General features: G+C 67.2%; 43 protein-coding genes (2 of these 43 running past the window's edge). 29 read left to right on the top strand and 14 right to left on the bottom strand.

The genetic code is table 11. The annotated features are described in order from the left end of the window. The 3 genes in view from ACN469_RS11950 to ACN469_RS11940 are tightly spaced (at most 59 nt apart) and all read left to right on the top strand, a layout consistent with a single transcriptional unit that may run on beyond the window. Positions 1-1,447: the 3' portion of a hypothetical protein gene (locus tag ACN469_RS11950; protein ID WP_498767242.1), read on the top strand. The gene continues 146 nt to the left of window position 1, outside the view; the window shows 1,447 of its 1,593 coding nt (coding positions 147-1,593); its start codon lies off the left edge, out of view; the stop codon is at positions 1,445-1,447. Positions 1,448-1,506: 59 nt separating this feature from the next. Continuing rightward, positions 1,507-3,390 carry a hypothetical protein gene (locus tag ACN469_RS11945; protein WP_498767240.1) on the top strand — a complete coding sequence of 628 codons (1,884 nt, stop codon included), beginning with the start codon at positions 1,507-1,509 and terminating at the stop codon, positions 3,388-3,390. 9 nt (positions 3,391-3,399) lie between these two features. Further along, positions 3,400-3,690, top strand: coding sequence for a hypothetical protein (locus tag ACN469_RS11940; protein WP_498767238.1), 291 nt, complete (start codon positions 3,400-3,402; stop codon positions 3,688-3,690). Positions 3,691-3,941: 251 nt separating this feature from the next. On the opposite strand, the gene ACN469_RS11935 is transcribed toward ACN469_RS11940, so the two are convergent. Further along, positions 3,942-4,586, bottom strand: a complete 645-nt coding sequence (locus ACN469_RS11935; RefSeq protein ID WP_498767236.1) for a glutathione S-transferase family protein — start codon at positions 4,584-4,586, stop codon at positions 3,942-3,944. 322 nt (positions 4,587-4,908) lie between these two features. On the opposite strand from ACN469_RS11935, the gene ACN469_RS11930 reads away from it, so the two are divergent. From ACN469_RS11930 to ACN469_RS11920, 3 genes are all read left to right on the top strand, one after another. Then, positions 4,909-5,169 carry a hypothetical protein gene (locus ACN469_RS11930; RefSeq protein WP_498767303.1) on the top strand — a complete coding sequence of 87 codons (261 nt, stop codon included), beginning with the start codon at positions 4,909-4,911 and terminating at the stop codon, positions 5,167-5,169. Positions 5,170-5,356: 187 nt separating this feature from the next. Beyond that, entirely contained in the window at positions 5,357-6,049 is a 693-nt protein-coding gene (locus ACN469_RS11925) for a DUF2490 domain-containing protein (RefSeq protein ID WP_498767234.1), read from the top strand. A gap of 385 nt (positions 6,050-6,434) precedes the next feature. Further along, entirely contained in the window at positions 6,435-7,232 is a 798-nt protein-coding gene (locus ACN469_RS11920) for a M57 family metalloprotease (protein WP_498767232.1), read from the top strand. A gap of 113 nt (positions 7,233-7,345) precedes the next feature. Here ACN469_RS11920 and ACN469_RS11915 read toward each other — a convergent pair whose 3' ends face one another. After that, positions 7,346-7,867 (bottom strand): hypothetical protein, encoded by a 522-nt coding sequence (locus ACN469_RS11915; protein ID WP_498767230.1) that lies wholly within the window; start codon positions 7,865-7,867, stop codon positions 7,346-7,348. A 68-nt stretch (positions 7,868-7,935) separates the two neighbouring features. Between ACN469_RS11915 and ACN469_RS11910 the strand changes: the two genes are divergently transcribed. Next, complete coding sequence (locus ACN469_RS11910) at positions 7,936-8,340, top strand: MazG nucleotide pyrophosphohydrolase domain-containing protein (protein ID WP_498767228.1); 405 nt, start codon at positions 7,936-7,938, stop codon at positions 8,338-8,340. A 161-nt stretch (positions 8,341-8,501) separates the two neighbouring features. On the opposite strand, the gene ACN469_RS11905 is transcribed toward ACN469_RS11910, so the two are convergent. Beyond that, positions 8,502-8,921 carry a hypothetical protein gene (locus ACN469_RS11905; protein WP_498767227.1) on the bottom strand — a complete coding sequence of 140 codons (420 nt, stop codon included), beginning with the start codon at positions 8,919-8,921 and terminating at the stop codon, positions 8,502-8,504. A 637-nt stretch (positions 8,922-9,558) separates the two neighbouring features. On the opposite strand from ACN469_RS11905, the gene ACN469_RS11900 reads away from it, so the two are divergent. The 4 genes from ACN469_RS11900 to ACN469_RS11885 all read left to right on the top strand — a co-directional run bounded on the left by ACN469_RS11900 (position 9,559) and on the right by ACN469_RS11885 (position 19,484). After that, positions 9,559-10,812, top strand: a complete 1,254-nt coding sequence (locus ACN469_RS11900; protein ID WP_498767225.1) for a Tat pathway signal protein — start codon at positions 9,559-9,561, stop codon at positions 10,810-10,812. A gap of 56 nt (positions 10,813-10,868) precedes the next feature. Beyond that, entirely contained in the window at positions 10,869-13,799 is a 2,931-nt protein-coding gene (locus ACN469_RS11895; protein ID WP_498767223.1) for a hypothetical protein, read from the top strand. A 97-nt stretch (positions 13,800-13,896) separates the two neighbouring features. Beyond that, on the top strand, positions 13,897-17,418 hold the full coding sequence (locus ACN469_RS11890) for a hypothetical protein (RefSeq protein ID WP_498767221.1): 3,522 nt from the start codon (positions 13,897-13,899) through the stop codon (positions 17,416-17,418). 209 nt (positions 17,419-17,627) lie between these two features. Next, positions 17,628-19,484: an SBBP repeat-containing protein gene (locus tag ACN469_RS11885; protein ID WP_498767219.1), complete on the top strand. Its 1,857-nt coding sequence runs from the start codon at positions 17,628-17,630 to the stop codon at positions 19,482-19,484. Positions 19,485-19,633: 149 nt separating this feature from the next. Here the strand turns inward: ACN469_RS11885 and ACN469_RS11880 are convergent, their stop codons facing one another. From ACN469_RS11880 to ACN469_RS11870, 3 genes are read right to left on the bottom strand one after another with little or no spacing between them, the layout of a single operon-like run. Next, complete coding sequence (locus ACN469_RS11880) at positions 19,634-21,175, bottom strand: hypothetical protein (protein WP_498767217.1); 1,542 nt, start codon at positions 21,173-21,175, stop codon at positions 19,634-19,636. Between the two features lie 57 nt (positions 21,176-21,232). Continuing rightward, positions 21,233-21,568 (bottom strand): hypothetical protein, encoded by a 336-nt coding sequence (locus ACN469_RS11875; RefSeq protein WP_498767215.1) that lies wholly within the window; start codon positions 21,566-21,568, stop codon positions 21,233-21,235. 49 nt (positions 21,569-21,617) lie between these two features. Beyond that, complete coding sequence (locus ACN469_RS11870; protein ID WP_498767213.1) at positions 21,618-22,073, bottom strand: hypothetical protein; 456 nt, start codon at positions 22,071-22,073, stop codon at positions 21,618-21,620. Positions 22,074-22,414: 341 nt separating this feature from the next. Between ACN469_RS11870 and ACN469_RS11865 the strand changes: the two genes are divergently transcribed. From ACN469_RS11865 to ACN469_RS11825, 9 genes are all read left to right on the top strand, one after another. Beyond that, positions 22,415-24,256, top strand: coding sequence for a DUF1549 domain-containing protein (locus tag ACN469_RS11865; protein ID WP_498767212.1), 1,842 nt, complete (start codon positions 22,415-22,417; stop codon positions 24,254-24,256). Then, complete coding sequence (locus ACN469_RS11860; RefSeq protein WP_498767210.1) at positions 24,256-25,302, top strand: hypothetical protein; 1,047 nt, start codon at positions 24,256-24,258, stop codon at positions 25,300-25,302. Before ACN469_RS11865 ends, ACN469_RS11860 begins: the two co-directional genes overlap by 1 nt. Before the next feature lie 12 nt (positions 25,303-25,314). Continuing rightward, a complete protein-coding gene (locus ACN469_RS11855; protein WP_498767208.1) occupies positions 25,315-26,892 on the top strand; it encodes a DUF1501 domain-containing protein in 1,578 nt (525 codons plus the stop codon). Positions 26,893-26,994: 102 nt separating this feature from the next. Further along, positions 26,995-27,870 (top strand): type VI secretion system accessory protein TagJ, encoded by an 876-nt coding sequence (locus tag ACN469_RS11850; RefSeq protein ID WP_498767206.1) that lies wholly within the window; start codon positions 26,995-26,997, stop codon positions 27,868-27,870. Positions 27,871-27,981: 111 nt separating this feature from the next. Beyond that, positions 27,982-29,670: a hypothetical protein gene (locus tag ACN469_RS11845; RefSeq protein WP_498767204.1), complete on the top strand. Its 1,689-nt coding sequence runs from the start codon at positions 27,982-27,984 to the stop codon at positions 29,668-29,670. A 141-nt stretch (positions 29,671-29,811) separates the two neighbouring features. Further along, complete coding sequence (locus tag ACN469_RS11840; RefSeq protein WP_498767202.1) at positions 29,812-30,153, top strand: PadR family transcriptional regulator; 342 nt, start codon at positions 29,812-29,814, stop codon at positions 30,151-30,153. Beyond that, positions 30,150-31,103 (top strand): hypothetical protein, encoded by a 954-nt coding sequence (locus ACN469_RS11835; protein ID WP_498767200.1) that lies wholly within the window; start codon positions 30,150-30,152, stop codon positions 31,101-31,103. The genes ACN469_RS11840 and ACN469_RS11835 overlap by 4 nt, the downstream gene beginning before the upstream one ends. Positions 31,104-31,256: 153 nt before the next feature. Further along, positions 31,257-31,496, top strand: coding sequence for a hypothetical protein (locus ACN469_RS11830; RefSeq protein WP_498767198.1), 240 nt, complete (start codon positions 31,257-31,259; stop codon positions 31,494-31,496). Positions 31,497-31,703: 207 nt separating this feature from the next. Beyond that, positions 31,704-34,676 carry a hypothetical protein gene (locus ACN469_RS11825; RefSeq protein ID WP_498767196.1) on the top strand — a complete coding sequence of 991 codons (2,973 nt, stop codon included), beginning with the start codon at positions 31,704-31,706 and terminating at the stop codon, positions 34,674-34,676. A 57-nt stretch (positions 34,677-34,733) separates the two neighbouring features. On the opposite strand, the gene ACN469_RS11820 is transcribed toward ACN469_RS11825, so the two are convergent. From ACN469_RS11820 to ACN469_RS11810, 3 genes are all read right to left on the bottom strand, one after another. Then, positions 34,734-35,507 carry an RICIN domain-containing protein gene (locus tag ACN469_RS11820; RefSeq protein WP_498767194.1) on the bottom strand — a complete coding sequence of 258 codons (774 nt, stop codon included), beginning with the start codon at positions 35,505-35,507 and terminating at the stop codon, positions 34,734-34,736. Between the two features lie 93 nt (positions 35,508-35,600). Continuing rightward, complete coding sequence (locus ACN469_RS11815; protein ID WP_498767192.1) at positions 35,601-36,740, bottom strand: alpha/beta hydrolase fold domain-containing protein; 1,140 nt, start codon at positions 36,738-36,740, stop codon at positions 35,601-35,603. A gap of 391 nt (positions 36,741-37,131) precedes the next feature. Further along, positions 37,132-38,541 (bottom strand): hypothetical protein, encoded by a 1,410-nt coding sequence (locus ACN469_RS11810; RefSeq protein WP_498767190.1) that lies wholly within the window; start codon positions 38,539-38,541, stop codon positions 37,132-37,134. Between the two features lie 643 nt (positions 38,542-39,184). Between ACN469_RS11810 and ACN469_RS11805 the strand changes: the two genes are divergently transcribed. After that, the gene (locus tag ACN469_RS11805; RefSeq protein WP_498767188.1) at positions 39,185-40,804 is read left to right on the top strand and encodes a sensor histidine kinase; all 1,620 of its coding nucleotides are present in this window, start codon (positions 39,185-39,187) and stop codon (positions 40,802-40,804) included. Further along, a complete protein-coding gene (locus tag ACN469_RS11800) occupies positions 40,801-44,169 on the top strand; it encodes an ATP-binding protein (protein ID WP_498767186.1) in 3,369 nt (1,122 codons plus the stop codon). Before ACN469_RS11805 ends, ACN469_RS11800 begins: the two co-directional genes overlap by 4 nt. A gap of 16 nt (positions 44,170-44,185) precedes the next feature. Here the strand turns inward: ACN469_RS11800 and ACN469_RS11795 are convergent, their stop codons facing one another. Beyond that, the gene (locus ACN469_RS11795) at positions 44,186-46,150 is read right to left on the bottom strand and encodes a hypothetical protein (protein ID WP_498767184.1); all 1,965 of its coding nucleotides are present in this window, start codon (positions 46,148-46,150) and stop codon (positions 44,186-44,188) included. Between the two features lie 448 nt (positions 46,151-46,598). Between ACN469_RS11795 and ACN469_RS11790 the strand changes: the two genes are divergently transcribed. From ACN469_RS11790 to ACN469_RS11760, 7 genes are all read left to right on the top strand, one after another. Then, positions 46,599-47,642 carry a DUF2169 family type VI secretion system accessory protein gene (locus ACN469_RS11790; RefSeq protein WP_498767182.1) on the top strand — a complete coding sequence of 348 codons (1,044 nt, stop codon included), beginning with the start codon at positions 46,599-46,601 and terminating at the stop codon, positions 47,640-47,642. A gap of 141 nt (positions 47,643-47,783) precedes the next feature. Next, on the top strand, positions 47,784-48,221 hold the full coding sequence (locus tag ACN469_RS11785) for a DUF4150 domain-containing protein (RefSeq protein WP_498767301.1): 438 nt from the start codon (positions 47,784-47,786) through the stop codon (positions 48,219-48,221). A gap of 12 nt (positions 48,222-48,233) precedes the next feature. Continuing rightward, on the top strand, positions 48,234-49,529 hold the full coding sequence (locus tag ACN469_RS11780; protein WP_498767180.1) for a TIGR02270 family protein: 1,296 nt from the start codon (positions 48,234-48,236) through the stop codon (positions 49,527-49,529). Continuing rightward, on the top strand, positions 49,526-50,737 hold the full coding sequence (locus tag ACN469_RS11775) for a hypothetical protein (protein ID WP_498767178.1): 1,212 nt from the start codon (positions 49,526-49,528) through the stop codon (positions 50,735-50,737). Before ACN469_RS11780 ends, ACN469_RS11775 begins: the two co-directional genes overlap by 4 nt. Further along, positions 50,734-51,594, top strand: a complete 861-nt coding sequence (locus tag ACN469_RS11770) for an AHH domain-containing protein (RefSeq protein WP_498767177.1) — start codon at positions 50,734-50,736, stop codon at positions 51,592-51,594. Before ACN469_RS11775 ends, ACN469_RS11770 begins: the two co-directional genes overlap by 4 nt. Positions 51,595-51,599: 5 nt before the next feature. Further along, on the top strand, positions 51,600-52,193 hold the full coding sequence (locus tag ACN469_RS11765) for an imm11 family protein (RefSeq protein WP_498767175.1): 594 nt from the start codon (positions 51,600-51,602) through the stop codon (positions 52,191-52,193). Between the two features lie 13 nt (positions 52,194-52,206). Continuing rightward, positions 52,207-53,025 carry an Imm49 family immunity protein gene (locus tag ACN469_RS11760; RefSeq protein ID WP_498767173.1) on the top strand — a complete coding sequence of 273 codons (819 nt, stop codon included), beginning with the start codon at positions 52,207-52,209 and terminating at the stop codon, positions 53,023-53,025. A gap of 45 nt (positions 53,026-53,070) precedes the next feature. On the opposite strand, the gene ACN469_RS11755 is transcribed toward ACN469_RS11760, so the two are convergent. The 4 genes in view from ACN469_RS11755 to ACN469_RS11740 are tightly spaced (at most 8 nt apart) and all read right to left on the bottom strand, a layout consistent with a single transcriptional unit that may run on beyond the window. Continuing rightward, entirely contained in the window at positions 53,071-54,474 is a 1,404-nt protein-coding gene (locus ACN469_RS11755; protein ID WP_498767171.1) for an EH signature domain-containing protein, read from the bottom strand. 8 nt (positions 54,475-54,482) lie between these two features. Next, positions 54,483-55,217, bottom strand: a complete 735-nt coding sequence (locus tag ACN469_RS11750; RefSeq protein WP_498767169.1) for a hypothetical protein — start codon at positions 55,215-55,217, stop codon at positions 54,483-54,485. After that, complete coding sequence (locus ACN469_RS11745) at positions 55,214-57,205, bottom strand: hypothetical protein (protein ID WP_498767167.1); 1,992 nt, start codon at positions 57,203-57,205, stop codon at positions 55,214-55,216. Before ACN469_RS11745 ends, ACN469_RS11750 begins: the two co-directional genes overlap by 4 nt. Before the next feature lie 3 nt (positions 57,206-57,208). Then, positions 57,209-57,671, bottom strand: the final stretch of a protein-coding gene (locus ACN469_RS11740) for a DEAD/DEAH box helicase (protein WP_498767165.1). The gene runs 2,237 nt beyond the window's last position; the window shows 463 of its 2,700 coding nt (coding positions 2,238-2,700); its start codon lies off the right edge, out of view — the gene reads right to left on this strand; the stop codon is at positions 57,209-57,211.

Below are 57,671 nucleotides of genomic sequence, written 5' to 3'. Positions count from 1 at the left end.
GTGCCGTGCCGCGCTCGCGCGACTGAAGGTCACCGAGCTGGCGGACCAGTCCGTGCGCCTGGGAGACCTCCCCACTGCGGGGCGCAAGGCCGCCGCGGAGGATGCGAACGAGCTGACCGGGCCCGTCGTCGCCGCCAGCCGCGCGGTGTGCGAGTTCGCCGAGCTGCCCGACCACGCCTTCGGCCTGCGCGACTACCTGGACCCTCGCACGCTCGACGCCGACTACCCCTGTCCCCAGCTCGCGAAGGACGCGAAGGGCTGCCACGACTACACCACCAACATCGGGCCCCTCAACTCGACACACTTCGGCTCGCAGGCCGTGGAGATGTACCGGCACTACCACCAGCAGGCCGTGAAGCTGGCGGGCGAGTGCAAGCAGTTGGGCAAGGCGCGCCCGTTCGAGACGGCCTCCTTCACCCACGTCTTCGAGGCGCGCGCGTGCGAGCTGCGCGCGCTGGCCGTGGAGAGCGTCGGCCAGCACTTCCTCCAGGACCGCTGGTCCATCGGCCACATGTGGGAGCGCTGGGGCAGCCCCGACGCCAGCGACATGCCGGATGCGTACTCGCTCGCGGCCTTCGTGGGCATCATCCACGGCGCCGAGGCCATGGTGGGCGCGCGGGATGGGCTGTGCTCGTACACCACCACGCCCTCGACGTGGCTCGCCGAGGGACTGTCCCCCCAGGCCGGCGTCGGCGACATGCACGTGTCGGAGCTGCTGTCGAAGCCCGAGTTCAAGCAGCAGCGAGAGCGACTGCTGGGGTGCTCGGCGCGGGGCTACGCCGAGGTGCTCGAGGCAGGAGGACGCGAGCTGAAGCACGGCAAGCTGCCGTCCCAGGAGGAGTGTGGTCAGCGCCCCTGGGCCACCAACGAGTCGATGTACCGGGCGACGGCCCTGGGCTCACGTCCCGCGCAGGAAATCACGGAGACGGTGACGAAGCTGTTCGAGGTGGAGAACCGGGAGGTCACCTGGCCGTTCACGGACTACTACTCGCTGGCCCACGCGTGGGCCGCCCGTGTCGACCAGGCCGACAAGACGCACATCGCCCGCGAGCCGCAGGACACGTTCCTGGAGGTCCGGCCCAATGACGCGTACCTCGGCAGGATTCCTCCGCGCTACTTCGAGTCGTTCGACGACGGCAACCGCGACGAGGAGCTGGCCGTGGTGCTCCATGGCTTCGAGGGACCGCGTGCGGCGTGTGCCGTGGTGACGCGGCCCACGCTGGAGCGCTGGCGGGACGCGTGTCGCGAAGGAGAGGCGGCGGCCTGTCGGCTCTGCGCGGCGGGCCTCCATCTGCGGGTGAAGGTGGGTGAGCAGACCAGCGCCTGTGGCGCGTTCGCGGCCGAGGACGAGGTCCAGGTGCCCGCCTCGCCGTGCGGACATCCGCTGCGCGCCGAGGAGCTGTGCCGCGCCACGCAGTGGTCCCAGCCCGCCTGCGGCGCACGCTGAGCTTCACGAAACCTCGAGGGGGAACAACATCCATGCATCGAACAACACGGTTGTGGTGGTTGCCATGTCTACTCCTGGGTGCATCCGCCTCCGCGCAGATCACCCGCGTCGTCCCACTCAAGTCCGCCGAGCAGGGGCTCGCGATGTTGGGCAAGGGCTACAACCCGGTGAGCGGCCAGTTCCTCGCGCCTTGCGTGGTGCCGTCGGCGCCCAAGAGCATCACCAACGAGAACGCCACCATCAGCGACCTGGAAATCACCACCGTCTCCAGTGAGCAGATGATGGACACGCTCATCGACCTGGACGCCCACGCGACGATTCGCGCGGGTGGGTCTGTCGAGGTCGGAGCCAGCTACCTGCACACCGACAACGTCACGCGCTTCTCCGTCTTCGGGCGCATCAAGGCGACCGCCCAGCGCATCACCTACAGCCTGGAGGAGTACAAGCTGCAGCCCTGGGTCAAGGAGACCGTCGAGTCCTCCGCCACCGGCAAGGAGGACTTCGCCAGGCTCTGCGGTGACCAGTTCGTCGCGGGCGTCATCTCCGGCGCCGAGTTCACCGGGCTGCTCCGCATCGACACCGTCTCCGAGAAGCAGAAGGACCAGATAAAGGCCAAGCTCGAGGCCGACTTCGCCGCGGTGAAGGCGGGCATCAAGGGCACGGTGAACTTCGAGAACTACGCGAAGACCACCAACGTCCACGCCAACATGAGTCGACGAGGAGGCGTGGACGCGCTGCCCTCGCTCGCGCTCGACGACTACATCAAGGAGGCGCGGCGCGTCCCCGAGCTCGCCGCGAGGAACCCCTGGCCCGTCGCGGTGCTCACCGTCGACTACAGCCTGGTGTCGAACAAGCCCAGGTGGAACGCGCTCAAGTTCCAGGCCCAGAAGGACATCATGGACCAGCTCGTCGCGGACTACGCCACGCTGGCGCGCCGCCTCGCCGACGAGCGCTTCGCCCGGGACAATCCCTCCCAGTTCGTCCCACCGCCGGACGCGGCCGCCCTCGCCGCCCATATCGCCGCCCTCCAGACCAACCTCAACCTCCTCACCAAGTCGGCGACCCGCTGCATGGACGACGTGAATACGTGCGTCAACGGCGGCTATGAGATGCCGCAACCGTTCCCCCTCCAGCGCGTGCAGACCACCGGCACCGAGCCCTGCTTCCAGAACGACCAGGAGGCCTGCAACACGGACAAGGGCTGCCCCGGCACTCGCGTCTGCCAGGACAAGAAATGGACGGTCTGCGCCACGACGCAGCCGTGTGAATGCAGGCCCGGCACCACGGAGTCCTGCCCCTGTGAGAAGGGCTGTCAGCGACAGCGCACCTGCCAGGCGGACTTCAAGTGGGGCGCTTGCAAGTGCGACGACTGCGTCTGCGATCCCAACTCGAGGCAGGATTGTGCCTGCCCCATGGGCTGCCAGGGCGGCAAGCAGACCTGTGTCTCGAACGGGCAGAGATGGTCGTCCTGCGTGGGCTGCCCCTCGCTGTGTCCCCGAGGGTTTCAGCAGCAGAATGGAATCTGTGTCGCGACCTTCGCCGCGGCCCCAACAGAGGTCGCCTGGAGCGTCACCTCCGCCAGCGACAACTCACGCCTGGCGGTCATCCACGCGCCGAGTTGGTGCAGGTCTCCTGGTTCCAGACAGGTCAGCTGCGAGCTGCGCGGCACCCTCAACCGGGCTGAGCCGAGCAAGGCCGTCTGCAAGCAGAACAACGAGACGGCCATGAAGATTTTCTGTGATGGGCAGGAGACCGGGGTGCACGCCACCGAGTTCCAGCCTCCCCGGAACCCACGGCCCGCGTTCGACCGCGCGTTCGCGTGCGGGAGCTCCGTCGAGGTCTGGAAGGGCACGGGCGCCTATTTCTGGGACCCGACTCGCGGCTGCCTGCGCACCTTCAGCGACCTCCGCTGGTCCGTCGAACTCTCCACCGCCTGTCCCTGAGGCCCCTCCATGACCGCGAACACGCGAGCCCTGCTCTGCTTCATCCTCCTTTGTCCTTCCGCGTACGCCACGGATGGCGTCCACGAAGCCAAACTTCCCAACGGCAAGGTCGTCACCACGCGCACCACGCCCGATTTCAACCTGGTCTCGGTGAAGGCCTCCGCCAGGGCCACCCGGGCGCGCGTCACCTGCATCTGCACCGCGGGGAAGAGCAAGACCCAGACCTGCACCCTCTCACCCGAGCTCGGCTGCAGCTGTACGAATGGCGAGCCCACGCTCCTCGCCTGCCCGAAGAGGTAGTGGACCCACCGGGCTCGTGACGGCTTAGAGGTAGCGCATCCAGGGACTCGAGGACCGTGCCTTCAGCCGGGAGAAGGCACGGCAGGCGAACCCCCTGGGCACTGTCGTCACGAGCGCCAGGAGCCACAGCGCGGCCGAACCGTTCCCGCGTGCTCATCCTCCGGTGGCGCGTGAACAGGGCGAGGCGTGGGTCGAAAGAGGGCGCATCCAGGCAGTCATCAACCCCAGCAGGATTCCGAGTCGGGACCTCATCAAGCGCGGGGCCGCTGGAACGGCTCCATCTGGGCCGCCAGTGCTCGCTGGAACGCGGGCCGGGCCTCACAGCGTTCCTTGTACGCCTTCAACGTGGGAAACCCGTCGAGCACGTCCGTGTGCCGGAGGATGCGCAGCACCGTCACCATCATCAGGTCTCCCGCCGTGAAGCGGTCCTCCAGGTACTCGCGCGTCCCCAGTCGCGTCGCGAGCTCACCGAGCCGCTCCTTGAGCGCCTCCACCACCCCGGGCCTGCGCGACTTCGCCCACTCCTCGTTGGGGAAGAACAGGTCCACCTCCGCGAGCGGCTGAATCACGATTTCAACGGAGTTGAGCGCCGCGAAGAGCCACGTCACCGCGCGCGCCCTCCCCTCCACATCCGCCGGCAGGAGCGCCTCACTCTGGTTCGCGATGTGGAGCACGATGGCCCCCGACTCGAAGAGGACGAGGCCGTCCTCCTCGAACACCGGCACCTGTCCGAACGGCTGGAGCCCGCGGTAGTCCGCCGAGGCCTGCACTTCGCCGTCGATGAGCTTCACCTCGTACGGCAAGCCAGCCTCTTCCAGCGCCCACCTCACCCGGAGGTCTCGCACCAGCCCTTGAGCAAACGGAGGGACCCACTTGAATGCGCTGACAGTCCTCATGTCCTGGTATCTCCTCGTTTCGGTGCGAGCGCATCAAACACGCCACACCGGCACCGTCAACGCTCCAGGGGCCAGCGGTCCTCGGCAGCCCAGCTGCCACACTCAGCGTGACTGACGCACCGCGCACAGGCCAGACGTTGGACGTTGGACGTCGGAGGCAGACGGCGGCCCGGTCATCCCCGCCCCTTTCTTTTGACAGACACGACACACCTCAGGAAGCCAGGCTGAACGAACCGAGGGAAGCGGACACGATTCGCCCCGCCCGGATGGATGTGATTCCCGCGTCCACGGGCGCCCCCATGAAAAGAATTACACGGCTCCCATCCTTCACTCGAGTGTCGTCCTGCCATCGGGTGCGCTCTTCGCGGTGGGCGGCTTCTCACGCGTGGGTGGCGGCCAGCCCGTCAGCACCATCCTGGCCAGCGCGGAGCTGTATGACCCGGCGACGGGCGCATGGAAGGAGACCGCGGGCATGCTCGTCCCGCGCGCGGACTTCACGCTGACGCCGCTCTACACGCAGGAAGTCCTCGCCGTGGGTTGCGGGCCAGAGGGTGAGCCCCCGGCGGAGCTGTACACCCCGTAGCTCCCTCACGGGATGCGACCCAGGGCGACGGGTCTTCGGCCCCGTCGCCCTGTGTCCTCGTCGACACGCCGTGCACGGTGGCCGCCTCGGGCAGCGCGGGCACGAACGCGCCATCGTCACGCAGGCCGCAGTCGTGCCCTCAGATGGGTTGAGGCCGGTTTCGAGTCGTGGTCTAGGCATCCGCACCATGCGCTCGGAGACACTGACTCTCATCATTGGCCTGTTGCTCGTCGTTCCCTTCCGCACCGTGGAGGCCCGGCCCACCGAGACCGAGGCCCAGCTCTGGTACACCGTGACGGCACAGGGCGGCATCGGAGCGAACTTCCTGTACTACTTGGAGGCGCAGCCGCGCTTCAGCAAGGACGACGGCCGCGTCATCCTTCGCTCGGCGGGGGGCGTGCGGTTGTCCCAGGACATGTCCCTGTGGCTGGGACAGGGCTGGATTCCGCTCTGGGTCTGGGATGGAGACCCGGCCCTGCGACAGGGCGAAAGCCGCCTCTACCAGCAGTACCTCTACACACCGAAGCTGGGGGACTTGCGCGGGACGCTCCGGGCTCGCTTCGAGCAGCGCTTCCTGACCGGGACGACGGAGGTCTCCCTCCGCGCGCGCGTCATGCTCCGCGGCGCGCACCCCGTGGCGGCCGAGGGACGCCTGTCACTGATTGTCTGGGACGAGGTCTTCTACCACCTCAACTCCGTGCAGGGCGGCCCCAGCGCGGGCTTCGACATGAACCGCGTGTTCGTGGGAGCGGGCTGGAAGCTCGGAGACCATTCCTCCGTGGAGGTCGGCTACCTCAACGTCTTCACCCGCCGGCCCTACGCGCAGACCGACCAGCTCATCCACACACTCTCCATCTCCACGCCCTTCAACTTCATGTAACAGTACGACAAGGGCACACCTCCAGCGGCCCTCCAGGCCCCAGAACATCGGCGCTCCGCGAACCCCACCTGGGGTTTCTTTGCCCCACGGGGCAGGTGCCCGATAACCAGACATCACTGTGTGGTTTCGAAACACTCCGAAATAGTTCCGAAATCACCAGGTTCCACGCGGACTTATTCCGGATGGCGTCAAGCCTCTTTACGGACGCACCCTGGATACCTGGAGCACGGATACTCCACGTTATACGTTATTTGCGGGTTTCTCACCCTGCAAGACTCACTGGCCCATCAATTGCTCAAGGGCCCGGGAGCGCGACAGCCCGCTGCTGGTGGACACCAGGCGGATGACGCGTCCCCCCGTAGTCTAAATGGACGAGGAATCTCCGATGCCCGTGTTCCAGAAGATGTTCAAGGGAGCTGCTGTCCTCGCGATGACCGGTAGCGCGCTGCTGACTGGCTGCGGCACCGACATGCCGGTTGAAGCGTCGCAGAACGAGCAGGAAATCATCGCCAACCTGGTCGAGGCCGGCTTCCCGGCGAACGACATCATGGTGGCGGACGGCAACGTGTACGTGGGCCGCGACGCCCATGTGACGCTCGAGGCGTCCCGCGAGATGCTGCAGCAGCCCGAGCAGGGCCCGGAGCAGTACCGCACGACCAACCTGGTCAGCTCCAGCATCACCCGCATCTGCATCGTCCCGACCTCCGGCTTCAACAGCTACGCCCGGCTGAGCCAGGGCCTGGACCTGGCCATCGCGAACTACAACGCGCTGGGCCTGTCCTTCACCATGGTGCGTGGCAACGCCGGCTCGTGCAGCGCGACCATCACCGCGCAGACCACGTCCGGTGCTGGCGGCTCCGCGGGCTTCCCCTCGGGCGGCCGTCCGTACGGCACCATCAACATCGGCACCAGCCTGAACACCTACAGCGTGGGCGTGAACGAGCACGTCATCACCCACGAGCTGGGCCACACGGTCGGCTTCCGTCACTCTGACTACTACAACCGCGCCATCAGCTGCGGCTCGGGCGGCAACGAGGGCGCCGCGGGCGTCGGCGCCATCCACATCGCTGGCACGCCGACCACGGCCTCCACCGGTGGCTCGCTCATGAACTCCTGCTTCCGTTCGACGGAGACGGGCAACTTCACCGCCTCCGACCGCACCGCGCTGACCACCCTGTACTAGTCCTGGCGCGCTCCCCACGGCTTCGTTCCTGACGCCGTGGAGTCGCTCTTCGTGCGAGCCTCCAGTCCGTGACTCACGTCCGGGCTGGAGGTTCGTGTGTTTGTGGAAGCCAATCAGCTCGACTCGGAGAGCTGGGACGTCGCAAGCCAGCGCTGGCCATCGAACTGGTAGAACCACGTGGCATTGCCCTCGCCCCAGTCGACCAGTCCCTGTCTCGCTCCCTCGGGTGCGTAGAGCTGAAGGCAGCTCAGCTCGCGCGGCAGCGACTGGACGTCCCGCACCTGCCCACCCCGCGTGAAGAGCACCCCCACGGAGACGGATTGGTTGCACGAATAGCCTTCGCCCGGGAAGGCGAAGTCCTGCTCTCCGTCCTGGTCGAAGTCACCCTGCACGCACGGCCATCCATCCTCGCGCAGGACCTCCAGGTCCACGCCCAGCGCTTCGAGCCGTGGCGCCGCATCGCCGACGGTGCCCACGCACAAGCACCGGGTGTTCGTCACCGTGTCACAGCCCGCGTCCACGAGCACAATCGCCACGCGCGATGCGGGCGCCTCGCCGCGCAACGGCGCCTCCGCGCAGCCCACGCCCACTGACAGCAGAGACGCCCAGATGCAGGTCCAATGTCGCTGAATCACGTGTCGATGCCTCCCGGGGAGGGGCTTGTGCAAGCCCTGTGCACACCCCCGTGCGGCCCTGGAGCCACATGCCTCAGGGCGCGGTCCAGGTGGAGACAGCGGCGGTTGACGTCCCTCCCGTCATGGCCGAGGACAGGGGGATGATTGAACTGCCCCCCGACGCCTCCATGAAGGACTACCAGCACTACATCCACGAGCTGGAGGCCCTGCATGGCTGGCTGAAGCTGGACCTGGTCCACAACTGCTTCCTCATGGGCGAGGAGGTGGGCGAGGTGTTCAAGGCGGTGCGACGCCACGAGAAGCTCTATGACGAGGGGCGCGGCACACCCACCGAGCAGGCCCGCGCCCACGTCGGCGAGGAGCTGGTGGATGTCTTCAACTACCTGCTGGCCATCGCCAACCGCGTCGGCGTGGACCTGGAGCAGGCCTTCCGTGAGAAGAACGCGCACAACCAGCAGCGCACCTGGAGCTGAGGCTCCAGCGGCGCTCCAGAGACATGCGGGCTTGCGCCCGATTTCAGCCGAAGACCCGGGAGCTGTAGTCGGTGTCGAGGTCCGCGGGCCAGCCGAGCGTCTGGATGCCGTGAGCCATCAGCTGGTGGTGCGGGGACAGGCTGTCATATTCGGAGCGCTCCCTATCCTTCCTGGGCCTTCAGCATGGCGTCGGAAGACACCGACTCGCGTTGCCCGCGCGCACCGCGCTTGAACAGCCAGGCGGCTCCGAGAAACAAGGCGACGAAGCCCGCGTTGAGCACCAGGATTTCGGCCGGAGGGCTCCACGGCAGCCCCCATCCGGTGAGCACCGCGAGCAGGGCAATCGCGGCTTGCGTGAAGGCCATCGCGACCAGCGTGCGAGCCATGCCGGCCGCGCGCAGGCGCACGATGAAGGCACCGGAGATGCCGACGAGCAGCACCCCGCCATAGAGGAGGTTGGTGCGGTCGCCGTCCGCGCCGATGATGCCGACGCCAAGGCTCAGCCAGACGAGGCTGAGCGAGGCGAAGAGAGCGAGGCAAAGGGCGGCACGGTACGAGGTATTGGGAGTCGCGGTTCGCATGAGAAGGTCTCCGGAGCAGGCAGACTCAAGGTGGCACCACCGCGCGAAGGTGGCGGGGCGGTCGGAGCCAGCGGTCGAAACCCGACGCCAGGCGGTCCCGGGACGAGCGCTACGTCCAGCAGGGAGGAAACGGGCAAGAACCACTTCCACTATCAGTACGGCGTGCCGCCCCTGACAGCCCGGAAGCTCGCGGCGCGATGAGGCCGCGTGGGGCACGTCCCGCGTTGCCTGGGAGAACGCAGCTGCGTCCCCTGCGAACGCAGGACCGGCCTCGGGACGCAGCGCCGATTCCGCTCCTGTCGAACCGCGCGGGGTCGGAAGAGACACGTCGGCGCGCACGCTGAGAGCCGCCACGAGGCGTGCCCCCCCTGTCGGGTGGTCACCTCCGGCTTCAGGTCGAGGCGTGCCGCTCCAAGGGCCCAGGGAACCCGGCGAATCCGCCCTGGGGAACCCACCCGACGGTCGCCCGCCTGCTCCTGATCGCCGTCCTCACGCGCGGGCGATACATCGCCGCGCCCCCGGCACGAAATGTGGATTGCACGACGGCGGCACGTGCGACGTCCTCCCACCCGTCCGTTCGAGGGTGCCGGAGTCACGCGTCCGCGCAGGGAACCTATTCAACTGGGATGAAGCCGGCATGCCGAATGTCTACACCGTGTGTTTCTGCGGAACCGCCTGCGCGCGAGACGAGGGCGAAGTCACCCGATACTGGGACTACAAGCTGCTCGGCGGCCTCTTCGCCAAGAGCGACCAGCGCCTCATCAGCGATAAAGACATCTTCGACAAGGGGACGGGCTACATCCCGGTCCGGCTTCACACGGAGATCTCCACCAACCTCCGAGATACGAAGAAGAGCATCACCATCCGGGGTGTCGGCGAGAACGACTGGTACGACCAGATGGACACCTGTGACCCGCTGGAAACCAGCCTGCCTGGCGCGCCGGAGGAGCTGCGCAAGTACGCCCGCGACTACTCGGAAGGCAACCAGCGGACCATGAGGGGCCAGATAGCGGGCTGGGCCGATGCCGCGCTCGCGCTGCATGCCGCCAGTTGTGCCGCCGCCAGCGGGGCGGACCAGTACAACTTCGTCGGGCACAGCCGCGGCGCGGTCGAGTCCATCATGGCCGCCTGGTTCCTGTATGCCTATGGGGGTGATGCCTATCGGAACATCCCCATCAACATCTTCGCCATCGACCCCGTTCCGGGCACCGGCGAGTGGTACAGCATCCAGACCCAGCTGCCTCCCAATGTCGTCAACTATGTCGGCGTCTATGCGTGGGATCACCTGGACGTGGGCTTCAGCGCGGTGATTCCCCGGCCCAACGCGAGGATGACCCAAGACCTCGCGCACCAGGCCATCGAGGACCGGGGACTGGGGACCACGTGGCAGACGCTCGCGAACAACCGCCAGCTGGCGGACCCCCTCATCAAATCCGACCTCCCCAAACCCGCCGGGTATCGGCTCTACGCGACCCGGGGACGCCACAGCACCGTCGCGGGAATCGCCACCACGGATGGCCTGTATGACCCGGACAAGTTCGACGACGACGTCGCGACAGTCCCCAGGCTCATCTACAAGATGGCCCGAGGCTATCTCACCCGATGGGGAACGACCTTCCACACGAAGAGCGGGGTCCAGGACACCGTCAGACAACTGAGAAAGAGAATCCATACAGCGCACTCTCACTTCGACGCCATGGCGGGCGGACAGACTCGAACGTCCCGCTATGTGACGCGGCAGTCCGTCCGGCGGGTCTCCTCCATCCACGGAGTTCTTGGCTGGAACAAATACTACTTCGAGGACGTGGTGGGCACGCCCCCCTACAGGCTGACCTATCCCTGCACCATCGAGCAGGCCGGTGGTGGATGGGTGGATTGGACATTCCTGTAACTCAGGTCGTGGCTTCCAAGGGGTAGGAACCAGCTCAGGCGAGGAGTGCGGAGAAGATGAGTCAGATCAACGCGGTGCGAAGCAAAATCGACCCACGCTATTTCAATCACCTGAGCGGGGCGAGCTATGTGCGAATCATGGATACGCCTCGCATCTGGGGGTTGGAATTTGGCCCCGGCATCAAGGAGCCGGCCCGAAAGCGCACGAAGGAGTTCGAAAGAGCCCTCGTCGAGGTCATCCAGAAGACGAAGTTCCGCTGCGACGTGGCCTCGCTCAACAGCCCGGACCCCGAGTGGGCCAAGGTGATTCTGGGAGCGATGGATGCCGCGCTGAGCGAGGACCTGGGGAGGACGAAGCGCACCCAGTTCCGGTTCCTGTTCGGGCAGACGCCCATGCTCCTCATGAACGGCACCGCTCCCCCGCTCATCGACTTCCAGGGCGCGCTGATCCGACTGGTGCGAGCGCGGACGCGGCACTGGAAGATGAAGCCGGAGATCTGGATGGGGCAGTTCTACCGGCTCCGGGAAGGTCTCCAATCAGGGCTCCTCGCCCGCCTCGCGGAGTCCCTGCCGAGCTGGATGGTGTCGGAGGGGGATGATGACTTCACGAAGATGACGTGGAATCACTCGAAGATCGTCGCCTCGGATGGCGCCGAGTCCCTGGTGGGGGGACACAACCTCAACATGGACCTGTTCACCAGCTATCCGCCGGTTCATGACGTGTCCGTCGTCATGCATGGCGAGGCGGCCCTGGGGTCGCAGCTGTACTTGAACCAGATGTGGGCGTGCGGGACGGATGTGTTCACGAAGGAGTACCTGGATGTCGATGCCGGCGTCTGGAAGAACGGGGATGACCACGTCGGCAAGCAGTGGGAGCTCAAGGACCCGCTGATCGAGGAGGATGCCCTCGCGCACCGGACCGAGCGCTTCGAGGCGTTCGCGAAGCTGCATGGAGGAACCGTGGAGGACTTCAGGTCCGCCCCCAGCGGCTTCAGCAAGAAGCTCTTGCCGGACATCGACGAGGAGCTGGACGAGGACCTGCTCGATGACGACATCCGGAGGGATGACCTCCAGACGCTCGCCGACCTGGAGCTGCCGGTGTTCAAGGAGAAGAAGTACACCTCCTACGCCAGCCTCGGTGAGTACAAGAAGGCGACCCGCGTCCTGTCGCTCGGGAAGTACTGGAAGGGCTCGAGTCTGGAGACTGACTACGAGAAGGCCTCCGAGCTGATGAAGGAGGAGCTCATCAAGGGCGCGAAGAGCATCCTGCGGTTGTCTCAGATGGACCTGGTGAGCGCCTGGAAGAAGAAGTGGTCGTCCCACGTCGTCTGCCACTGGATCATGGAGGCCCTGCTCGCGAACGAGAAGCTGGTCGTCCAGGTCGTGGTTTCACCCCTGGACGCCGGCGCGGGCGCCGAGGGAGACCAGTACTCGTTTGGCTCGGGTGCGTGTCGCACGTTCGAGTTGTTCCAGTACTACATGACCCATGCCGTTGACACCGACACCCTCCTGCCAGACGCGAAAGTGCGGGAGCGTGCGTTGGATCGGCTGCACATCGCGCCCCTCTATTACACGCACCGGGTCCCCGAGAAGAGCACCACCGAAGGTGTGACCTATTACTGGCCCGAGCTCTCGGACGCGGGCAAGACCGCGACCCTGAAGCAGCCCTCGCTGGCCCTCGCGCCACCGGACAAGGGCGTCATCGGGAGCGCCCAGGAGTCGGTCAAGAAGGCCAGCGGCGCCTTCTATGACAAGGTCCCTTCCGCGCCGGGCAATCACGCGAAGATCATGATTGTCGACGACGAGTCGTATGTCGTCGGGTCCGACAATCTCTATCCAGGCTTCCTCTCCGAGTTCAACTACCTGGTGGAGGGCGAGTCCGCCGTGAAGGACATGCTCGAGACGTATTGGACGCCGCTGTGGAACAACTCGGGGCATCACTGTGTCAATCCCAAGTGCAAGGACGGCTGCACGACCCGTCCCGCGAAGTTCAAGCCCAAGCTGTCCCCATTTCTGGGGTCTGGAATGGGCTTCAATCCGTTGCTGATGGGCGTCAGCGGCAGCAACCCCTTCCTCCTGGCGGGCCTGATGTCGACACCGTTCCTCGGCAAGTCAGGGATCCAGTCGTCGTTCTCCAAGAACGCCGGAAAGTCTCTCCTGGGCGGCTCCAGCGACGGGTCTGGCATTGGCATGTTTCCGCCGCTCTTGAGCCACGACAACAGGGGCAAGGTCAAACGGGTCAACGTGTCCCGGGCCGAGAACCTGGACGCCATCCTCCAGCAGGACGAAGAGGTTGCGATGGTGGGAATGGTGGAGCGGCAGCTCGCCAAGGAGTCGTCGCCGTTGAGCTCGGAGCCCTCCTCTCCGAAGGGGAAGAAGAAGCAGGAGTCGGACGTCCATTCGAACGGCGACAAAATCGAGGGGGACCACTACTACACCGACCGGCAGATCCTCCGGCTCATGGAGCACTACCTCAAGGAAATGCCGAATGTGGTCGTGCGCCCCGGGCTCGGCGCCTACCAGCTCAGTCGCCTGGGCCCCGACGCGTTTGACGATGCCCTCCGAGGCATGGCCGAGGATCGCGAACCCCGCATCATCGTCCAGCCCTACAACGTCAACGGCAACCACTGGGGCTTGCTCTACATCAAGGCGTCCCCTTCACCCTTCGGCGGCAGGCAGGCCCGCGTGCTCTACATCGACCCGCTCAACCCAAGCAGCGTGCCGAACCTCGGTCCCCTGCGACGCGCGTTCCCGGACCTTGAAGTCGAGCGGTGCGACATCCCCTATCAGAATGACAACTACGGGGGCGGGTTTGGTGGACAGCACAGCTGCGGCCCTTGGATTGTCTATCTGTCGTGGTGCCTCGTGCGTTCCGGGAACGCCTTGCCCCTCCCACCCCCGAACCCCCGCACGGCCGCTGTCGGGCTCCGCGCGGAGCACCAGAAGGTCCTGGATGGACTGAACCGGGGCGGCAGCGACTTCCTCTGAGTCGGACGGGAGATGTCGCCGAAGCCCATGAGACCCGGGCATGGGTCATTCCATGCCCGGTTGACGCCGTGTCCAATGTCTCTGCTACACGGCGTGTATGCCCCTGGACCCAAGACATCTCGCGGGAAGGCTGTCAGTCGCCTTCCTGCTCCCGCTGATACTGAGTATCGCCTGTGACACGGCGCCCGCGGCGCCGGAGACCTCGGCTCCCGACGTGGTCGGCACGCAGCAGGCGCCACTGGACCCACCCACCTGGTTCACCGACGTGGCCATGGTGGGCACCAGCGCGTGCTCCACCGGTCTCAACAACTACGGCGTCATCGACAACTGTTACAACGTGGAGAACCCACAGCGGCCCAGCATCTTCCGGGAGCTGTCCCCCGCGTGGCGGCCCTATCGCTCCACGTATTCGGCGCCGCTGACGCTGCGCCCCGCCGCGCTCTCCGGGGTGATGCAGCCCTTTCCCCCGAATGAGTACGACAACGGGTGGTCCACGCCCCGGATGCCGGAGAGCAGCGACGCGGCGAATGCCATCCAGGTGCTGCCCTTCAACCGAGGCACCAATGACGGCCGCCTCTTCGTGCGCGGCGGCTGCCGTGGCTGCGCGGAGGGCTCCCTCCTGTACACGTTCCGTCCGGAGACGCTGGGCCAGGACTTCCGCTACGACTTCGCCAGCAAGGGCGTCCGGTACGTGCAACCTCCGAACACGGTGGGCCTGCACCCGTTCACCTATTTCAACCCCATGGCCACCGGACTCACTGCGAAGAACAACGGCGACTTCCCCGACGCGCTCCACAGCACCACCTGTGAGAACTCGATGTCCGCCCAGCTCCAGGGCAGCCACGGGCGCAACCCCGTGGCGTGTACGGCCCGCTACGAGGTGAGCTCCACGCCCGTCCCTGGCGACTGCTACGAGATGTCGCTCGTCTACGGAATGGTCGCGTCCGACGGCAAGCGCTGGGAGCTTCGCTCGGTGGACCTGACGGTCTTCGTGCGCACGCCGAAGTCCACGGATGCGGGGAAGCCTGTCGACGGAGCGGGCACCGGGGGCTGGGGCCTCTGGGTCTACCCTCGCAACCCGGAGGGCGAGGTGAAGTCCCTGCCCACCTGGAACCTGCCGCCGTACCGCCCCTTCAACATCCATGACTCGCCCTGGGGCGACATGAGCGCGGGCTCCACGTACAGCATTCCCGGAACGCCCGACACCATCGACTGGCGCCGCCTGTTCACCACCAACCCGGGCTTCCAGTGCTACGTCCCGGTGCCGGTGTGGCCGCTCCCCACGCCCGTCTACGTGCGCAACATGTCCCCCTCCGCGCCCAAGTGGTGCCAGTTCTTCGACAGGCAGAGCTACCGCTCCTCGTTCCAGGTCGAGGACGACGAGGACGCCGTCATCGGCAACGGCGGGACGTGGAATGGAGTGACGGGCTGGGGCACGAACGAGCGGCCCTATGCGTTGTTCGAGCCCGCGACGAGCGGCGACGGACGGCTGTTCGTCGTCAACATGAATGGCCTGTACTACGCGGCCTCCGACGACGTGTGTCGCGCCTCCAGCTGGGGGCACTTCAAGCCCATCAGCATGATGCCGATGGACCCGCTGGTGAACAGCCGCTACGAGCTGGCGAAGTCCCAGGTGGTCAACGGCCGGCCGCAGCCCTTCCGAGACACGCTGGGCAATGCCATGCCCTTCGGCGTGCGAAACCAGTGGGCCTACCCATGGCTGGACCGCGAGGGAAAGAACCTGTTCTTCGCCGCGAAGAACAATCCCCACGACGGCTACTACGCGCGGCAGGTGCTGCGCGAGGACCGCTTCAGCCCCTTCTCCCAGACGGATGTCACCTGGGGCCCGCCGTCGGATGCGACCCGAGCGACGTTCAACCCGGACCGGGCGCCCGCGCAGGCCGTCAGCGTGCTCGGCGCGTGGACGCGCGGCAAGGCGGTCATTCTCGACAACGGGCTGAGCATCACCGACCTGGCGGGCAACACCGAGGACCACTACCAGCGCACCTATGACCTGCGCCTGTACGCGGGCGCCGACGTGCCGCTGACGCCCCGGGGCAGCTCCCAGATTTTCTCCTTCGAGAACCAGCTCAACCACTTCGACGGGATGCGCCCCACCCTGCCCTTCGACGTGGTGTGGAACGTCCAGTCCAACACGCAGCGCAACAGCGAGGTGGCCTTCGACGACTACCTCAACAAGCGCGCCTTCGTCGTCGCGCACATGAACGCGGCCATGCGCATGGACGTGTCGCCGCACGGCCCCATGCGCGCGGAGACCTTCCCCCAGGATGGCTTCGTGCCCTTCAAGGACGCCTGGGCCTACGTGCGCGGAGGACAGCTCGCCGACTTCCGCTTCAAGCGCAACCCTCTGGCGCAGAACGCCGCCACGGGCAGCCCGCTGCTCGGCACGGATGGACCACAGGCCCCCTCCTCCGTTCGGCTGCGCGGTGGCGCGCGCATCGAGCCCGTGGCCCTGGGCGGCGTCAGTGGCAAGGGCGTGTGGCTGGATGGCCAGAATGACTTGATGGACATGGGCTATCCGGTCAACGGTGCCCAGCGCGACTGGCTGTTCGGCATCTGGCTCGACTCACGTCAGGACAACGTGCTCAAGCCCGGCGTGACGCTCGCGCGGAGCCTGCCGCGCACCATCTTCTACTTCTCCGACAGCTCCTGGGTCGCGCTCGTCCAGGTGAAGGACAACACCGGCAATGTGTGGCACGAGCTCTCCGTGTACAACGGCGCGACGGGGTCGTCGTACACCGTCAACCTGGGCTCGCTGGTGCAGGCCGGGCGCTACTTCCACTTCGGCATGAAGATTCACACCGTCGGGGGGCAGCGGACCCTGGCGTTCTACATCAATGGGACGTGGCACTCGACGCTGACCGTTGCGCCGTGGGACGTGGGCTTCGACCCCATGTTCAACTCGATGAATGGCTGGACGTGGATGACGGTGAGCGACCCGGGGCCAGCCTTCGTGCCAGGACAGACGCGGCTGCCCTTCTACGGCTGGGTGGATGAGCTGCGCATCTACGCCCTCGCGCCTGGCGACGCGCAGCGGCCCTGGACCGAGGAGCTCCTCTGCAATCAGGCGCTCGGCACGACGGTGGACCTGTCGTGGCGGGAGCCCGAACCGTGGACTCCGGCGCTGGAGAAGCTGCGCTTGCGCGCGCAGCAGTACCCCGGGCTGCGACGCTCCCTCTGCGAGCAGATGCGGTTGGGCACCTACTCGGAGCCGCTCGACTACCCGGCCCAGTACGGAGAGCACATCTGCATCGACCGGGTGCACAAGAATCCGAATCCCAACCCGGCCCTCGCCGCGCGGTGCATGCGCGCCGGGATGCTGGCCATGCCCGCGCTCCATTCAACGCTGCCTCGCCCGGACACGAGCGGCAACGCCTTCTGCCTCTCGTGCCACACGGGGACGGCCACCCTCCCGGGGCTGCGACTGGGCGCGCTGACGACGGGGACGGGGCCCCGGTTCCAGGACCCACGGCGCCAGCCCATGAATGTCCCGGCGGTGATGGGCGGCACCGTCCCGTTCTGGCTGACCACGGGCATCAACCAGCCGGATGGAACTCGCACCCTGGACCAGTACTTCGACCACTTCCCGGCGCCCTGACGTCGGTGAAGACAGACGCCCACGCCCTGACTCCGCGTCAGGGCGTGGGCCCGGCCTGCGCCGAAGCGCGGCTCGACTCGTCCCAGGCCTTGGCGAGTTCGCCCCACGGGTCGGCGGGTTCGTCACATCGCGTCAGTGTCACGGAATGGGAATCGTACGGTTCGGGCACATCGTGTGTCTTTTCGCACGACGTCCAAGGAGTGACGACCGTGAGTCCTTTCAACACCCTTCGAAACACAGTCCTGACGAGCACGCTGCTTCTCTCATCCCTCTCCGGCTGCCAGGACCCGGACCTCCCCGACGTCGACCTGCGAGAGGAGACAGGGTCCACCACCCAGGCACTCGTCTGCGGCACCATCGTCCCGGTCATGACGGGGCCCACGACGCCGGGAGGGAGTGTCATCCGCTCGGGCGCCTACGGTGCCAATTACGAGGCCTGGATGGCCTTCGACAACGCCAGCAGCCTGTGGGTCTCCGAGGTGATGCAGACGCCGGCGTGGATCGGCTACCACCCCGTCACCACCACCACGCTCCACCGCTATGCCCTCGTGTTCCACAACGGGCCCAGCCTGACCTCGCGCGCACCGAAGGATTGGACGTTCCAGGGCTGGAATGGCACGTCGTGGGTGGTGCTCGACACGCGCAACAACCAGACGAGTTGGGCTGGCCACGAGCGCCGTGAGTTCACGTTGGCCTCGCCCGCGACGTACATGCGCTACCGGTTGCACGTGACGGACGACAACGATGCATCGCCGGGAGTCCACGTCGTCTCGCTCCGGAAGCTGGAGTTGATCTCCTGCGTCAACGATGGGGTCGCGAACCCCGTCTCCGCTTCGTGGACGCGGACCTTCGGGGCCACGGGGGCCTCCACTCACGTGATGGACCTGGCGGGAGACTCGACGGGGAACACCTACGTCACGGGCTACACGGGAGGAGCCCTCAATGGCACGCCGATGGTGGGCGCACTGGACGCGTTCCTCCAGGCACGCGATGCAGGCGGCAACCTTCTCTGGTCCAAGCCCATTGGCGCTCCGGGGAGCGCGGCCCTCGGCTACGGCATCGCGACGGGCCAGGTCGGAGACGACGTCTTCGTGGCGGGCTACACCGCGGGCTCGGTGGACGGCACGCCCCAGGTCGGATCGATGGATGCGCTCGTGACGAAGTACCGGAAGACGGGCGTGCTCCAGTGGACGCGACAGGTGGGCGGCGCGGGGTTCTCCACGGAGGGCTATGACGTCGCGGTCGACGCTTCCGACAACGTGTTCCTCGTGGGGCTCGCCAAGGGGGGCCTGGACGGGAACGCGCTCATCGGCACCCAGGACATGTTCGTGACGAAGTTCGACGCCGCGGGCAACAAGGTGTGGACCCGGCAGACCGGCGCCACGGGCAAGAGCACCCTCGGGCGGCGCGCGGCGACCGATGCGGCCGGCAGTGTCTTTGTTTCCGGTTGGACCTCGGGCGGACTGGACGGCAATGCCTTGATGGGCGCGCAGGACTTCTTCGTCGTGAAGTACGACGCCGCCGGCAACAAGCTGTGGACCCGGCAGCTCGGGTCCGGAGGCAACTCGGTGTGGCTGTATGGCTCGGCGACGGATGCGGCGGGGAATGTCTATCTGACCGGACAGAGCAACGGCGGCCTGGATGGGAACCCCAACACCACCACCTCTGGAGATGTCTACCTGAGCAAGTATGACACCTCCGGGGCGCGACAGTGGACCCGGGAGTTCAGCGCGACGAATGGCGCCTGGGCCTCCGGACTCTTCATCGACGCGACGGGGGTGTACGTGAGCGGCGGAGGCCGGGGCGACGTGGGCAACCCCGCCAACACCATGCACAGCGTGGCGCACAACTACGTCGCGAAGTTCGACACGGCGGGCACCCGGCAGTGGGTCCTCCAGCAGAGCCCGGCGATGTTGGCGGGAGCTCCTTCTCCCGTCTACAGCAACGGAGTGAGCCGAGGCAGCGGTGGAGTCCTCTACCTGGGCGGGTACACGGGCGGGAACTTCGATGGCAACGTGCTCTTCGGAGACACCGACTCGTTCGTGACGAAGCTGCCAGCACCCTGATGAGGACTGAGTGACCGCGCGGCGCACCTGGCGCCGCGCGCCTCGTCCAGGGTAGCCCCTTCAGCCACCCGCTTCGCGCTCTCCACGCATGCCCCTGCCCTCATCGAGCGCATGAATGTCGCCAACTCGAGGAAGTGCCACTGAAGACCTCACTGGCAGGACACCTTCGTGCCGCTCATCGCGTTCGCGACAGCGACCGTGTCGCGCGCGGTGAGCGTGTGGTCCCGGATCCAGTCGACCGGCTTGGGGATGCAGACCCGCGAGACACAGTTTTCGTGCCGCTCGCAGCTATCCGGCTTGTCGCAGGCGCTGTCCGTGCAGCAGGACTCGCCCGTGGGTGGGAGCGGGCAGACCTCTCGGGTGAGCGCTCCCTGCGTCGAACTCACATCCGTTGGGACTGGCGCCGGACAAGCAACATCGCCTCCGGCGTCGGTCCCCACGAAGAAGGACTCCGTACCCGAGGCGGTCAATCGCGCGCGAAGCCCCGCGAAGAGAAACCCACCCTCGGAGCGAGGCGTGATGGCGCTCCCTCGAAGCCCGCCGTAGGTCTTCTGCCAGGTGCCAGAGTGATTCGTACCGAGGTTGCCTTCACCGTCCAGTTGGACGAGCCACAGGGCCGAGTTCGATGAGGTACCGACGGGCGCGTAGGTGCCCGCGACCACGAAGCCCGAGGTCGTCTTCTGAATCCTGTACGGGTTGCCGTAGCTCGCGCCATCGAACTTCCGGACCCACACGAAATCGCCCGAGTCCTGGGCGGCTTTGACGGTCCATACGTCGCAGTCGCTTCCCGAGGTATTGCAGGTGGACCCGGCCAGCACGAGGTGACCATCGGAGTCCTGCACCAGTGAGTCCAGTTGGTCGTGCGTGGTATACCCATAATGGTTCATCCACTGGGGCACCCCGTCACGACCCAGCTTCACCGCCCAGAAGTTCCTGTCCGAGCCTCCCGCGACAGCAAAGCCTCCATCGGCCGTCTGCACGATGCTCGAAGCACTCGTGTTCCTGCGGCCCGCGTCGTTGTAGTAGCGCGACCAGACCAGGGCCTTGGATTGGACGACTTCGCCCGAGTTTCCAGCCACCTCGAGGAAGAACGCCGCGACCGCGACGTCATAAGACGCCCCGGATCGAGCGAAGGAACTCGTTTCACCCACCACCACGAGGCTGCCATCCCCCGTCTCGATGACGGCCCTGGACTGCTCATGTCCACCGGTCTCCAGCTCTTGGTTGACGCCGCCATAGGCCTTTTGCCAGACAACGTCGCCAACGGATGAGAGCCGAACGAGCCACACGTCATGCGAGCCGTTCAACGACCCCTGCCGCATCGACCCCGTGAAAACGATGTCACCGTTGGACGCGACCAGGAGCCCCGTGAGCGAGTCCTCCGCCGACGTGCCATACCGCCACTCCCAGACGCGGCCTCCTCCGGCATCGAACTTGATGACCCATGCCTCGGTTCCGCCCCCGATTGTGTACGTGGTGCCACCCGTCACATAGCCTCCGTCCGGAGTGCTCGCGATCGCCACCGGCTTGTTCTGCGGGATGCCATAGGCGAATGAGAAGGTGCCCGGCACGGTCTGGATGTCGAGCGTGGCCGCAGTACGGGCGGCGGGCTCCAGCTCCAGACTGCTCCCGCAGCTCCAAGAGGAGAGCGTCGCGAGCGCGAGACAGCAATGGACGGCGTGGATTCTCATGGGGTCCTCTCGTGAAGATGTGGTCAGGGGACGAGCTTCTTGCCACCCCTCTCTACTTCAAATGAAGTGGCCGACCAGGGAATGGAAGTTCACCACGAAGTAGATCAGGGGAACGATGTTCCCCAAAACCAGGGTCGGAACCAACCAGGCCGCGGTAACGAGGACCGACCCTTCGTTGAGATAGACGAAGAAGTTGAACAGGAAGAGCCCCAGGTAGAGGTCCATCGTGACCTGACGGCCCCATCTCAACGCGAGAACCTGCTTCAGGGACTTCCAGAACGACTCCGTCCGACTCGCATGAACGGTGTACCCGACAAACAGAGTCAGCAGAGCGAGCGCGAGCCAACGAATACTCTCCATCGGGATTTTGTACTTCAGAATCCCACGGGTCACCAGACGTCGCGGTCCCGCCCCATCGGCCTCGCGGTCGACCCGCGGCGCCTCAATAGTCGAAGCGCGAGGTGATGATACCGTCGAGCCGGTAGAAGGAGTTGTCCACGTCGATGCTGTAGGTCTGCCCGACCGGGTGGCGGAGCCCCTTGGCGTAGCCCTGGCACGCGGAGCACACGAGCACGCCATCGAGCGTCACGTCCCAGAGGCCCTCCAGGTAGTCGTCCGTCGGTGAGCCCTGCAGGGTGACCAGCTCGAGCTCCAGGACGATGGCGGTGCCGTTGGTGTTCACCTCAATCCTCGCGTTCGCGAACGCGGGCCCCGAGCCCTCCTGCCAGCTCACCACCGAGGAATTGAGGACAGGAGCGAAGAGGACGCCCCGAATGAGGGCCTCACTGCCCTTCTTCGACCAGATGCTGTGCACGGGCTGCCCCGTCGCGAACACCAGCCCCGGAACAGTGACGACCGCGAGAAAGAGGGCAACGACAGCCGGGCGAAGCTTGCGCATGGACGCACCTCGAACCGCGATGACAGGATTTGACAGCGAAGGACGCAGCCAGTGTTCGCCCAACGCCCTCTCATGTCAAACACGCTCGCCAACATCATGCCTGTCAAAAACATCCCCTCTCGCTGAAGCAGCGCGCCGGGGCCTCGGTGCCCTCACCCTCAAGCCCATGGCGCGGTGCGTGAAGGTGTGGAGGGGAGTCCACCCCACAGTGGCCTCGAGTCACCGCCACCCGTGGCAAGAAAGACAGTCGGATGTGGAGGGGAGTCCACCCCTCATTCTCGCGGAATGGCAGACATTTCCCCTCGTGCCTTGTTGTGTCACTCGATGCTATTGTCGCATGTATGCACTGGCACCTGCACCTGAAGAGCGCGGCCCTCGCGGCGGTGCTGTCCGCGATGTCCGGGCTCGTCGTGCCCGACGCGCACGCGCAGCAATGTGAACCCGAGCCGACGTCACCGGCCGAGCCTCCCCAGGACCAGATGAGCGACACGCGCCTGTTGCGGCGCATCGTGCTCGGACTCACGGGGACGACTCCCACCGTGGAGCAGTACGAGGCCATGGCGAACGCGGCCTCGCCCGAGGCGCGGACCTCGCTCCTTCGCTCCACGCTCGATGAGCTGCTCGCCTCTCCGAAGTTCTACGAGCGGATGCTCCGCTTCGGACACGAGTGGATCGCCGTGGGCGCCTACACCACGGGCGCCAATGGCGACGCGTACCAGGGCGACATGTCCGGACACCTGCATCGGTGCGCCGATAACACCCCGCACCCGGGCGCGTTCTACGCGGTGAACGAGTTCATCTCGGGGCAGGACCCGGGCCAGCAGTGCTCGGACAAGGATGGGAGCGGAAATCCCGCCGTGCCGGTGGTGCATACCGTGGAGCCCTGGTGGGCTCCAGGCACCACCGTCCAGGTGCTGGGCAAGGCGGGCTCCGACACCAAGGAGGTCGTCGATACCACCACGGGGAAGATCTGGGACTGCGGCGTCGCGGGCGGCGGCTACTACGACCCCGGGCTGCCTCGGGGCTGCGGGTGTGGCCCGAATCTGATGTGGTGCTCGCCGCTCGCCGGCCTGGGCGCCACGGGCACCTCGAGCCTCAACGGTCAGCGCCGCCACCCCTACGAGGAGCCCGCGCGCCTGTTCGCGCACCTGGCGTGGCATGACCGGCCCCTCTCGGACCTCGTCGTCGGCAACTACTCGGTGGGAACCAACTGGCTGCGAGCGCTGTACATCCGCTTCGGCCGGCAGATGGGCAGCAACGCGGTGGACAAGAACACCACGTGGTGGCGCCCTGACGTAGGCAACGCTCCACGCGACCCGCTGCACCCGACGCCGAACGACCCGCAGGCGTGGCGCGAGTTCGTGGTGGAGGAGCTGGAGCCCTACCACCTCTCGCTCACCCCCGACAAAACGCGCTCCGGCGGCATGGAGCGCACCTACCGCTTCGACCCGCGCACGACGAAGGACGCGCCCCTGGGCCTGCCCGCCGCCGGGGTGCTCACCATGATGGGGTCCATGTCCTCGTTTCCGCGCGAGCGCGTCCGGGCCGCGCGCTTCCTGGAGATCTTCGCGTGCCAGAACTTCGCGCCGCCTCCCGCGGACGTGCACTTCCCGCCGCTGGAGATAGACCCGGCGACGGGGGGGACGTGCCTGCACTGCCACAAGACGCTGGACCCCGCGGCCATCGCCTTCAAGCGCTGGGACTTCACTCCGTTCTCCAGCTACTACGTCCCCTGGCCCTTCATCGGAGGCATGGGCAACCAGCGCGTCACCGCGGAGTGGCTGTCCGGACAGTATCCGCACACCGGCAATGCGCCGGGCCTGCGCTGGAAGAACGCCTTCGTGCCCAACACGGTGCTGACCCCTGTCACTCCGGAGCAGCTCAAGGCGAATCCGGAGGCGGTGCTGCTCGACACGATGCCGGAGTCGTACACGCTGCTGGGCGAGCATGGCGATGGCACCATGGGCCCGCTGGGCTTCGGCAAGCTGCTGGTCCGCTCCGGTGAGTTCGACCGCTGCGCCGCGCGCAAGCTCTACGCGATGTTCATCGGCCGGGAGCTGAATCCGGCCACGGAGAAGGGCTTCATCGACAAGCTGGCGAGGGAGTTCGTCGCGGGGGAGCGCAAGCTGCGGCCCTTCATCCGCCATCTCTTCGAACAGTCCGAGCTGCGGAGGGGCCTGTGATGCGCACGCCGCGTTCGTTCCTGGGAGCCGTCGCGCTCGTCCTGCTCGCGCTCAACCTGGGGGCCTGTTTCGGGGACAGCTCCTACCAGCAGGGGGGCGATGACAAGCCGGACGGGGGTGACACCTGCGCCGCGTCGAGCGACAACGACGCGGTCCGCCTCGCACTCGCGCCCGCCTGTGAGGGCTGCCACGTCAACGGCAACAAGCCCTTCTTCGCCTCGCTCGCCGCGTTCGAGAGCGGGCTCGTCTACAACGAGCGGTTCGTGAAGCGCGGGGACCCGGAGGGCAGCGTCCTGGTCCAGATGCTCAAGGGCACCGCTCCTGGCAGCTACGCCCAGATGCCACCGGGCCAGCCCTACGAGCAGCTCATCGCCAACGGCCGCGTCACGATGACCATCGCGCAGGTGGAGGCGTGGATTCGCGACCTGAAGGTGCCTCCCGTGCAGTTGGAGACGCCGTCACCCGCGGAGTTCCGCGTCCGCCGGCTGTCCGCCGAGGAGATGGTGGTGAGCTTGATGGACCAGCTCGGGCTGACGCTCGAGGACTTCGTCAGCACGGGCAACCCCGACTGGCGCAACCGGGCGTACGTGGTGAACTGGAACAAGTTCTTCGTGTGGCCCGGTGACTGGTCTCCCGGCATCTCGGGCGAGTACGTCTCCGACCCGCGCACCGTCGAGCGCTTTGAAGCGCTCGGGGGCGGCAACTCCCTAGAGTACCGCAAGAAGGACGCGAGCTTCGGCCCCTCCGCCGGACAGGCGCTGGTCCAGATGTCCCAGGCATGGTGCGCGCGCGCGGTGGACAAGCAGAACAACAAGGCGGTGCTGCGCTTCGTGACGCTCGCGGACACCTCCACCAAGAACCCAGACGCGGTGCAGAAGAACCTGCGCAATCTCTACCTGCGCATGCTGGGACAGCCGCCCGCGGACGCGGAGCTGAAGGCGCTGTACGAGCAGGTCTACCTCCCGCTCGAAGCGCAGAGCCCGCGCGTGGCCTGGGTTGGCACCTGCGCGGCGCTCATCCGTCACCCGCTGTGGATCACCTACTGAGCCGAGGACCCCATGCTGAATACTTCTCGACGCACGTTGCTCAAGTGGGCCCTCGGAGCCGGGCAGCTCGCCCTCCTCGAACGCGCGGGGCTCCTCGGTTCTGGAGTCGCGCAGGCCGCGGACGCCGACGTCCCCTCCCGGCTCGTGGTGCTCTACGTCCCGGGCGGCTTCCGTCCGGCGTACTGCTTCACGCCGATGGAGGACTCGGAGATTCCGCTCTGTGTCCCCGGGCCGTCCGGCTTCAGCAGCGAGCCCGTCTTCTTCGAGGCGAGCAAGGTGGTGAACCTGGCGCCCGCCAACGGCCCGTACAAGCCGCTGCGGACATGGCAGTCCTGGAATCCGCAGGACCCGGCGGCGCGTGGCTCCTTCAGCCCGCTCATGTACGGCTACCAGCACTTCGCGCTGCATGAGCAACTGAGCGTGCTGCATGGCATCGACCAGGGCACCAATGACCACGCGAGCGCCTTCATCTCCGCGATGTGCGGCGTCGCGGGCGCGGACTATCGGGCGCCCGCGGTGCACTCGGTCATCGCGAATCACCTGTACGCACGGCACCGGGAGACCCGGCCGCTGCCGTTCGTGGTGGTCTCTGGAGACCGGGGTGTGCCGTCCGGCATGGGGTTGCCCTCTCACGCCTCGCCCGTCGGGGTGCCGTCCATCGACGCGCTCAAGCCGATGCTCTCCGGGAAGCCCACGGACAACGCCTGGTGGACGGGGCTCGACGCTCGCACCGCGGGCGCGGAGCTGGATGCGCGGGGCAAGGCCACGGGGGGCACGCTGAAGACGACCACGGTGGAGCGCTACTCGCTGGCGCGCGCGCAGCCGCTGCTGGGCCGCTCGACGGCGAAGGTGGACAACTACCTGGAGGGCCTGCATGGCTCGCTGTCGTCCGTGTCCCGTGTGTTGGCGACGGATGTCGTGTCCATGCTGGAGGGCACCAAGGGCATCGACACGCTGAAGACGAACCGGCCCGCGTACCTGTCGAGCTACCTGAGCGAGGCCTTCACCTACACGTTCGGCAACGCGAACTTCCACCTGGTCGGGTTGGACCCGCGCATGGACATGGCCCTGCGCCTGCTCAAGTCGGACCTGTGTACGTCGGTGCATGTCTCGCTGCGCATGGACTTCGACACCCACAGCGGCTCGGGCCATGCCTTCAGTTGCGCGCATGGACGCGGGCTGATGGATTGCGTCGCGCGCTTCCTGGGGGAGATGAAGGCCACGCCCGCGCCGGGCAAGCCGGGCAAGACGCTGCTCGATGACACCCTGGTGCTGGTGATGAGCGAGTTCGGCCGGAGCTGGGCGTCCCGCTCGGGCGATGGCAGCTACAACCTGCCGGATGACCACCACCCCTTCACCTCCGTCTTCTTCGCGGGTGGAAACGTGGCCGCGAACCGGCAGGTGGGCACGTATACGACGCGCGGGCTCGGCGTGCCGGTGGACATCATCGAGGAGACGGGTCAGACGCAGAAGCGGGTCCCCCGGTCCGCGGACGTCGTCACCACCGCGCTGCGCATCATGGGCATGGAGCCGCACGAGTTCTTCATCCCCGGTGGCTATGGCGAGGTGGTGGGGCTCCGGAAGGGGTAGCACCGACCTGGGGTGCGCCCTCGCCCGTGCCAGGACTTCAGCCGCTTTCAGAGTCACGCGGACGCGCTATGGTCGCCGCGCGGCTCTTGGGGGGCATACGCCATGAAACAGATTGAGCAACACCTCGCGGAGGGTGACTTCCAGGAAGCACTCCGGTTGATTGAAGCGGAGTTGTCGCAGGCGCCCTCGGGAGAGCGGCTGTTGACGGCGTTCAACGTGAGGGTGCGTCTGGAGGACTACGACGGAGCCCTGCGCGCGCTCGAGGAGTTGGAGGAGCTCGACCCTGGAATCTCCGAAGGGGTGACCTTCCTGCACCACTGTGCCGGGCTTGAACGCTTGCACTCCCAGCGAAGGAAGGACGCCGAGCTGGCCAAGGAGCGCGGCGCGCTGCAGGCGCCCCAGCCCTTCTCGCGTTCCTACCTCCAGGCGGCGGTGAGCCATGCGACGGGCAAGTTCTCCGACGCGGCCCGTGCCCTGGAGGAGGGCGCGCGCTCGGCCCCCAAGGCGGCCGGCACTCTGACGCGGACCAACGGCTCCCGGGTGCGCTTCTCCGACCTGACCGACTCGGATGAGCTGACGGGGCCGCACCTTCCCTGCTTCCAGGGGGGCACCGTGCTGGACGTGCCCTTCAGCGAGCTTCGCTCCCTCCAGTTCGAGAAGCCGAACAGCTCGATGGACGTCGTCTGGGTCCCTGCCCGGGTCCAGACGCTCGACGGCCGCGAGTTCGAGACCCGCGTGCCTTCGCTGTACCCGGGGACGGGCCTGCATGGCCACGCGCCCGTCCGACTGGGCGAGATGACCGTGTGGGAGCACGACCCTCATGGGTACGCCGTTGCGTTCGGCCAGCGCGACTTCAAGCTGACGCATGAGGAGGGCGGCATGGGGATGGTGGGGCTCCTCCAGGTGACCCGGATCGACTTCGAGGTGGCGAGCAAGCCACAGGAGAAGAAGTCCTTCTGGTCCAAGCTCTTCGGTTGAGGCGGGGCCCACGGCGTCTGGAGTCACGCCGGACTCGTCACACACACAGTACGAAGGAAACACCTGGCCTCCGTCTAGCAATGAGTCCCTCTCCACAAGACGGAGTCCCCCATGCGTCGTCTCCTCGCGCTCGCGACCCTGGCACTGCCGTGCCTGGTGCTCGCGGCGCCGGTCAGCCGGTCCAACCTCAACGCCAACAGCGACAACTCCCGGACCTTCGCCGGCATCACTCCCGAACGGCCCGTCCTCCAGCTCTTCATGAACCATGTGGACCGCGCGACGGACGTGTCGCTGCTGTTCGCCGGCGCGGTGTATGCCTCCAAGCAGGATGACTGGCTGCGCGTGCGCGTCCTCGATGGCTGTCTCAACGAGGTCTACTCGCAGCAGCACGCGCTCAGCCTCACGCTCGGCCCCAACCAGCGCAACTGGTTCACCTTCCCCCTCGGCGTGAACCTGACGCACGGCAACTACTACTACCTGGAGCTGTCCACGCGTTATGGCGGCTGGGACGGCAGCGCGCAGCTCGTCGTCAACAACTCCCGCTACGAACATGGCCGGCTGTTCGGACCGGGCTCGCTACAAGGGCTCGGCTTCCCGGGGAAGAAGGACGACGTGATGTTCATGCTGAACGGCACCGTCGAGGAGACGAAGTCCTGGTACCCGATGGCCACCACCAACGTCCTGTGTCCCGGACGCTGCCAGGTGCTGGGCACGGAGAAGCTCGCCTACGGGGCGCGCAACCAGTTCAATGTCATCATCCAGGAGACGGGTACGGCCGGAAACACGGGCTCGTTCTGGAGTGACTACGTCTCCGACCCGGCGCTGCTGTCACTCAAGGAGAACGTGCGCCGCGTCCTCGAGGAGCCCAGTGGCCCTCCCCTGCCCGGCGCGCGCCAGACGGCTCCGCTGTCCCAGACGGTGCCCTACAACTCCTACTACGGACAGATGAACTTCTACGTCGCGGTGGAGAACCCGTTGACGGACCCTCGCGCGGCGAAGGGCTTCTTGTACTGCGCGAACATCGACGCGCAGGTGAACGTCAAGACGGGCTCCTATGCGGCGTATGGAGCGACCTCCTTCGGCGGCGAGCTGCCCAGGCCCTCGGGCAGCACGCCGTGGCAGCACGACTTCTCGCGCGGCATCCTCCAGCACGAGCTGCTGGGCCATGGCATTGGCCAGCTCACCGAGGAGTACATCCTCGCGGGCGACACCGGGGCGATGGTGCAGACGACGCTCTCCGCGAACATGGACCCCATCGGCTGTCCCTCCTGGTGTGGCTCCGCGCTGACGGTGAATCAGCTCATCACCCAGATGGCGTCGGACCCGAACGCCGCCTGCTGGTCCTACAACGCGACCACCTGCCGGGCCCATGAGGCCCCGGGCAGCAGCCCTCGCTGTCTGACGTTGAGCGGCCTGAGCGACCCGGGCCTCGCCTGGTACGGCGGGCGCGCCTGCGCCCCCGTGACGGTGACGAACTACAACATCGGCCAGTCCTGCACCGGGAACACCGGCTGCTACATCGGCAAGACGAATGGCGGCGTCATCGCGGTCAACGCGGCGCAGCCCGGAGGCGACATCATGGGCGCGAAGGGCCGCTCGAACGCGGCGGCCCTGGGCTTCAGCACCGCGATGGAGGCCCACATCCGAGACATCATGGATTGCTTCTTCCCGACGACCTGCGCCTTCTATCCGGAGGCGCGCTGCCTGGCGTTCCAGGCGAAGTGGAGCGCCGGCGGCAACCGCGACGTCTTCGCCACCCGCGCCAACGCCTGCGAGAGCAGCTGGTATCGCCGCCGTTAGCCGTTAGAGGAGGCCCGCCATTCCCCACTCCCGGGCGCGCCGAGGACTTCGCGCCCGGGAGGACGTCGCGGCGCCCAATTCCTGGTGGACGTAGGGGTGGTGCGCTTGCGCTACTGTGCACCACACAGTACTGTGCTCCGCATGGGTCAGGCTGAGCCGTTCGACAAGCTGGAACTCGAGCTGCGCCGTGGGGTGGTGGTGTTGGCCGCCCTGTCGCAGCTGCGTGCACCTCGCTACGGGTACGAGCTGAGACAGGCGTTGGCGGAGAAGGGAATGCCCATTGAAGAGGGCACCCTGTACCCCCTGCTGCGGCGCCTGGAGACGCAGGGCGTCCTGCAAAGCGAGTGGAGAATCGAAGACGGGCCGCCCCGGCGCTACTACGCGCTGAACGCGGACGGCCGGAAGCTGCTCAGGCGGCTCACCGACGCCTGGCAGGGCATGAATGACGCAATGGACCGGCTCCTGGAGGAGGAGAGGCAATGAACGCGAATGACGTGCTGGAGTCCTACATCACCGAAGTCGCCGTGCGGCTGCCACGCAAGCAACGCGACGATGTGGCGTTCGAGCTGCGCGCATTGCTCACCGAGGAGCTCCACGCCAAGGCGGCAACGGAGGGACGCGACGCCGACGAGGCCATGGCCACCGACTTGCTGCGGGCCTTCGGCCGGCCGGAGGCGGTGGCGGCGCGCTACCGCCCCACTCTGACCATCATCGACCCCGTGGATGCGCGCGGTTTCCTGCGGGCAACCGTCATCGGGCTGGTCCTCATCTGGTGCGCCGGCCTGCTGGAGCACCTGTGGCTGCCCCTCCAGTCTGGAAGCGCGGTGCTCCAGGCGCTCGGCCAGTGGTGGGGACACACGGTCGTGCCTTCCTTGTGGTGGCCAGGCGTGCTCGTCGTGGGCTTCGGCATCTCCGCGTGGGTCCGCCGCCGGTGGCCGCACACCTCGAAGTGGAAGCCACGAGCGGGAGATCGCATCCAGGGCGGCCGCGCCGCCATGGCCCTGGGCATCGTGGGCATCCTGAGTGGACTGTTCGTGCTCCTCCAGCCGAGCTGGGTGCTGGATGTCTGCTTCGGTGGCCGGGCAGCCCCCGCCGCCTACGAGGCGCTCACCTACACCGACGAATTCCGTCAGCGCCAGTCGCCCTGGGTGCTCCTGCTCCTCCTGCTCCTCAATGTTCCCCTGATGCTCGCCGTCATCGTGCGCGGGCGCTGGTCCCCGGGCATGCGGCGCCTGGAGACGGGACTGGGCCTGGTCACTTGCGCGGTGATGGCGTGGATCGTCCTGGGGGGGCCCGTCTTCCGCACAGAGGTCAGCGACCGAACGACCCAATTCTTCATGGTCCTCATCATCGCCTCGGTGCTGATCCACCACGGCATCCGGTTGTTCCGGACCGTTCGCCCTGCTCCGACCCTCCACGGCACGCATGGGTGACGAGGCCCCGAAGCACTGGGGTGCTCATGTTTCATCCCGGTGAGTATCAACAGACTCACCCATTCACCCCTGTCCGTGCCCCTCCTTGATACGCGGAAGAGATGTTATCGTCACAAAGCCTTTCAACCCGGAAAGGCCTTTGAGGAGGCGTACATGCAGATGAAGTCCTTCATCACCAAGGCGCTGCTGACCGTGGGTTTGCTGTCGGGTTGTGGTGGCGTCGAAGCGGAACAGGATATTTCGGTTGAGGCCGCGGCCTGCGGAGGCGTGTGCGACCGCTTCTACAATCGCTGCCTGTTCCTGGAGAACAGGCCGGCGGATGAATGTGTCGCGGATTGGGATGCCTGTATGGCTCAGTTCTGCCCGACGGCAGCCGTGGCGGTGGCTGAGTAGCAGGTCTTTGATTGTGACCTCGGTCGCAGGCATTGACCCGAGGGAAAGAGCGGCCCGCCCAGGCATCCCCTGAGGCGGGCCGCTGTGCGATTGGACAGCCCCTCGCGGGTTCGACGACCTGCGCCATACGTGGCCGCTCCTTCCCTGCCCCCCGCGAGACTCGCCACACTGCCCGACTCCTCCGCCCCTCCCACAGGACGCGCTCGCATGAAAAGCCATGCCTCCAGGAACGAGCGGCCCTTGGAGCAGTCCGGCACGAATGCCACCCTCCAGCGCGCGAGGAGCTCCTCGCCCCGCGAGCGGCGTCTCGAGGCGCTCCAGACCTCCGCCACCGGCGGCCCCCATGTCCAGACGCTGGTCCAGATGAGCCACGCGCTCAACCGAGGCGCGCCGGTTCAACGGATGACCGAGGACCCACCCGACAGCCTCCAGGAGGCACCTCGGCGGGAAGAGACCGTGGAGGTGAGCGGCGTCGAGGACGCCCTCGAACGGTCCCACCCCGCTCGCCTGGGCATCCTCACCGCCCTCCAGAACCTGGAAGCGTACGGGGAACACCTGGCCACGCAGGAGGTGACGCCCGAGGTGCTGCGCGAGGTGCTCGCGGTGGAGGACCTCTCGAAGATGGACCCCGACCTGCTGACACACGTCGACGGCGTGCTCAAGGGCATGCTGATGCAGGAGCAGCTCTATGTCGCGGAGAGCCGCGAGTCGCTGCATCAACAGCTTGCGTGGCACCTGGGGGGAGCTGAGGACAAGGGGCTTGTCTCTCCCGAGATGAGGGACGAGGCGTACTCCTCGGTGACCAAGGAAGACCTGCGGAAGGACAACGCGAAGTCCCGCGCCAAGTATCGCTATTATGAACCCATCCGGCACCGGTTGATGAGCATGGGTTTCGTCGTGTCTCCGCCCGGCACCGCGCTCGGAGCGGTGTTCCCCGAGAGGGACTGGGTCCGCGACATCCCGTCAGACACGGAGTTCTGGCCCCAGGCGAAGGCCATGACCGACGAGCTCACCCTGCGCTACCAGTTGCTGGGGGATGATTCGAGCGCGGTCACCCGCCTGCTCAAGCCCCCGGAGGACCATGCACAGAGCGCGTTCTCCGCGAAGGACTGGCGGATCCTCTCCACGTCCTTCGCGAGCGCCGTGGGCTGCCTGTGCGTGTCCTGGACCAAGCACCAGGAGGGAGGGAAGAGGGTGTACGTGCCCGTCCTCGGTGTCTCCGGCGTCGTCCAGGAGGAGCCGCAGGCGCCGTACTTCCAGAAGTTCAACAGGCACCTCGGCCTGCCTGCCTGGGATGCCGATACCGAGGTCCCCAGCGCCGAGGCCCCACCCTACGAACCCTCCTCGGACGTCCAGGGACTGCGTGCACGTTTCAAGGAGCTGTCCGCCACCCTCCAGCAGGAGCGCCTGATAGGCAGAGGCCGTGTTCAGCCCGCGGACGAGTCCCAGCAGGCCATGCTCGACGAGTACAACGGCATCCGGGCGGAGATGGACGCGAAGGAGACCAGCGCCAGGAAGCGACTCAAGGAGACCCACGAGCACGAGGAGATCCAGAAGGGGCTCGAGGTCAATTACGAGACGATGCTCCACCGCGCGAACTTCGCGTCGCTCGAGCATCGCGCCCGGGGCCAGCTCCGACTCAGAAGCCCGGCGCGACAAGCGCTGCTCAGCTATGTGTCGTTCCGAGAGAAGAAGACGCACGAGGGCTTGAAGATCGAGGAGCATCCCATGCGTGAGCTGGACGGGCGCGCGCAGGGTGTCGACCTCTGGCTGTCCGGCTGGCACTCGCTCACCTGCGCGGAACCGGCGGCGCTCATGACCGCCGCCTCGTATTTCTGTGACGGCGCAGACGTGCTGGTGTGTTTTCCCTACGAGGGGTTCCAGAAAACCGGCACGAACCGCAATCGGCCAAAGGAGACCTGTGCCTGGTGTGCCGCCGTCGAGCTCGGCTTCCGCAGTGTGAGCAGCAACCCCAAGAAGGTGGACGAGAGCGTGGATACGGGGACGTGGTTGACTCAGTTCACCATCCCCACCGAGCTCGAGCCGCCCACTGCGCTGCCCGTGGAGGAGGAGTTCGACGCCTTCGACGATGCCAACCCCATCACGACCGCGACGCGCAGGACCCTCGCTGGCCGCGACGCTGTCGGACTGGTGAGGAACACCAACCTCGAGGACCGCGCCTACAGCGACGTCGTCGAGACGAAGATTGGCCGCATGCGCTCGATGTACCACCTGCTCGGCTTGCTCGACCCGGAGGTCATCGCACTGGACCGTCCCCTGTTCGGGCGCCGCGCGCTCGACGGTCCTCGCCCTGAGACAGGGCGCAGCTCCATCGAGGGGCCACGCTCGGACGCGCCCACCGGAGAGGCCTCTTCATCGGAGGTGCGGCACGAGGCCAGCTCGTCCGGGGAACCCGAGGTCGAGGACCTGTCAGCGGAGGCGCGCTACCGCGCGTATGTGAATCGCAACTTCGCCCTCGTCGACAACCCGGGAGGCGGTGACTGCCTGTACTACGCCTTCGCGGACGGCGTGAATCATCGCTCCGCTGAGGACGCCTCGAAGCTCCCGGGGGACGGACGCGCCGAGGAGTCGATGCACTACCGTCAGGAAGCCGCCGCGATGACGGCGACATTGATTCGACGCGGCATCGGCATCTCCCCGGCGATGTTCCGTGACATGAAACCGTCGTCGGAGCTCCTGGAGCTCATCGCTGTCGCAACCGCGCGGATGGAGCAGGTCCGCGGAGAGGCCTGGCAGCAGGTCCGACAACATCGGGGGCTCGGAGACGGCCATGAGTTCCGGGACACCGACGAGAACTACCAGGAGGAGGTCGCCGAGGCCGAAGCCCGTTTCCAGGAGTTGCTCCGGGCGAACGTCCCGCTTGGCGAGTTGCTGAACGTGCTCGCGACGGCCTACGAGGACGGACAGGGCCGCGGGCACCAGTGGGCGGGAGACCTCGACTTTCGAAGCCTCGTGCTCGCCCGTGGGGTGAATCTGAGAATGCACTACGTCGACAACTCGCCCGAGGGACTGCGTGAGGGCGACGGCCACCGGGTCGACGAGTACAACTTCCGGGAGCTGTCGGCGCGCTACCTCGGCGAGGAGGTGGACGAGGCGACCGACACCATCGACGTCTTCCATCAGAACGACAACCACTATGTGGCGGGGCGTCCCTTGTAGTGGGAGCCCTCCCGGGGGCACATGCCCTGCCAGCTCATGTGCCCCGGGGTCCTGGGGTCAGATGTCCAGCATCCAGAGCTGGTTGTTCGCCGTTCCGTCACGCTTCATGGGGTAGGTGATGAGCCGCCCCGAGCCATCCGCCTTGGCGCCCTCGATGTCCAGCACGTGGCCGTTGAGCTGGCTCTGGATGTAGTAGGTGCCGCGAGCGCGACCGGGCACGAGCTTCCACACCTGGTGGGACTCGCCGTGGGCCTCCCAGGTGACCACGCGGGTCCCCGCTGCCTTGTTGGCGCCCTCCACGTCGAGCACGAGCCCGTTGAGCCGGCTGCGGATGAGATAGCCGCCCCGCGTGGGCACCAGCTCCCACTGCTGGTTGTCATTGCCCTCGCGGTTGGACTTGGCCTGGTGGGCGATGAGCCCCGCGCCGGGCGAGCGGTTGTTGCCAGCGATGTCGATGACGAGCCCCGCGAGCTTGCTGCGGATGAAGGTGCCGCGCTGGGGGCGCGTCTCTCCCCGGCCATGGCCCCAGTCCCGTCCGTCGTGGTCCCGCTCCGAGCGCCCGGGCGGCGGCGGGGGCGGCGGCGGGCGCGACTCGCCCTGGCACCAGCCCGAGGGGCTGCACGTGCGCGCGCCATCGCACTGCGAGGCACTCTGGCAGCGGTTGGGACCGGGGCGGTTGCGCGACTCGTCCCAGCGGTAGTCCGGACCCGGCCCCGCCGACGCCGTCAGCGGCAGGAGCAGCAGCGCGAGCGCCGCCCATCCCCTGCCCAGCGCGGACGACCGATTTTCAAGCGAACGAACACCCTCGGAGCCACTCCGAACCGCCACCATGGGACTTCTCCTTCTTTCCTTGAGGTTTCCAGCGGAGGAGCAGCTCTCGCCGCCCGCTCACCCTGTGTTCTTCATGACGGGAGCCCGGGAGTTTCATTCACCGTGAGCGGGCGCGTATTGCTGTAGGAATCGTCCCACCCGCGCCCGGGCGAGCTGACGGCCGAAGCCGCCATCCCAGATGTCGAAGCCGTGCTCCGCGTACGGCAGCGTGAAGAGGGCGTGTGGAACGCCCGCCTGGGCAAGTCGAGCGGCCAGCGCGCGCGAGGCGTCGAGCGGCACGACGCTGTCGGCCCCGCCATGGAGCAGGAGTGTCGGAGGGGAGCGTGGCCCGACATGGTGGATGGGGGAGAGCAGCTCGTACAGCTCGCGGTGGCCCTCCAGCGGTACCCCCGTGAAGCCCTCCAGCGGAGCAGGGTCGCTCGCGGCGTGGGCCACCAGGTCGCCAGGCGCGTAGAACCCGATGATGGCCGCCACTGACGTGTCCCCGGGAGCGCAGGAGGACGCAAGGCGTGGCTCTCCCACGGTGTACCCCGCCAGGGTCGCGAGGTGCCCGCCCGCGGACTCGCCGAACAGGACGAGCCGGTCCGGGTCGATACCGTAGGTGGCCGCGTGGTCCTTGACCCAGCGGATGCCACACTTGACGTCTCCCGGGGCTTTCAAGCCGGTGGCGGGAGGAAAGAGCCGGTAGTCGAGGGAGATGAGCGCATAGCCCCGCGCGGTGAAGAAGTCGGCCCAGGCGCGGGCATGGCCGCGCTCTCCCCCACGCCAGCCACCCCCGTGAAGGTAGAGCACCGCCGGGCGGGCCCTGGCCGCGGAGGCCTCGGGAAGGAAGACGTCGGCGTACAGCTCGCGCCCCTCGACCACGGCGAAACGAACCGTCTGGCTCGGGAGGGGTCGGGCCCCGACGAGCGAACGGAAATACTCACGGAGGTCGAGCGGAATGTCGGCCGCCCTGGCCATCCGCCACGCGGAGGCGGCGGGCCACACCGCGAGGAATCCGATGAGCACCGCGGACGCAGCCGTCCCCCAGCGCAGCCACCTCCACGCGTCCACGTGAGCGCTCCAGAAGGCCACCAGCGCCGTGAGGAGCGCCGGCACCAGCATCACCAGGCTGTACTCCCGCAGGATGCCCTTGAGCAGATGGACGAGCGTGGGCACCCCAGCGGGAGCGAAGAAGACGGCCGCGAGCAGCACACAGCCCACGATGTGAAGCAGCGCCAGGAGGGTGGGCATGACCGAAGAGAACAGGCAGTGCCTGCGTCACGCAAGAACGCACTTGCGCCTGACTCAAACGCGCGCGGCCTGTCCGGCTTCGCGTGTCCCTCGCGCATCCGCTGGGCCGTCCCCCCGGGAACCTACGAGGTCATCGAGTCGCAGCCTCGCGGCACCACGACCCAGAAGCTCAGGCTGGGCAGCATCTCGTCTGCTCCACCGGCGACCTCTTCTTCAATCGCAGCCCCAGGGAGAACGAAATACTCGCCGTCATCATGAAGGACGAAGCACAACCCAAGAAGGGCCTTGGCACCGAGCGCGATTGAGCGCCGCGCCGGTCGCCCCGCGCACGGCATGCGGGCCCTGACCTGTCATGAGCTGGTGGTCATGACAGGTCAGTCCCAGCCGAGACCTACGGGTTGATGTCGAGCCCTCGCTCGGCGAAGAAGCCCTGGACGCTCTGCCGCAGGCTCTCGGTCTGCGTTGACCCCTGAAGGGTTCCATAGGACCAGACAGCCCCGGGCCCGAAGGGGCCGCTCCAGCACATGTTCGGCTCGGCGTAGATGGCGGCGAAGAGGCCATTCCTCGTATTCGCGGCGGAGATGGAGCTCAAATTCGACCTCGACGCGTAGGCCCACATGCCCGAGTCAACGGTGGCTGTGGTTCCTGAATTGGACCAGACGTAGCGGGTGGTCGAGTCGTCGAAGGAAGCATTGTATTCGGCGACGTTGTGGAGCGCGTAGTTGCCATCGACCAGGTAGAAGCTCTCCACGAGCGCGTAGGCGTCCGCGGCGCCATTCACGGTGACGAACGCCTTGCCGCTGATACGCCCGGCATGCTCATACACCGCGGGGCACGAGTACCTGCAGGGCATGAGATAGGGCCTGGGGAAGGGAATGTACCACTCACGCCCGCCACCAGGGAAGCGCACCGACACCCGCCAGTCGTCATAGAACAACCACCTGAAGCAGGTAGGCCTGAGCTGGATGTTGTTGCTTCCCCAGATGTCATGGGAAATACCAGCTGCAGAGCCGGACCTGGCGGTCAGCGAGCCCACCGCGCCAGCGCCATGAGTCCCTTTCACGTGCCCACCTGAGTGCGACACATCGACGACCATGGCAGGGGAAGGAGCCAGGGTCGTCCGGCTCGTCCAGGTGCAGAAGCATTCGCCCCAGTAGGGCAGACGCCGCAGGACATTCTGCGAATAGAGCAGCGCATCACCGCTCAGGTGAGGGGCGGCCTCGGACACGGCATCCAGCAGGTCAATCTCCGTGTTCTCAAATCTATCTTCGATGTAGGTGAGAGCCTCGTCGAACTCGGGGCGCACGTGCACCACTTCCTCGTTGGTGCCCAACGAAGGCGCCACCGCGAGCACGCAGTTCTCCGACCAGTCCTCGCAGTCCAGGTTCAGGTCGTAGAACTGGACATTCAGCGGAGTCCCCCGCCAAGGGTCCTCCACGACCAGCTTCTGCGTCCAGCCGGTCTCCCAGGGCTGCTTCAGCGCACCGGGCAGCTCCACCTCGATGACCTCCCCCGGCTGCGGGAACAGCTCCTGGATGTCGTTGATCTCCCCCTGACCGTCATACGAGACAAGCTGCGCGAAGTCAGGGAAGGGCCCCTCGCCATCCGACCACTGGAGTCGCACCCGGAGACTGTCTCCCTCCAGGGTCAACCCCACGAAGGCGACGGCGGGCTCATCATCCGGCTCTTCCTGGGCCCCCACGGGGGTAGCCAGCAGCAGACTCCCGAGAGCCAGCACGGACAGCAGGCGCGGCCATGGCGGAGCAAGGCCCCAGGGGCCTCGCGCGAATCGTTGGGACATGTGGAAATTCCTTACGGACTCGCGTCTCGACAAGGATTGTCGGGAGGCAATGCCTGCCGAGGTGCCACCACGCAGCCCCAGCAGACCCCAATCAATTATCAGAAACTCCAGAGCGCCCCACCGCACCGACCGGCGAAAGTGTTTCTCGCTGAACGTGCGAGAGGGAATACCACCGGGTCGGAATCACCCAGGAAAGGCACGCGGCGAAGACCCACGGAGGAACCACTACGGCGGCGAGCCTCGCCATGAAGACGGCGAACCCAGACAAGGCCACTGCCCTGGAGAGCACCATCAATCTCTACCAGAACGACTGCTCGCCCACCTGTCCAGGCGCCGAGGAGGGCTCCCCTGTCGACGGCGCGGTGAACGAAGTCGAGGGACCTCCCAGCTCGTCCCTGGCCCGGTGGGCGAGTTCCTGGGCGCCTTCTCCTCCGTGGGCGGCTCGCCAGCGAAGGGCGGAGACAGCCTGGAAGGCGGGCGTTCGAACGGGTGACCCTCAGGGCCCTCCAGGCAGGCGTTCGTCCCCTCGTCATCTGGTTGACGCCTGTTCGTTGACTCCTGGTGACTCCAGCATCTTTGAGACACGGCGAACGCGGCCACGCTGGTACTCAGTCCCCCCGAGACGGGCACGGAGGAGGCACATTTGGGTCGGGCTGAAACAGCCGGAGACATCCGCCACCAGGAGCTGTTCGATGGCGTGGACGTCTCCCTGTGGGAGGAGGATTTCACCGCCGTGACGAGCGCGCTCGACGCGCTGCGTGCCTCGGGCGTCCGGGACCTGCGGGCCTGGCTCGCGGAGCATCCTGAGTTCGTGATGGAGGCCGTGGGGTGGGTGGAAGTCGTGGCCGTGAATGAGGCCACGGTGCGCCTGCTCGAAGCCCGCAGCCGGGAAGAGGCGATGGGCTCCCTGTCCCGCCTCTTCCTCCCGGAGACGATGACGGCCTTCACCGACGAGCTCGTCATGTTCTGGGAAGGCGGCACAAGGCTGGAGATGGAGACCGTCATCCGGACGGTGGGGGGCCGCCACATCGACGTGATGCTCACAGTGACTCGGCCTTCGAGTGAGCGCGGCGATAGGGTCTTCGTCACCATGCGAGAGGTCACCGCGCAGAAGGCGTTCCAACGGGCGCTCCAGGAGAGCGAGGCCCGCTTCCGGAACATGGCGGACCACGCGCCGGTGATGCTGTGGGTGACGGACGTCACCGGCCACAGCCTCTACCTCAGCCGGAGCTGGTACGAGTTCACCGGACAGACGGAGGAAGAGAGCCTGGGCTTTGGCTGGCTCAAGGCCGTGCATCCCGACGACGCCGAGCGTTCAGGGGCCGTGTTCCTCGCCGCCAACGCGGTGCACAGCCCCTTCCGGATTGACTACCGGCTGCGGCGTGAGGACGGTGAGTACCGGTGGGCCATCGACTCGGCCAGCCCCCGCTTCGGGCCGGCCGGCGAGTTCCTGGGCTACATCGGCTCGGTCATCGACATCTCCGAGCGCAAGCAGGTCGAACAAGAGCGCGAGCGGCTGCTGGTCTCCATGGACGAGGCCATCCGGCTGCGCGATGAGTTCCTCACCGTGGCCAGCCACGAGCTCAAGACGCCGCTGACGCCGCTCCACCTGAAGCTGCAGATGCTGGCGCGCGCGGCCCAGGAGCGGCGGGGCCCGGAGCTGTTGGAGCGACTGCCGGCGGACCTGGAGGTCATGCTGCGGCAGGTGAAGCGGCTGTCGACCCTGGTGGGCGAGCTGCTGGACATGACGCTCATCAGCGGCGGACCGCCGCGTCTGGCGCTGGAGCCCGTGGCGCTGAGGGCGCTGGTCCACGCGGTGGCCGCGCGCTTCGCACGTGAGGCCCAGCGCACCGGGACGCCCCTCCACGTGGAGGTGGACGACGGGGTGGTGGGCCAGTGGGACCGGGGGCTGCTGGAGCAGGCGTTGTCGAACCTCCTCTCCAACGCCCTCAAGTATGGCGAGGGTCGTCCCGTCCATCTGCGGGCCGGCAGGACGGCGGAGCACGCCTGGCTCAGCGTCCGCGACGAAGGCATTGGCATCCCCCCCGCGGCCATGGACCGCATCTTCGAGAAGTTCGAGCGCGCCGTCTCCGCGCGGCACTACGGCGGGCTGGGCCTGGGGCTGTACATCGCACGGCAGAACGTCCGGGCTCTCGGGGGAACCATCGAAGCGCGGAGCACTCCGGGCCAGGGCGCCACCTTCACGGTGAGCCTGCCCTGCAAAGTGCCCGGCACGAACGCGTCGCGGGAGCGGACCTCATGAAGGGCTCCCAGGCCGTGGAGGAGGTGTTGCGTGGCGGCGGCGAATGCGGCGCATTGCTGCGGCGAATCGACTGGGCGCGAACAGCCCTGGGCCCCGTGGAGACCTGGCCACAATCCCTGCGCACCACGGTGGGCATCGTGCTCGCGTCCAACTACCCGCTCTACCTGGCGTGGGGTCCCAGGTACGTGCAGATGTACAACGACGCCTACCGGCCCATCTGCGGCGCGACGAAGCATCCCGCGGCGCTGGGGCAGGAGGCCGCCCTCACCTGGCCGGAGGTGTGGAGCACCTTCCTCGCGCCCGGCTGGGAGCGCATCCAGGCCACCGGAGAGCCCATCCGCGTGGAAGACTTGATGATGCCGCTGGACCGCAACGGCTACGTGGAGGAGTGCTACTTCTCCTACAGCCACAGTCCCATCCGCGACGAATCCGGCGGCGTGGGCGGCATCTTCGCCGCCCTCACGGAGACGACCGAGCGCGTGCTCAACGAACGGCGGCTGCGCACCCTGTCCGCGCTGGGCGCCGCGGCCCTGGGACAAGAGACGCCAGAGGCCACCTGCCGCGAGACGGCGCGCGTGCTCGCGGGCAACCCGAGCGACGTTCCCCTGGCGTTGCTGTACCTCACCGACGCCGCGGGGAGGGCGGCGCGCCTCGTCGCCACCAGCGGCGTGACGCCGGACAGCCGCGCGGCCCCGTCCCAAATCGCCCTGGAGGAGGAGTCCGCTCCGGACACCTGGCCCCTGGCCCACGTGGCGCGGACGGGGGAGCCGCTGCGGCTGGAGCGGCTTCCCGGGGCCCTGGGCCCGCTGCCGGGCGGCCCCTGGCCGGAGGCGACCACCACGGTGCTCGTGCTGCCCATGCCCCGGCCCGGACACGCTCGGCCGCTGGGCTTCCTGGTGCTCGGAGTCAGCCCGCGCCGGGCGCTGGATGAGGCCTACCGCCGCTTCCTGGAGCTGGTGGCCAGCGGTGTGACGACAGCCGTGTCCACCGCGCGCGCCCGGGAGGAGGAGCGCCGCCGGACGGAGGCGCTGGCGGAGCTGGACCGCGCCAAGACGACCTTCTTCAGCAACGTGTCCCACGAGTTCCGCACGCCCCTGACGCTGATGCTGGGGCCCGTGGAGGACGGCCTCCAAGACTCCGAGGAGCCGCTGGGCCCGAGCCAGCGCCAGCGCCAGGAGACGGTGCATCGCAACGGCCTGCGCCTCTTGAAGCTGGTCAACACGCTGCTCGACTTCTCCCGCATCGAAGCGGGCCGAGCGCGGGCCGCCTTCGCGCCCACGGACCTGGGCGCGCTCACCTCGGACCTGGCCAGCGCCTTCCGCTCCATGGTGGAGCGCTCCGGCATGAAGCTCGTCGTGTCATGCCAGCCGATGTCGGAGCCCATCTGGGTGGACCGGGAGCTGTGGGAGAAGGTCATCCTCAACCTGCTCTCCAACGCCTTCAAGTTCACCTTCGCCGGGGAGATTCGCGTCGCCTGCGCGGCGCATGACGACGGGGTGGAGGTGTCGGTGACGGACACCGGCACGGGCATTCCCGAAGCGGAGCTGCCGCGCGTCTTCGAGCGCTTCCACCGCGTGCAGGGGGCCCGGGGCCGGAGCTACGAGGGCAGCGGCATCGGCCTGGCGTTGGTGCAGGAGCTGGTGAAGCTGCACGGTGGGTCGCTCACCGTCCGCAGCACCGAGGGCGAAGGCAGCACCTTCACGGTCCGGCTGCCCCGTGGCAACGCGCACCTTCCCGCCGACCACCTGACGACGGAAGGGCCGCCCCACCACACCAGCCTCCCCGCCTTCGTCAGCGAAGCGGAGGCGTGGCTCGGTGCCCAGCAGCCCTCCGCCACCGAGGACACCTCGGCCCTCCTGGACGTGCCCCGGCCCTCCCAGGCCGGCGCCCGGGTGCTCCTGGTGGACGACAACGCGGACATGCGGGACTACGTCCAGCGACTGCTGGGGGGACGCTACACGGTGGAGACGGCCGCCAACGGCCACGACGCGCTGGAGCAGGTGCGGGCCCGGCGGCCGGACCTGGTGCTCAGCGACGTGATGATGCCGGGGGTGGACGGCTTCGGGCTGCTGCGCGCGCTGCGCGAGTCGCCATCCACCGCGGACATCCCCGTCATCCTCCTGTCCGCCCGCGCGGGTGAGGAGGCCACCGTCGAGGGGCTGGAGGCCGGCGCCAACGATTATCTGGTGAAGCCCTTCTCCGCGCGGGAGCTGCTGGCGCGCGTGGAGGGCAACCTCGCCGTGTCCAGGGCGCGCGAGGAACAGCGTCAGGTCGAGCAGTCACGGCAGGCCCTGGCTGTCGTGGTGGAGCAGAGCTCGGATGCGATTGGAATCGCCGACACCGAGGGCCGCGTCACCTACCTCAACGAGGCGGGACAGCGGATGATGGGCGTGACGGGGATGGAGGCGGTGCGCCGCACCGCGCTCCTGGACTACTTCCCGGAGGAGGAACACCCCTTCATCCGGGACACGCTGCTGCGCACCGTGGCGGCCCAGGGACGCTGGGCGGGAGAGCTCCTGGTGCGCAACCTCCAGACGGGCGCGCGCGTCCCCGTCCTCTACACCGTCTCCACCCTCACCCACGCCCGGACGGGTCAGCCGGTGGGCATCGCCGTCGTCGCACATGAGTTGTCCGAACAGAAGCGTCAGGAGGCCGAGGCCCGCCGTCGCGCGGAGTTCGAGCAGCAGCTCATCGGCATCGTCAGCCATGACCTGCGCAACCCGCTCAGCGCGATTCAGTTGGGCGCCTCCGTGCTGGCCCGGCGGGAGGATCTGAACGAGCGGACCCTGCGCTCGGTGCTGCGCATCCAGGCCTCCGCGGAGCGCGCCGTGAGGATGACACACGACCTGCTGGACCTCACCCAGGTGCGCCTGGGCGGAGGGCTGCCCATCCACCGTCGCCCCGTGGACCTGCACGAGCTGACGCAGCAGGTGATTGACGAGCTGCAGATGAGCCACTCCGAGCGGAGGTTCCGCGTGGAGTCGGACGGGGACGCCGCTGGTGAGTGGGACCCGGACCGCATCGCGCAGATGCTCGGCAACCTGGTGGGCAACGCGCTCCAATACAGTCCCGGCGACTCCCGCGTGACGGTGCGCGTCCACGGTGAAGCGTCACGGGTCATGCTGTGCGTCCACAACGAGGGCCCCCCCATTCCCGACGACGCCAAGGAGCGGCTCTTCCGTCCGCTGCAGCGGGCACGGACGGGCGACTCCAACGCGGGGCGCAGCATCGGCCTGGGGCTCTTCATCGTGAAGCACATCGTCGAGTCCCACGGGGGCACGGTCGACGTGACCTCCCGAGAGGGCCAGGGCACGACGTTCATCGCCTGGCTGCCCCGGCTGCCTCCGGGACAGGGCGCGGGCTAGCAGGTGGGCCCCTGGCTCACCTGAGGAATTGCCACAGCGTGCCGTCACCCACGTGGCCATACAACGGTCGGTCCAGGGCCACGACCTCGCTGTTGAGCAGTCCCAGCAGGTGATACATCGACCGCAGTCGGCCGACCTTCGTCTCGACGGCGGGGCTGTAGGCGACGAGCTCGAGGTCCTTGTTCTTCACGAGCCGGCTCGACTCGCGTCCTCGGAGGGTCGTCCGCGTCTGCTCCATGATGGGATTGTCGTCATCGAAGGCATTGAAATCCTCCTTCACGGACAGGAAGCCCTGGGACTCGTCCTGCAGCGTCAGCGTGTTCTGCGTCAGCCATACGCCCTTCCCGACACTCGTTTCCACCCCCCCCGGGTTCTCGCTGAGGCTGCGGAAGCCAAGCTCGACAGCGGCGCACCAGGGGCAGGTCTCCTTGGGCCGGTTGCGGAATTCGCCTGTCTCGTTGAAGCCCTCGTAGGGGAAGCAGATGAGCACGTCGCAGCCTTCGTTGAAGTACGACGAGGCCATCATGAGCGCGGCGGGCTCGGCGCAGCTCAACGTGTGCCATCCGGCGACCCATAGGTCCACCCCCTGCCCGCCATCGTTGAGAACATCGAGCTTCAAGTCCTGACTCTTCTTGTTCTCCCGGAAGGAGACGTAGCTGAAGAGAGCCTGACGCGAAGGCGTGCGCAGCTTGAGCCCTGAACGAGCGTGGTAGCCCAAGGCCACGAGGTTCGTGCGCTCCAGCATCGTCTCGTAGTTGACCTCGAGCTCGTATTGGATCTGCTTCGCCTTCTTGAACTCGCGATAGCCCCGGGACTCATCGATGACCATGCTGTCCGTCTTGGCCTTGGCGGTCCTGTAGGTCTTCACCAACTCTTCTTCCGGAGAGCCAGTGGTTGGCTTGTTCTTCGGTTGCAGATACTGCCTTGCGGCCTGTTGAGCCCGTCCCGTCAGGGTCCGCTGTGCCTTGAGCTCCTCGCTCTCCGCGTACGCGCCCACCTCGGGGATGCCGGGGTCTGGCTGCCAGCTCGGCAGCCCCAGGTGTCGACAGTACTTCTGGAAGAACGACGGAGTCGGGTCCTGTTCGACGACGCCGGACAGGCCCAGGATGGGCACGTACACGGTCTTCCCCATGGCCCTGTGCCGTGTCCACGAAACACACAGGCAGCCCACCGCGGACGAAAGCGCATCCCGCACATGCTTCCAGCGTTCCTCCTTGGGAACCAGCATGCGGATCAGCGAATCGGGCTCATCCCCGATGAGGTGATAGCGTTGCACGAGCTCGTCCGTGACGTCCTTGGCCCTTTGCAGGAACGTGGACTCGGGGAGGTCCCTGAGCCAGTCCTTCTCGGGGAACACCCCGCCCATGGCGATGCCTCGAGGCGGCACGACGAACCCCATGCTCATCAGCCGGGTGCGGATGGGCTCGTAGTAGACGTTCTTGGCCTTGTCCTTGGCCTTGGAGTGCTCCGGCTCGCTCTGGATGAACGAGTAGATCCGCTCCAGCTTCTGGGACGGAACCTGGCTCTTGTCCACGCGTCCCGTCAGGTGCCAGTCGAGCTGCTCGTTCAGGGAGGCGCGGCACTCCTCGATGTAGAGCTGTTCCTCGGCCAGCAGGGTGGCGATGACCTGCCCGACGGACTTCAACAGCTTCTTCGAGATCTTCCCCCCTCGCTCGATTCCGAGGACCTCACGGACCAGGTCGTCCGTCACCTGTTGCGACCCCAGGTGGTCCTCGTAGCCTTCCAGGTTCTTCAGGGCGATCTTGATGCCCTTGCGGGCGTAATGGAACGCCTCGATGTCCGACAGGAACTCCTTTTGCTTGTGGCGGCTGTAGGCCTTGTCACGTGAGGCCGCGAAGAGGTCGATACAGGTGTCATCGATGTGCTGGGGAAGCTCTCCGCCCGTCAGGCCGAACCACTTGCGCGCCGCTTCGGCCGTGAGTTCGCGAAGGCCCGTGCCGTCATCCAGGAGGATCGTCATGGGCACACGAAATACAGGTGCCCGGTGGGAGTCAAGCCAGGGGCCAGCGCCGGATGGGCCGGCCAGTGGCCCGCATGGGATGTCATGGGTTGCGAGCGAACCCCCGAGGTGCTCGGGACTCGCGCGGATGCACCTGACCCGTCTCTCGACTCAATCGCAGTACCCGAGAGATGCGTCGACGCAAGCCCTCGAGAACCGGTCGGCCCCCTGAGCAGATCATGCCTGGCGGATCGCCTCAACCAGCCCCCGCCGTGAGCTGCAATGCGTCTCAGCAGCGGAAACACGGAACCGGACAAGGTGCTCGCCATTGCGCACGCGGTGGCTGGGAATTCAGGGGGCGCCGCCGGGCTGCTGCCCATGAGGACTGGGCCTTCCCTGGAAATGCACTGCTACACTGCCGCCTTCCGCCCGAGCGGCCCGGGCCCCGGGCCCGACGAGACAGAGCGCCATGGGACACCCCACCCACACGAACGAAACCCCGTTCACCTTCGAGTTCACGGGCCTCTCGGACGAGGAGGGTCGGCCGCTGCTGCTGCTCGTGGTGAAGGCCACTTACTCCATCGGTGACGCGGGGCTGACGCTCGCGGAGAAGCAACTCCCCGTGAGATGGGGAGGCGAGGCCTGGGGCAAGCCCGGCGAGTCCAGCGACAAGTACGAGCCAGAGGGTGCCTTCATCAAGCCCGCCACTGACGTGGCGCTCCTCGGCCATGCCCACGCGCCGCACAAGGGCGCCACGGAGGTGCTGGTGGCGCTTCAAGTGGGACCGCTGAAGAAGGTGGTGCGCGTGGTGGGCGAGCGGACCTGGTTCAGAAGCATGGGCCGTGTGGCCGCGACGAAACCCCTGCCCTTCGAGAAGTTGCCTCTCACCTGGGAGCGCGCCTTCGGCGGATGGGATCGCACTGACCCGGCCAGGCCCACCTTCGAGCCGCGCAACCCCGTGGGCACGGGCTTTCGCGCCAGCCCGCGCCACTTCGAGGAAGGGCTGAAGCTGCCCAATCTGGAGGACCCGGCGGAGCCGCTTCGCGAGTTCGGCCAGCGGGTGACACCCATCGGCTTCGGGTTCACCTCGCCGCACTGGCAGCCACGCGCGAAGTACACCGGAACGTATGACGAGGCCTGGAACACGACACGTAAGCCCCTGCTGCCCAAGGACTTCGACCGGCGCTTCTTCAACGCGGCAGCCCCAGGGCTCATCGCCCCCGGCTACTTGAAGGGGAACGAGTCCGTGGTCATCGCGGGTGCCTCGCCCCGAGGCCGGCTCGCCTTCTCGTTCCCCGGGCAGCCCACCCCCGTCGTCACGGTGCGGCTGAGAGGCGGCGCGGACATCTCCCCCGAACTGCGCCTGGACACCGTCATCCTCGACCTCGACGCGGAGCAGGTGTCGCTGCTGTGGCGCGGGCATGTCCCGCTGGGGGAGGGGCTCCATGACGTGCGCGCCCTGCGAGTCACCGCCGAGGGCGTTGACCGTCCCGTCCGGAAGAGGCCCGCCTGAGCGGGAGGGCGGGCAGTCCGGCTGTGACACCGAGAAGCGGACGGATGCTCCACCGGGTGCTCGCGCCGTGTGTCCCCGACGCGGTATCCTGACCTTCTCGCGGAGGAGACCTTCGTGCCCGTCAATACCGGTGTGAACAAGATGTCCGTGGTCACCAAGGACAGCGGCGGCGTCACCACCGCATTCCCGGATGTGTGCAAGACGCCCAGCCCCGGCGGGCCCGTCCCCATCCCTTACCCCAACGTCGCCCAGTCCTCGGACACCGACAAGGGCACCAAGAAGGTGTCCGTGGCCGGCAACCCGGTGTGCGTCAAGGACTCCAACTTCAAGACAAGCACCGGCGACGAGGCCGGCACCGCTGGCGGAGGCGTGGCCTCCAGCAAGACCCAGGGCAAGGCCGAGTTCGTCAACTTTTCCTTCGACGTGAAGTTCGAGGGCAAGAACGTGGCGCGCGCCTTCGACCTGATGCTCCACAACGACAAGAACACGCCTCCCTTCCCTCTCGTGCAAGGGCCTGTCATCGCCAGCAGTGACACCGAAGACAAGCCCAAGTGTGGCGTGTGCAAGAAGCACGTCTGAGAGGCGCGGCGGATGCGCGCGGAACTCATCATCAACTGGGGGAACTACGAGGAGCACCTCGACGAGGCCGCGTTCCTCTGGAGCCAGTGGGAGCGCTCACTGCTGGCACCCGACTATGTGCTGACGGAGACCCTCTCGGATGAGGAGCGACTGCTCGCGCGCCTGGATGCGTTGCGGTTGGGAGGCGCTCCGGTGGCCACGAGGCTGCTCGTGCCGGCGCTGGAGTCGGACGAGGCGGAGCGGGTGGCCGCGGCCGCGCATGTGCTGCTGACCGAGGACGTCCCCGCTGGTGGCGGTGAAGCGGTACGTGCGGCGCTCGAGACGGCGGCACCTCCCGTCCTGGCGGCCCTGGGCCGGGCGCTGGAGTTGCTCGAGCCCCACGCCCTTCCCTCCTGGGTTCTGGCCTTGCTGGACCATCAGGAGACCCGCCTGCGGGCGCTGAGCCTGGACGTACTCCGCGCGCACGGCATGGACCCAGGAGCGAGGCTGGCGCACCTGCTACGGCACGAGCATCCCCAGGTGCTGGCCGCCGCCGTGCGCGCCAGTGGAAGGCTCCGGCTCCAGCCAGCCCCGGAGTGCCTCCCGCGTGCCCTGGCCTCTGCTGATTTCGAGGTGCGGGACGCGGCCATCGAAGCAGGGCTGCTGCAAGGGCAACGCGCCGCATGGACCGCCTGTCAGAAGGCGGTGGTGGAGCGCGCCCCCCGGTTGCGCCTACCCGCGCTGCTCCTGGCCCTGGGCGGGGACGAACGGGACCTGGGGCACGTGCGCGGTCTGCTCGCCCTGCCAGGGCACCTTCCCGACGCACTGTGGGCCCTGGGCTTCAGCGGACGCGTCTCCAGCGCCGACGCCTGTCTGGACTGGCTGGGAACCGAGGCCGTGGCGCCTCTGGCGGCCGAAGCCTTCTGCGCCATCACCGGGCTGCGTCTGGAGGGCCCCTTCGTCGCCCCTCCGGCCGAGCCCTCCGACACGGACGAGGGCGGGTTCGACGAGGACCTGTTACTCAAACCCGAGCATGCGCTGCCCCAGCCCCAGCCCGGCGCGGTGGCTGCGTGGTGGTCCGAGAACCGCAAGCACTTCCAGCCCTCGCGCCGCTACCTGTACGGCAGCCCCTTCACCGGGGAGGCGCTGCGGGGAGCTCTGCTGGAGGCCCCCATGCGGCGCCGACACACGCTGGCGCTGGAGCTGACGCTGCGCAGCCGCGGCACCTGGTGGCCACCGACGCGGACCTTCGGCACCCGGCAGCTCGCGGCGCTGCGGGCCCTGCCCGAGACGTTCGGCCTCGCCTTCACCCAGGGGCCCCTCGCATGACGACGACCGTCGCCTCACGTCCCCAGGCGCAACTGCCTCGGGGCATCGCCATCACCGGCCTGGGCATGGTGTCGGCCATCGGGATGAACGTCATCTCCAGCTGTGCCTCCGCCCGCGCGGGGCTGAGCCGGCGCTCGGAGCTCGCGCTGGAGGAGTCCGACGTCGACACGCTGGAGACCGTGCCCTTGAGGGGCCATGTGGTCCACGGCGCCACCAACGGCTTCGACGGCTTCGCCCGCCTGCTCCGGCTGGGGGAGCTGGCCCTGGGGGACCTTCTCGGGCAGTCCGGGCTGCGAGGCGAGCACCTGCCGAGGACCGGCCTCGTGCTGAACCTGCCAGGTGACTTCTATGAGTCTGCCCATCTACGGGCCAGCCTCGCCGCGCTCGCCCCCGAGGACGAGGCGGCCGAGCAACAGGAGCTGCTCGCCGAGGTCCGAGAGGCCCGTGAGCAGCTGAAGCAGCGCATGCCTCGGGAGCTGCTCGCGCTGCACTCGCTGGCGCTTCCCGCGCAGACCCAGGCCTGCTTCACCGGCGGGGCCGCGACCTTCATGAGCGGCCTCGCTCAGGCGGTGCAGTGGCTGCAGACACGCGTCCTGGACCGGTGCCTCGTCGGCGGCATCGACTCCTTCGTCCATGGCGAGCCCCTCACCCAGGTCTACGAGCTGGGGCTCACCCGCGGGGTCGGAGCCGTCACTGGCTTCTTCCCGGGAGAGGCCTCCGCGTTCGTGCTGCTGGAGCGGGTGGACGCCGCGCGCGCGCGCGGAGCCGCCATCCAAGGACTGCTGGGTCCCCATGCCGCCACGCGGGAGACGCAGCACCGCTTCTCGACTCCGCCGCCGCACGGAGCAGCGCTCTTCGCCGCAATGGCCGCCTGTCTCACGGTCTCCGCTCCGCGCGCCCGCGACGTAGGGCGGGTCATCGTCAACCTCAACGGGGACAACGTCCGGGCCCGGGACTTCGGCACGGCCCTGGTCCGCCTCGCCGATGCGAAGCTCCCCGCCACCTTCCCGCAGTGGTACCCGCCCGAACACTGCGGCGAGATAGGTGCCGCGACAGGCGCCGCTTCCATCTGCATGGGCGTCCGGGGCTTCGCCCGGAACTACGCCGGGCCCCAGGACATCCTGGTGGCCCTGCTGGATGACGATGAGAGCCGGGGGGCCTTCGTCCTGGAGCCTCCCCCCTCCCAGCCCCGAGAGGGAGCGCCATGAGCGAGCAGCCGAAGAGCAAGCAGGACCATATCGAGGAGCTCAAGAGCCACGAGTCGCACAAGGAGGGCGAAGGCGAGGGGTGCGTCACCCGCTGCAAGTGGGAGAAGGAGACGTACGCGAACGGGGGCTTTCGGTGGAAGTGCGCCGTCCCTGGGCACGACCACCGGGAGAATGGCCTCAAGTACCACCTGGCCAATGACACGGCCTGGTACAACCTCGACTTCGCCACCGAGGGCTCCGCTCGGGCCCGGTTCCTGCGCGAGCGCAAGTCCGGCACCCTCATCCTCAAGGACAAGAAGCCGGACCCCAGCCAGCCCCGGGCCAGGACGACCTGGTGGATGAAGGGCAGCGGAGGGAACTTCAAGAGCAAGAGCAAACCCTGGGCGTTCAACGCACACCACATCATCCCGATGGGCGCTCTGCACAACGCCTTCTTCAAGCTGGATGATGGAGCGGGCAAGCTGCTCCTCCTCCAGCAGGCCAGGTACAACATCAACCAGGGCCTCAACATCATCTTCCTGCCCGTGACCGAGGTCTACGCGCGCCTGTTCGAGCTGCCGGCCCACCTCAGCGCGCCAACCGCCAATGGCAAGCAGAGCAACAACCATCACGCCTACAACCGGCTCGTCGAGACCCGGCTCGACACCGTCACCGACCCCCTTCGCGAAGCGGATGCCCAAGGGGAGGACCACCCGGCCCTGACGCCGGAGAACCTCGCCGGGTTGAAGACGGAACTCGACGACTTCTCGCGCCTCATGCGCGAGAGCCTCAGGGACCTGGGAGTCGCCCGCAGCAAGGCCAACGAGCTTCGTGAGCCTGGCGACTTCCTCTCCCACTCCATCGACCTTGTCGACTGAATCCCATGCACGACTACTTCATCCTTGCCACGACCAACGAACCTGAGCATTGCGCCATCGGGCCCCTGCCCGAGCAGCTCGCCAGGCAAAAGTGGCGCATCGCCAAGGGCCAGCCCATGGGCGAGCACCACCCGGCACGGGCGCGGCTGGACATGGACAAGCGCTATCCAGGGTTCGTCGTCCCCGACCTCGTCAGCAACACCTTCCACTTGTACATCATCAGCCACCGGCTCAAGCCCTTGCTGCAGGCCGAGCTGAAGGACCAGGCGGAGGGCGAGTTCCTGCCGGTCTCCATCTACAACCACAAGGGGCGTGTCGCCGAGGAGGACTACTCCATCGCCAACATCTTCCGGGCGGTGGAGTGCGTCGACAGGAGCCGGTCTGAGTTCACCGAATCCGCGCTCAAACCGGGGCAGCTGTCCATCCTGAAGCGCCTCCAGTTGGACCCAGAGCGCATCCCGGCCGAGCCGCGGATCTTCCGCCTCAAGGAGATGCCCGCCCTTCTCATCATCCGGGGCGACCTGCGTGCCCGACTCGAGGAAGCGGGCATCACCGGCGCCAACTATGTGGGCCTGGGCGACAAGTGCATGTTCGTCTGAAGGCCCCCAGCGCATGACGCCCCTCAGCTCCCTGGCCCTGGAGACCGTCCGCGCCAACGCCCTCTATCTACAGAGAGAGGCGCTGGAGAGCATCCGCGCCCAGGACGCCTACGAGCAGACCGGCAGGCCCTATGTCGAGGTGGCCTGGTTCTACCGGCGCGTGGGCCTGTGCGAGCTGCTCTCAGAGGCGCGGACGGACCGGTTCTTCGTCTACCTGTGCAAATCGGCTCAGGCGCGACTGAGCCTCCTGCAACGCGTGGCCGGGGGCCGGCCCGCCCAGCAGCAGCACACATGCGCCAGCAAGAACTTCTCCTTCATGGACGCGCTCGCCGCCGGGCAGCTTGAGCTCGCCTCACGACTGGCCCGCATGACGACGGACCGCCATGAGCCGGCCCACGAATACGAGGAGGACTTCCTGCTCCACCACTTCCTGCATCGGCTGACGCTTGGCGACCCGGCGGCGGATGAACTGCGCCCGCTGCTGGCGCGCTGGGAGGCGGTACTTCAGGGAGACGTCACCTGTCACCTGGTGCTCTGCCAGGCCTTGCTCACACGAGACACGGAGCAGTTCCACCGTGCCCTGGCGGACGCCATCGCCCAGCGCGCGGCGACCTTCAAGGAGCGCAAGAGCGACGGAGGGCCGCAGGATGTCGCACTGACCGAACCCCATGTCTATGTCACGGGGCTCGCGCTGCTGCGGCTCGCGGAACTGCGGGGGATGGAGACGTTCCGCGAGTATCCTACCCTCCCCCGGCTGGCCCGTATCCCCTTGGGCCTCGCGCCGCCTCCCACGGATTCCTGGCTGAAGCCCGACCTGGGCGTGCCGCCCTGAGGTTGAACGCGCCGCTGGAGACAGCCTCACTGTGAGGGCAGTCTTTCAACGCGAGCGCGTCGGACCCGTGGGTCCGCGCTCGATGCCAAGTTTCAGCAGTGCCTGCTCGAACCGTGGCTCCCAGCCGGGCAAATGAGTCCACCAGTCCTCGGCGATCCGACGATTCTTGAGGTCATTCGCGCTCTCGACCCCCGCCCCCAGCACCTTGTCGCCGAAAACGCTGTGCCGATAGACATACGTCGCGTTGCCTGTGTCGGAGAACTCAATCACCGAATACTCGCCGAAGCGCAGACAAAAGGCGCTCACCTCTCCTTTCGTGAAACGCCTCGCCCTCCTGAAAGCAGCCTGCTGTTCTGAGGGAAGCGTTCGCACGTTACGGAGCAGTGCATCGTAGGCATCCGGAGCCAACCAACAGGTCGTTGACTGGATGGCTCCCAGGTATCGCAACCAGAAGGAATGCCGGTCCCCCTCGTTCATGGCCTTCTCGAAGAAGAACTCGAGGTCTTGCCGAATCAGCGCCAACAGAAACGCCTCGAACGCATGCTTCGAGCGACCGCGAACCGCGCTCCATGCCTCCGTCAAGGTAGAGAGCCGAGGGTCTCCGAAGACGCTGTCCTTCGCGATGAGCCGCTCCTCGAGTCGGGACTGCACGTCCTTGCGGACCCGCCCCCGCGCGCGACACTCCAGCATCGCCGCGATGACGGCGACACGAGCCTCCACCGGGGCGCCCAGGACACTCTGGCCCGCGCTTGCGTTCGGCAACCACGCCCGCCCTACCTCGGACTCGAGCAGGTACAGCAGGGCTTCCGACGCGTCTTCCCGTGCGCCACACCGTTGCAGCAGGTACTCCGCGGCGACATGTCCTGAATAGCCGACCGCGGGCCTCAATCCAGCGTGCCGCAGCAAGTCGAGGACTTCGCCCAACGGGCGGTCTGCCCACCTGGCCGCCACGCTCTTCGGCCCCTCCGGTTCGAGTGCCAGTTCGATGGACACCGGCAAGCGCCACCGGAGCAGCCGCAAGTCCTTCGGACAGCGCCCCGTCAGCTTCGCCCATTCGTGCATCTGTTCGGAACCCACATCCGCCAGACACCAGTCGCGAAGCCGTTGCCGCACGAGCCGGGGCCACCCATCCGGGAAGCGCTCCAGGAACTCCGCCATGCGCTTCGGCGCGACCTTGCGCCACAACCAGGGCACGACTCGCCGCTCACGACGGGTCAGCTCCGAGAAGTCCCCACTCTTCACCTTCTCGAGCAGCGCATCGACGTCGAGCGACTCGACCATCCGCTGCACGCGCCCAGGCTCCCTTTCATCCGTGCGCCGTTGGGCCTCGTCCAGGCTGGAATGAAGCTGTCGTAGCCCGTGCTCCACCTGCTGTTGAAACGTGCCGAGGCCCGCCAGCGCGTTCCGCTGCCGCTCCTCCACGCTCGCAAGCCATGCATCCAGTCCCATCGGACCTCCTACAAGCGCAGGTCGCCACGCACGCGGATGACGAGCCGCCGGTTCTCGGGCTCGCCACCATCAGTTCCAGGCCGAGGCGCGGTTTGTCCTCTCCCGGAAACGACGAAGCTCGAATCGAAGCACTCCCTCTCGTAGCCCGCGTCATGGAGCTGCTTGCGCACAGTGAAGAACACCTCCTGAGCACGCGCGGCGCTGGCCCTCACGTTGTTCTCGAAGCTGTACTGCACCACCCCGTCCCGTACTCCGCACTCCCAACTCGTCCCCAGGAAGGGACGGTCATCGGTGTGCCCTTCCAGGATGATGGAGGGCTCCGCGCCCGCGTCCCGCATGGCATCCACCGCCTGGCAGACTCGATGGATGAGGAGAACCGCGCCACGCTCGAACTGCTCGACATAGGCAGGCGGTGTCCGACACTGCCCCAGGCCGAACTGCATGTGCTTGAATTCAATCTCCAACGCGTTCGCGCCACCGTCCATCCCGCTGAGCGCGATGAAGCCGCCGTCGAGCCTGTCATCCAGGTAAATCAAGTCCTCCCGCAACGCGATAAGGGACTCCTGGACGCCCTCCTTCTGCGAGTCCACCTTCTCGATGGCTGCTTCCTTGTCCCGGATGGCGGCCTCGCGCTGCGCATTCGCTTCGAGAATGAAGATGACCGCCAGCAAAAGAAACACCACCGCGACGCCCGCCATGAGGTCCGCCAGCGACTTCTCGGTTCCATCCCCCGAGGCACTCATGCTCGCCGCACCTGCGTCTTCAGCGCCTTGCTGAGCTCCTGGACCGTCTCGTTGAGGTCATCCACACCTTGAGCGAGTTCCCCCGACGTCTTCGCCACCACGCTGTCCAGGTCCTGCATCACCTTGGTCCATTGGCCACTCAGCGTCTGCGCCTGGACCTTGACGGACTCCTCGTAACCACGCGTCAGGCCCTCGAGCACGGGCTGGACGCGCTCAAGCGCCTGGCGCTGCGCGTTCAGCAGATTCTCCTCCACCTTGACGACTTCTCGACGGCCCAGGGTGACCTGGTTGAACTCCTTGGCGGTCTCGATGAGCTGGCGAGTGACCTGCTCCATCTGAACAGCGGCTCCCCGCGCCTTGTCATGCGTCTCACCGGCTCCCCGGGTCGCGGAGGCAAGCTGGCTGGCGGTCTTTTGCAGTTGCTCCGTGAGCTGACGAAGCCCGTCCTGGGTCGTCCCCATGACCTTGGCGAACTCCTCGGACCGACTCTGGAAGCTGCTCATGTCCACGTTCGCGGCCGAGCGGAGTGCCTCCACCTGTCGAGCCAGGAAGGTCGCCTGGTCTCCTGTCTGCTGTTGAAGGTGCTGGGTGCTCGCGTCCATGCCCGCGAGCACTTGCTGGAACCGGGCCACGACGGACTCCACGCTGCGCTCCAACTGCCCGAGCACCTGCTGATTCTCCACTCCCAGCCGATGCGATGAATTCGCCGAGGCCTCGAGGACGTGAGCGGTGGCCTTCACCAGTCCATCCCGCACCTGGTCGAAGCTCTCGATGACGGAGGCGATACGCGTCCCCAGCGTGTCGATGGCACGCTGGTTCTCCTCGCCCCACTGCCGCGCCTGCGTCCCCATCATCTGGGACATGGCCTCGAACTGCTGTTCGAGCCGGGGCAGCACCCCCATCAATTCTTGCATCTGCCGAGCCATGTCCTGGGACTGGGAATGGAATCCGCCCGACACAGAATCCCGGAGCTGTTCGAGGATGCGCGCCAGGTCATGCTCCTGCCGCTCGGCGAGCGACTGCTGGATGACCCCCAGGCTGTCGCGGACCGTGGACATCTCTTGCTGAAGTGTCAGCGCGAATCCCGAGGTGATGGAGCGCTGGAGGTCGGCGGCAATCTCGCGCACGGCCTTCTCCACCGCCGAGAGCTGCCGGGTGATGACGTCACCGACCTGCTCCTTCATCATGGAGCCGAAGCTCGCCTGGACCTGGGTGCCAATGTCCTGGAGCGAGACATTGACACTCTCCAGATGGAGGAGCCGATCCGAGAGCTCGCGGCGAGTCTGGACCAGTTCGCCCTTCAGTGCGTCCAGCGCGTCCCCCCTCGCGGTCGCGAGCACGATGCCGTGGGCCTCCAGCGTCTGGGTGGCGGACTCGAAGCGAGGCCGCATGGCATCCAGTCGCGCCAGCAACCGGCCCTCCTGAATCGACGCGAAGGACTGGAAGAAGAACGACCCCAGCAGGCCCGTCGCCGAGACGAAGAACTTGGCGCCCATCTGGCCGATGGCCGCCGAGAGCAACACGGCCTGCGTGGCCCCCGCCGTGCTGCCTCCCAACAAGGCCTCCCTGACGGGACCGACCAGCACCATTCCCAGCAGGCCGAACGTCATGACCAGGGCGATGCCCGTCAGGCTCTTTCCCAGCGCGTGCCCCCAGGAGTGCCGGAACAGTGCCCGGCACGTCTCGCGCAGCCCTTGTGATGGTTCCGCCCGGATGAGGGCGGGCAGCGGCACCGGCTGACCTCCAGGAGGAAAGACGAGCTGCTCGCGAATGGCTCGCCACAGCGCGCGCGCCTCTTCCTGGGGCCCTGGCTCCTGTCGCCGCCCTTCGAGCACGTCATCCAGATGCGTATCCAGCAGCTCGATGGCGCGCCGGAGCTTTCGCCTCCGAACCTCCACCAGGACTGGGGCCCACAACGACAGCACCGCGATGCTGCCCACGGCATACCGCAGCTCCGCATCCCGCCAGAGCGTCACCAAGGTCTCCATGATTCAGCCATCCCCCTCTTCCTCTTCGCGAGCCCGCTGGAAGACCCCCGTGTACCGCTGAGCGTCGTCGTCCGTGGGCGACAAGAAATCCCGCGCGATGGCGCGCTTGCGCTCGACCAGTTCGTGGAGCCGCAGGTCGAAGCCCGCGTCGGGCCGGCCGCGGCGGTGGAGCAGGGGGTAATAGACATGGACGGGACGTACCTGCCCGATGCGATGGGCGCGGTCCGTCGCCTGGTCTTCCTTCGCGGGGTTCCACCAACGCCCGTAGTGGATGACGTGGTTCGCCGCGACGATGTTGAGCCCGGCGCCCGCCGCCAACGGGCTCAGAATCAGGACCTGGAATCCCTTCGCGCGGGAGAAAACGTCGATGTTCTCGAGCGCCGCCTTCCGACTGCTGGGTTCACCGTTGAGGATGTCTACACGGCCCAGGCGGAATCGCTCCGAGATGAGCTGCGCCAGGAGGTCC

The organism is Corallococcus terminator (assembly GCF_049194865.1).
GTDB classification, from domain to species: Bacteria; Myxococcota; Myxococcia; order Myxococcales; family Myxococcaceae; genus Myxococcus; species Myxococcus terminator_A.
This window is presented reverse-complemented; position numbering and strand designations above follow the sequence as displayed.

Coding starts and splice junctions, on each gene's coding strand:
- ACN469_RS11940 (WP_498767238.1), top strand. CDS start 3,400: ATGACCGCGAACACGCGAGCCCTGCTCTGCTTCATCCTCCTTTGTCCT.
- ACN469_RS11935 (WP_498767236.1), bottom strand. CDS start 4,586: ATGAGGACTGTCAGCGCATTCAAGTGGGTCCCTCCGTTTGCTCAAGGG.
- ACN469_RS11925 (WP_498767234.1), top strand. CDS start 5,357: ATGCGCTCGGAGACACTGACTCTCATCATTGGCCTGTTGCTCGTCGTT.
- ACN469_RS11920 (WP_498767232.1), top strand. CDS start 6,435: ATGCCCGTGTTCCAGAAGATGTTCAAGGGAGCTGCTGTCCTCGCGATG.
- ACN469_RS11910 (WP_498767228.1), top strand. CDS start 7,936: ATGCCTCAGGGCGCGGTCCAGGTGGAGACAGCGGCGGTTGACGTCCCT.
- ACN469_RS11905 (WP_498767227.1), bottom strand. CDS start 8,921: ATGCGAACCGCGACTCCCAATACCTCGTACCGTGCCGCCCTTTGCCTC.
- ACN469_RS11900 (WP_498767225.1), top strand. CDS start 9,559: ATGCCGAATGTCTACACCGTGTGTTTCTGCGGAACCGCCTGCGCGCGA.
- ACN469_RS11895 (WP_498767223.1), top strand. CDS start 10,869: ATGAGTCAGATCAACGCGGTGCGAAGCAAAATCGACCCACGCTATTTC.
- ACN469_RS11890 (WP_498767221.1), top strand. CDS start 13,897: ATGCCCCTGGACCCAAGACATCTCGCGGGAAGGCTGTCAGTCGCCTTC.
- ACN469_RS11880 (WP_498767217.1), bottom strand. CDS start 21,175: ATGAGAATCCACGCCGTCCATTGCTGTCTCGCGCTCGCGACGCTCTCC.
- ACN469_RS11870 (WP_498767213.1), bottom strand. CDS start 22,073: ATGCGCAAGCTTCGCCCGGCTGTCGTTGCCCTCTTTCTCGCGGTCGTC.
- ACN469_RS11865 (WP_498767212.1), top strand. CDS start 22,415: ATGCACTGGCACCTGCACCTGAAGAGCGCGGCCCTCGCGGCGGTGCTG.
- ACN469_RS11860 (WP_498767210.1), top strand. CDS start 24,256: ATGCGCACGCCGCGTTCGTTCCTGGGAGCCGTCGCGCTCGTCCTGCTC.
- ACN469_RS11855 (WP_498767208.1), top strand. CDS start 25,315: ATGCTGAATACTTCTCGACGCACGTTGCTCAAGTGGGCCCTCGGAGCC.
- ACN469_RS11850 (WP_498767206.1), top strand. CDS start 26,995: ATGAAACAGATTGAGCAACACCTCGCGGAGGGTGACTTCCAGGAAGCA.
- ACN469_RS11845 (WP_498767204.1), top strand. CDS start 27,982: ATGCGTCGTCTCCTCGCGCTCGCGACCCTGGCACTGCCGTGCCTGGTG.
- ACN469_RS11840 (WP_498767202.1), top strand. CDS start 29,812: ATGGGTCAGGCTGAGCCGTTCGACAAGCTGGAACTCGAGCTGCGCCGT.
- ACN469_RS11835 (WP_498767200.1), top strand. CDS start 30,150: ATGAACGCGAATGACGTGCTGGAGTCCTACATCACCGAAGTCGCCGTG.
- ACN469_RS11830 (WP_498767198.1), top strand. CDS start 31,257: ATGCAGATGAAGTCCTTCATCACCAAGGCGCTGCTGACCGTGGGTTTG.
- ACN469_RS11825 (WP_498767196.1), top strand. CDS start 31,704: ATGAAAAGCCATGCCTCCAGGAACGAGCGGCCCTTGGAGCAGTCCGGC.
- ACN469_RS11820 (WP_498767194.1), bottom strand. CDS start 35,507: ATGGTGGCGGTTCGGAGTGGCTCCGAGGGTGTTCGTTCGCTTGAAAAT.
- ACN469_RS11815 (WP_498767192.1), bottom strand. CDS start 36,740: ATGCCCACCCTCCTGGCGCTGCTTCACATCGTGGGCTGTGTGCTGCTC.
- ACN469_RS11810 (WP_498767190.1), bottom strand. CDS start 38,541: ATGTCCCAACGATTCGCGCGAGGCCCCTGGGGCCTTGCTCCGCCATGG.
- ACN469_RS11800 (WP_498767186.1), top strand. CDS start 40,801: ATGAAGGGCTCCCAGGCCGTGGAGGAGGTGTTGCGTGGCGGCGGCGAA.
- ACN469_RS11795 (WP_498767184.1), bottom strand. CDS start 46,150: ATGACGATCCTCCTGGATGACGGCACGGGCCTTCGCGAACTCACGGCC.
- ACN469_RS11790 (WP_498767182.1), top strand. CDS start 46,599: ATGGGACACCCCACCCACACGAACGAAACCCCGTTCACCTTCGAGTTC.
- ACN469_RS11785 (WP_498767301.1), top strand. CDS start 47,784: ATGTCCGTGGTCACCAAGGACAGCGGCGGCGTCACCACCGCATTCCCG.
- ACN469_RS11780 (WP_498767180.1), top strand. CDS start 48,234: ATGCGCGCGGAACTCATCATCAACTGGGGGAACTACGAGGAGCACCTC.
- ACN469_RS11775 (WP_498767178.1), top strand. CDS start 49,526: ATGACGACGACCGTCGCCTCACGTCCCCAGGCGCAACTGCCTCGGGGC.
- ACN469_RS11770 (WP_498767177.1), top strand. CDS start 50,734: ATGAGCGAGCAGCCGAAGAGCAAGCAGGACCATATCGAGGAGCTCAAG.
- ACN469_RS11765 (WP_498767175.1), top strand. CDS start 51,600: ATGCACGACTACTTCATCCTTGCCACGACCAACGAACCTGAGCATTGC.
- ACN469_RS11760 (WP_498767173.1), top strand. CDS start 52,207: ATGACGCCCCTCAGCTCCCTGGCCCTGGAGACCGTCCGCGCCAACGCC.
- ACN469_RS11755 (WP_498767171.1), bottom strand. CDS start 54,474: ATGGGACTGGATGCATGGCTTGCGAGCGTGGAGGAGCGGCAGCGGAAC.
- ACN469_RS11750 (WP_498767169.1), bottom strand. CDS start 55,217: ATGAGTGCCTCGGGGGATGGAACCGAGAAGTCGCTGGCGGACCTCATG.
- ACN469_RS11745 (WP_498767167.1), bottom strand. CDS start 57,205: ATGGAGACCTTGGTGACGCTCTGGCGGGATGCGGAGCTGCGGTATGCC.